Annotated in this window: 45 protein-coding genes (2 of these 45 cut by a window edge); 9 read left to right on the top strand and 36 right to left on the bottom strand. The window is 73.0% G+C overall.

Annotation, left to right across the window (positions count from 1 at the left end; genetic code table 11):
* On the top strand, positions 1–910 hold the final stretch of the coding sequence (locus BCD48_RS23395) for an Lhr family helicase (RefSeq protein WP_083419080.1). Its footprint begins 4202 nt before the window's first position; 910 of the gene's 5112 nt are visible here — the last part of the coding sequence; its start codon lies off the left edge, out of view; the stop codon is at positions 908–910.
* A 129-nt stretch (positions 911–1039) separates the two neighbouring features.
* The gene (locus BCD48_RS23400; protein ID WP_083419081.1) at positions 1040–2659 is read left to right on the top strand and encodes an MFS transporter; all 1620 of its coding nucleotides are present in this window, start codon (positions 1040–1042) and stop codon (positions 2657–2659) included.
* Here the strand turns inward: BCD48_RS23400 and pspM are convergent.
* The 11 genes from pspM to BCD48_RS52470 form a co-directional block, all read right to left on the bottom strand.
* On the bottom strand, positions 2656–3513 hold the full coding sequence (pspM, locus tag BCD48_RS23405; protein ID WP_071050526.1) for a phage shock envelope stress response protein PspM: 858 nt from the start codon (positions 3511–3513) through the stop codon (positions 2656–2658). The two genes, BCD48_RS23400 and pspM, sit on opposite strands and share 4 nt — an antisense overlap.
* Positions 3514–3814: 301 nt before the next feature.
* Entirely contained in the window at positions 3815–4693 is an 879-nt protein-coding gene (locus BCD48_RS23410; protein WP_071050527.1) for a PspA/IM30 family protein, read from the bottom strand.
* 303 nt (positions 4694–4996) lie between these two features.
* Positions 4997–5314, bottom strand: a complete 318-nt coding sequence (locus BCD48_RS23415) for a helix-turn-helix domain-containing protein (RefSeq protein WP_071050528.1) — start codon at positions 5312–5314, stop codon at positions 4997–4999.
* Positions 5315–5598: 284 nt separating this feature from the next.
* A complete protein-coding gene (locus BCD48_RS23420; RefSeq protein ID WP_071050630.1) occupies positions 5599–6894 on the bottom strand; it encodes a competence/damage-inducible protein A in 1296 nt (431 codons plus the stop codon).
* Entirely contained in the window at positions 6884–7777 is an 894-nt protein-coding gene (locus tag BCD48_RS23425) for a CDP-alcohol phosphatidyltransferase family protein (protein WP_491677167.1), read from the bottom strand. Before BCD48_RS23425 ends, BCD48_RS23420 begins: the two co-directional genes overlap by 11 nt.
* Complete coding sequence (locus BCD48_RS23430; protein ID WP_083419082.1) at positions 7774–9477, bottom strand: MiaB/RimO family radical SAM methylthiotransferase; 1704 nt, start codon at positions 9475–9477, stop codon at positions 7774–7776. Before BCD48_RS23430 ends, BCD48_RS23425 begins: the two co-directional genes overlap by 4 nt.
* 183 nt (positions 9478–9660) lie before the next feature.
* Positions 9661–10776 (bottom strand): helix-turn-helix domain-containing protein, encoded by a 1116-nt coding sequence (locus BCD48_RS23435; RefSeq protein WP_349308045.1) that lies wholly within the window; start codon positions 10774–10776, stop codon positions 9661–9663.
* A gap of 197 nt (positions 10777–10973) precedes the next feature.
* Positions 10974–13502, bottom strand: coding sequence for a DNA translocase FtsK (locus tag BCD48_RS23440; protein WP_241841938.1), 2529 nt, complete (start codon positions 13500–13502; stop codon positions 10974–10976).
* Positions 13503–13837: 335 nt separating this feature from the next.
* Positions 13838–15523: a ribonuclease J gene (locus tag BCD48_RS23445; protein WP_071050530.1), complete on the bottom strand. Its 1686-nt coding sequence runs from the start codon at positions 15521–15523 to the stop codon at positions 13838–13840.
* Positions 15520–16461: a 4-hydroxy-tetrahydrodipicolinate synthase gene (gene dapA, locus BCD48_RS23450; protein ID WP_198543360.1), complete on the bottom strand. Its 942-nt coding sequence runs from the start codon at positions 16459–16461 to the stop codon at positions 15520–15522. Before dapA ends, BCD48_RS23445 begins: the two co-directional genes overlap by 4 nt.
* A 232-nt stretch (positions 16462–16693) precedes the next feature.
* Positions 16694–16861, bottom strand: coding sequence for a hypothetical protein (locus BCD48_RS52470; RefSeq protein ID WP_198543361.1), 168 nt, complete (start codon positions 16859–16861; stop codon positions 16694–16696).
* 402 nt (positions 16862–17263) lie between these two features.
* Here BCD48_RS52470 and BCD48_RS23455 point away from each other — a divergent pair, with 402 nt between their 5' ends.
* Positions 17264–18934 (top strand): hypothetical protein, encoded by a 1671-nt coding sequence (locus BCD48_RS23455; RefSeq protein WP_071050633.1) that lies wholly within the window; start codon positions 17264–17266, stop codon positions 18932–18934.
* Between the two features lie 202 nt (positions 18935–19136).
* Here BCD48_RS23455 and BCD48_RS23460 read toward each other — a convergent pair whose 3' ends face one another.
* From BCD48_RS23460 to hisS, 5 genes are all read right to left on the bottom strand, one after another.
* Positions 19137–19877, bottom strand: coding sequence for a hypothetical protein (locus tag BCD48_RS23460; protein WP_071050532.1), 741 nt, complete (start codon positions 19875–19877; stop codon positions 19137–19139).
* 285 nt (positions 19878–20162) lie between these two features.
* On the bottom strand, positions 20163–21323 hold the full coding sequence (locus BCD48_RS23465; protein ID WP_071050634.1) for an acetate/propionate family kinase: 1161 nt from the start codon (positions 21321–21323) through the stop codon (positions 20163–20165).
* Positions 21324–21476: 153 nt separating this feature from the next.
* Positions 21477–24026, bottom strand: coding sequence for a phosphoketolase family protein (locus BCD48_RS23470; RefSeq protein WP_083419083.1), 2550 nt, complete (start codon positions 24024–24026; stop codon positions 21477–21479).
* 530 nt (positions 24027–24556) lie between these two features.
* Positions 24557–25318: an FAD-dependent thymidylate synthase gene (gene thyX, locus BCD48_RS23475; protein ID WP_241841939.1), complete on the bottom strand. Its 762-nt coding sequence runs from the start codon at positions 25316–25318 to the stop codon at positions 24557–24559.
* A 205-nt stretch (positions 25319–25523) separates the two neighbouring features.
* A complete protein-coding gene (hisS, locus tag BCD48_RS23480) occupies positions 25524–26840 on the bottom strand; it encodes a histidine--tRNA ligase (protein ID WP_071050533.1) in 1317 nt (438 codons plus the stop codon).
* Positions 26841–27134: 294 nt separating this feature from the next.
* On the opposite strand from hisS, the gene BCD48_RS23485 reads away from it, so the two are divergent.
* On the top strand, positions 27135–28961 hold the full coding sequence (locus tag BCD48_RS23485; protein WP_071050534.1) for an Hsp70 family protein: 1827 nt from the start codon (positions 27135–27137) through the stop codon (positions 28959–28961).
* Between the two features lie 144 nt (positions 28962–29105).
* Positions 29106–31361, top strand: coding sequence for a hypothetical protein (locus tag BCD48_RS23490; protein ID WP_071050535.1), 2256 nt, complete (start codon positions 29106–29108; stop codon positions 31359–31361).
* Between the two features lie 34 nt (positions 31362–31395).
* Here BCD48_RS23490 and dapB read toward each other — a convergent pair whose 3' ends face one another.
* The 5 genes from dapB to BCD48_RS23515 form a co-directional block, all read right to left on the bottom strand.
* Positions 31396–32136, bottom strand: a complete 741-nt coding sequence (gene dapB / locus BCD48_RS23495; protein WP_071050536.1) for a 4-hydroxy-tetrahydrodipicolinate reductase — start codon at positions 32134–32136, stop codon at positions 31396–31398.
* A gap of 99 nt (positions 32137–32235) precedes the next feature.
* Entirely contained in the window at positions 32236–33588 is a 1353-nt protein-coding gene (locus BCD48_RS23500; RefSeq protein ID WP_241841940.1) for a M16 family metallopeptidase, read from the bottom strand.
* A 198-nt stretch (positions 33589–33786) separates the two neighbouring features.
* A complete protein-coding gene (locus BCD48_RS23505; protein WP_071050538.1) occupies positions 33787–35970 on the bottom strand; it encodes a polyribonucleotide nucleotidyltransferase in 2184 nt (727 codons plus the stop codon).
* A gap of 428 nt (positions 35971–36398) precedes the next feature.
* Complete coding sequence (gene rpsO, locus BCD48_RS23510) at positions 36399–36668, bottom strand: 30S ribosomal protein S15 (protein WP_071050539.1); 270 nt, start codon at positions 36666–36668, stop codon at positions 36399–36401.
* Between the two features lie 255 nt (positions 36669–36923).
* Positions 36924–37865, bottom strand: a complete 942-nt coding sequence (locus BCD48_RS23515; RefSeq protein ID WP_071050540.1) for a bifunctional riboflavin kinase/FAD synthetase — start codon at positions 37863–37865, stop codon at positions 36924–36926.
* Positions 37866–38036: 171 nt separating this feature from the next.
* Between BCD48_RS23515 and BCD48_RS23520 the strand changes: the two genes are divergently transcribed.
* Together BCD48_RS23520 and BCD48_RS23525 are read left to right on the top strand one after the other, a co-directional pair.
* Positions 38037–39602, top strand: a complete 1566-nt coding sequence (locus BCD48_RS23520) for a type I restriction-modification system subunit M (protein ID WP_241841941.1) — start codon at positions 38037–38039, stop codon at positions 39600–39602.
* Positions 39599–40741 carry a restriction endonuclease subunit S gene (locus tag BCD48_RS23525; protein WP_071050541.1) on the top strand — a complete coding sequence of 381 codons (1143 nt, stop codon included), beginning with the start codon at positions 39599–39601 and terminating at the stop codon, positions 40739–40741. Before BCD48_RS23520 ends, BCD48_RS23525 begins: the two co-directional genes overlap by 4 nt.
* Before the next feature lie 151 nt (positions 40742–40892).
* On the opposite strand, the gene truB is transcribed toward BCD48_RS23525, so the two are convergent.
* From truB to rimP, 8 genes are all read right to left on the bottom strand, one after another.
* Complete coding sequence (gene truB, locus BCD48_RS23530) at positions 40893–41882, bottom strand: tRNA pseudouridine(55) synthase TruB (protein ID WP_083419104.1); 990 nt, start codon at positions 41880–41882, stop codon at positions 40893–40895.
* A 146-nt stretch (positions 41883–42028) separates the two neighbouring features.
* A complete protein-coding gene (locus tag BCD48_RS23535; RefSeq protein ID WP_083419084.1) occupies positions 42029–43144 on the bottom strand; it encodes a DHH family phosphoesterase in 1116 nt (371 codons plus the stop codon).
* Positions 43141–43695 (bottom strand): 30S ribosome-binding factor RbfA, encoded by a 555-nt coding sequence (gene rbfA / locus BCD48_RS23540; RefSeq protein ID WP_071050542.1) that lies wholly within the window; start codon positions 43693–43695, stop codon positions 43141–43143. Before rbfA ends, BCD48_RS23535 begins: the two co-directional genes overlap by 4 nt.
* Positions 43696–43716: 21 nt before the next feature.
* Entirely contained in the window at positions 43717–44046 is a 330-nt protein-coding gene (locus tag BCD48_RS23545; RefSeq protein ID WP_071050543.1) for a DUF503 domain-containing protein, read from the bottom strand.
* 213 nt (positions 44047–44259) lie between these two features.
* On the bottom strand, positions 44260–47454 hold the full coding sequence (infB, locus tag BCD48_RS23550; protein WP_071050544.1) for a translation initiation factor IF-2: 3195 nt from the start codon (positions 47452–47454) through the stop codon (positions 44260–44262).
* A 210-nt stretch (positions 47455–47664) separates the two neighbouring features.
* Entirely contained in the window at positions 47665–47991 is a 327-nt protein-coding gene (locus tag BCD48_RS47150) for a YlxR family protein (protein ID WP_083419085.1), read from the bottom strand.
* Positions 47992–47998: 7 nt separating this feature from the next.
* Entirely contained in the window at positions 47999–49159 is a 1161-nt protein-coding gene (gene nusA / locus BCD48_RS23555; RefSeq protein ID WP_071050545.1) for a transcription termination factor NusA, read from the bottom strand.
* A complete protein-coding gene (gene rimP, locus BCD48_RS23560) occupies positions 49156–50235 on the bottom strand; it encodes a ribosome maturation factor RimP (RefSeq protein ID WP_071050546.1) in 1080 nt (359 codons plus the stop codon). The genes nusA and rimP overlap by 4 nt, the downstream gene beginning before the upstream one ends.
* A gap of 348 nt (positions 50236–50583) precedes the next feature.
* Here rimP and BCD48_RS23565 point away from each other — a divergent pair, with 348 nt between their 5' ends.
* A complete protein-coding gene (locus tag BCD48_RS23565; protein WP_241841942.1) occupies positions 50584–51228 on the top strand; it encodes a hypothetical protein in 645 nt (214 codons plus the stop codon).
* Positions 51229–51309: 81 nt separating this feature from the next.
* Positions 51310–51825 carry a DUF4439 domain-containing protein gene (locus BCD48_RS23570; RefSeq protein ID WP_083419086.1) on the top strand — a complete coding sequence of 172 codons (516 nt, stop codon included), beginning with the start codon at positions 51310–51312 and terminating at the stop codon, positions 51823–51825.
* Between the two features lie 33 nt (positions 51826–51858).
* Here the strand turns inward: BCD48_RS23570 and BCD48_RS23575 are convergent, their stop codons facing one another.
* From BCD48_RS23575 to ispG, 7 genes are all read right to left on the bottom strand, one after another.
* Positions 51859–52314 carry an RrF2 family transcriptional regulator gene (locus BCD48_RS23575; RefSeq protein WP_071050548.1) on the bottom strand — a complete coding sequence of 152 codons (456 nt, stop codon included), beginning with the start codon at positions 52312–52314 and terminating at the stop codon, positions 51859–51861.
* 242 nt (positions 52315–52556) lie between these two features.
* Entirely contained in the window at positions 52557–53492 is a 936-nt protein-coding gene (locus tag BCD48_RS23580) for a sulfate/molybdate ABC transporter ATP-binding protein (protein WP_071050549.1), read from the bottom strand.
* The gene (locus BCD48_RS23585; protein WP_083419087.1) at positions 53489–54427 is read right to left on the bottom strand and encodes a sulfate ABC transporter permease subunit; all 939 of its coding nucleotides are present in this window, start codon (positions 54425–54427) and stop codon (positions 53489–53491) included. The genes BCD48_RS23580 and BCD48_RS23585 overlap by 4 nt, the downstream gene beginning before the upstream one ends.
* Positions 54420–55277: a sulfate ABC transporter permease subunit CysT gene (cysT, locus tag BCD48_RS23590; RefSeq protein ID WP_071050550.1), complete on the bottom strand. Its 858-nt coding sequence runs from the start codon at positions 55275–55277 to the stop codon at positions 54420–54422. Before cysT ends, BCD48_RS23585 begins: the two co-directional genes overlap by 8 nt.
* The gene (locus BCD48_RS23595; RefSeq protein WP_071050551.1) at positions 55274–56329 is read right to left on the bottom strand and encodes a sulfate ABC transporter substrate-binding protein; all 1056 of its coding nucleotides are present in this window, start codon (positions 56327–56329) and stop codon (positions 55274–55276) included. The genes cysT and BCD48_RS23595 overlap by 4 nt, the downstream gene beginning before the upstream one ends.
* Positions 56330–56528: 199 nt before the next feature.
* A complete protein-coding gene (locus BCD48_RS23600; RefSeq protein ID WP_071050552.1) occupies positions 56529–57380 on the bottom strand; it encodes a GNAT family N-acetyltransferase in 852 nt (283 codons plus the stop codon).
* A 19-nt stretch (positions 57381–57399) separates the two neighbouring features.
* Positions 57400–57671: the 3' end of a flavodoxin-dependent (E)-4-hydroxy-3-methylbut-2-enyl-diphosphate synthase gene (gene ispG, locus BCD48_RS23605; RefSeq protein WP_071050553.1), read on the bottom strand. It continues 883 nt past the right edge of the window; the window shows 272 of its 1155 coding nt (coding positions 884–1155); its start codon lies beyond the right edge, outside the window; the stop codon is at positions 57400–57402.

The raw sequence follows: 57671 nt of genomic DNA on the forward strand, positions 1-57671 counted from the left end.
TTTCGCCTCGGGCCACCATCCACCAGGGGCCGCCGGCCTCGGCCGGGGAGCGGGCCTTGGCCGCCCCGCGGTGCCCCGCCGTTCCGGGCCGCCCATGGTCGCGGGCCGCTGGTCGCTGCTGCCCGCCCGCGACACCGACCCGACGCGGCGGGCGCACGCACTCACCGAGACGCTGCTGGACCGGCACGGCATCGTCACCCGGGGGGCTGCCACCGCCGAGCACGCCCCCGGCGGGTTCGCCGCCGTCTACCGGGTGCTGTCCGCCTTCGAGGACGCGGGCCGGGCCCGCCGCGGCTACTTCGTCGAGGGGCTCGGCGCGGCCCAGTTCGCGATGCCGGGCGCGGTCGACCGGCTCCGCGTGATCGCCGGCGAGCAGCGCGCCGCGGCCGAGGAACCCGACTGGGCCGCCGAGCCAGCGGGTCCCGCCGGCCCGGCCGGCCAGGTCGGGCTCGGGGGCACCGTCGGAAATATCCACATGTTCGGCCGGATCCCGGGCGCGGGAGGTGCGCGGGCCGGGGCGGAACGACGAGCTGTGGTGCTCGCGGCCACCGACCCGGCGAACCCGTATGGCGCGGCGCTGCCCTGGCCTTCCCGGCCGGAGGGGGTGGGCGGCGATGGTCCTGGTCATCGCCCCGGCCGCAAGGCGGGGGCGTTGGTCGTGCTGGTCGACGGCGACCTGCTGCTCTACGTCGAACGCGGTGGGAAGACGCTGCTGTCCTGGCCGAACCCGGCACGGGCGCTGCAACCGGCGGTGGACGCGCTGGCGCTCGCGGTACGCGATGGCTGGCTCGGCCGGTTGGCCGTCGAGCGAGCCGACGGGCAGGCGGTCACCGGCAGCGCGCTGGGCGAGGCGCTGCTGCGCGCCGGCTTCCACCCGACGCCCCGGGGCGGCCTGCGTCTGCGCGGCTGACGCGCGCCCATTGAGGGATCACTCGCGGGTCCGCTACCGGCGCGGTCCGGTACCGGCGGGGCCGCCGCTGGGCGACGGACGAGGGGCGGCTGAGGCGATTTGCCCCTGGGCGGCCGGAAGGTATGGGGTGTGGGGGTGACGGACACGGCGCTCGACCAACCACAGCGATCAGCGCCGGCCGTCAGGATCTGGGGGCCGGAGCTGCGGGTCCTGACGGTGGGCCTGGTCTCGACGATCACCCTGCTCGCGTTCGAGTCGCTCGCCGTCGTCACGGTGGCGCCGCTGGTGTCGGCGGATCTGCACGGCCTGAACCTGTATGGATGGCTGACCGGGGCGTTCTTCCTGACCACGGTGGTCGGTCTCGTGCTCGCCGGCGCGGCGATGGACCGGGCCGGGCCGATCCGCCCGTTCGTCGTCGGCCTGCTGGTGTTCGGCGCGGGGCTCGTGGTGGCGGCGACCGCCGTGGACATGGAGATCGTGATCGTCGGCCGCGGCCTGCAGGGGCTGGGGGACGGCGCGATCGCCGCGGTCTGTTTCGGCACGGTCGGGCGGACATACCCGGCCCAGGTGCGGCCGAAGGTGTTCGCCGTGCTGGCGACGGCCTGGGTGGTACCGAGCCTCGGCGGCCCGGCGGCCGCGGCGTTCCTCGCCGAGCAGGTCGGCTGGCGGTGGGTGTTCGGCGGCCTGATCCCCCTCGTCGTGGTGGCCGGCGCCGTCACGGTCGGGGCGTTGCGGGTGGCCGGCGCGACGTCACCACCCATGCGGGAGGGCATCATCACCGCCCCCGGTGAGGACGGGGTGGCCGGGACGGCCGTCTTCGCCGGCCCGGCGAACGGCGGGCCGGGTGACGTGCCCGGTGGGCCAGCGACGGACCGCGCCGGGGTATGGCCCGCCGTCGAGGCCGGCAGGGGGCCGCTGGTGCGGGCGGTGCGGGTCGCGGCCGGCGCGGGCCTGCTGCTCGCCGGCGTGACCAGCCGATCGCTTTTCGGCATCCCGCTCGTCGTCGCCGGCCTGCTCGCGGGCATCGGGCCGCTGCGCCGGCTGCTGCCCGCCGGAACGCTGCGGGCTCGCCCGGGGGCGCCGGCGGCCGTGGCGGTGCGTGGGCTGCTCGCGTTCGCGTTCTTCGGCGCGGACACGTTCGTCCCGCTCGCCATCACCTCCGTGCGGCACGCCTCCGCCACGGTCGCGGGCCTCGCCGTCTCCACGGCGGCGGTCGTCTGGACCGTCGGGTCGTGGACTCAGGCGAGGCTCGCGACCCGCCGTTCCGGGCGGTTCCTGGTCACCGTGGGCCTGGGCACGCTGGTGCTCAGCGTGGCGGGCACCGGGACGGCGCTGCTCAGCACCCAGGTGCCGCTGGCCGTGGGGATCGCCTGCTGGGGCCTGGCCGGTTTCGGGATCGGTGTCGCCTACTCACCGATCATGAACGTGGCGCTGAACGAGGCACCGCCGGACCGCCAGGGCATGGCGAGCAGCGCGGTCTCGCTCTCGGACAACCTCGGGGTGACCTTCGGCGCCGGGCTGGGCGGCGTCGCGGTCGCCGCCGGCGCGGCGACGAGCCACCCCGCCGCCGACGCGGCGGGCGGCGCGGTCAACGCCGCCGGCCACGTGGCCTCCGTCGCCGGTCTCGCGGGCGCCTTCGCGCTCGCGACCGCGGTCGGCCTGGTCGGTCTGCTTGCCGCCCGCCGGCTGCCCACCACCGCCCTCGCCGAGGCGCCCGCGGCCAGCCTGCCTGACGGCACCGCCGGCTAGCGACCGGTGGGGCCGAGATCCGAGGTGGCGGCACCGCCAGCGGCGGTCCCGCGGCCCGCGGCGGGCAGGCCGCGGGCGGCCGCGCCGACGTCACGCAGGCCGGCGGCGTAGCCGCGCAGGTTCTCCGCCTGTTCGGCCAACGCGTCGAGGTCGACGGGCGCCACGCCGAGCGCGGCACCACCGACCGGTGTCCCAGGCGGCGCCGGGCCACCGAGGTCCAGGCCGCCGGAGTAGGCGTAGACGCCGGCGCCGACGACCTCGGCCGCGGCGGCGACGAGGTCGTCGAGGGCTCGCACGGCCGTGTTCATCTCCTCGGCAAGGGCCTGGACGGTGCCGGCCAGTTGGGCACGCGCGGACCGGTCGGCCAGCGCCCGTGCCGCCGCCTCGCAGGCCACGACGCGGTTCGCCCGCATCCGCAGCCCGTCGACCACCTCGGCGGCCGACGCCATCGCGGAGCGGATCACGTCCGCCGTCGGGCCAGGCGGCACCGGCCGCGCCAGCGCGAGAAAAGCGCTGATCGCCTCCTCGCCGCGGCGCAGCGGTCCGGCCGCCGCCGAGCCGGTCAGCGCCCGTACGCCCGGCGCGGCGGACACCGGCAGCGGCGGCCCCGGCGTCTGCCGGTCGGCCCTGGCCGCCTGCAGTGCCCACAGCCCGCTGTTGACCAGCGAGCCGGCACCGGCGAGGAGCCACATCCACCATTCGTGGCCGAAAGCCACGCCAGCCGGGGTGATGACCGCGGCGAGCGCGGCCCATCCGCCGGCTGTCCACCGGGCGTGCCGGGCATAGCGGGTGGCGGCCCGCGCCTCACGCTGGGCGCCTCGCCGTTCCATCTCGGCCGCCATGGCATCCGGCATCCTGGGCTGGATCCTCCGCCGCCAGTCCCAGCCCTCCGCCCGGACCCACGGCCGCCTCCCGGAGGGGTCCGGTCCCTGAGCGCCAGGCCGCCGCGGCGGTTCCTGCTGGGGCCGCCAGGGCGGCGGCCCCCAGCCCGGCGGCGAGGGCCAGGACCGGGGCGGCGGGGCCGGCGGGGGCGGCGGGGGCGGCGGCTGCCCAGGGCGCCCGCCGGGCCCGCCGCTCGGTGGCCCCGGCGGGCCGCCGCCCACACCAGGCCAGGTCACCGTCGCCGTCCCGTGGGCATCGTGGGCATCGGCCCGGTCACGGACCCGAGGCCGCTGGGCCAGTGGCGTCCGCGCCGCGGTCCTCGCGCGCGTCGGGCGTCGGCGGCTGGCTCTTGCCGAGGGTGACTCGGTTGTCGCCGGCCGGCACCTGGCCCGCCCCCGTCGGCTGGCCGCCGCCACCGGCGGCGCCCGGCCCAGCGGCCAGGCCCGCGCGCAGCTCGGCGAGCCGGTTGGTCGCCCTCGCGTCGATGGTCGCCCGGCGGACCTCCAGCATGCGCGCCTCGACGCCGGCGGAGGCCAGCTCGTGCCGGCCCATGGCGACGGAGTAGCGCTTCTCGACCTTCTCGCGGACCTCGGCGAGCGTCGGCGTGTCGCCGGCCGGAGCGAGCTCCGACATCGACTCCATCGCCTTGCTCATCTGCTCGCGCATCGCGGCATGCTCGATCTGCGTCAGCAGCCGCGCTCGCTCGGCGAGCTGCCTGCGCAGCCGCTCGGTGTTGTCGTCGACGGCGCGCCGGGCGAGCTCGGAGGACTCGACCGCCTGCTGGTGCAGGGTCCGCATGTCATCCAGCGACGACTCCCCCGCGACCAGCTCGCCGGCGAACGCCTGCGCCGTCTGTTCGTACTGAGCCGCGGCGGCGGCGTCGCCGCTCACGCGGGCGTTGTCGGCGAAGGCGAGCGCGGAGCGCGCCGACTCCGTGAGCATCGTGACGTTCTCGATCTGGCGCGCCATCCGCATCTCCAGCTGGCGCTGGTTGCCCAGCACCAGGGCGGCCTGCTGGCGCAGCGCCTCGTGCTGACGACGGCCCTCAGTGATGGCCTGGTCGATCTGCACCCGCGGATCGGCCTTCTCGTCGAACTTCCGGTTCGCCGACGCGGACAGATAGCGCAACGCCCGCCGGACGACATTCGCCATAGTCCGATCGTCGCACGTCACTGGCCCGTGCAGACAGCCCTGTACGAACGTCACCGATCGACGGCATATGTCCGTTTTCGGACACCCGCCGTTCCGGGTGAGCCGGAACGGCGACTTCCCGCCGATTGCGCTCACAGCTGATCCGCCGGCGTGGCATTGATCAGGTGCTGCGCGCGGAATCGACGGGGGCAACCAGGTCAATCTGGTACGCAGTGCGCCAGCGCCCGATATCGGCGCGCCCAGCATTCGCTTTCGTGGGCTCCGCCCGATTTGTCTCGTCCGGCCGGCGGGGCCGGCCCGCGGTCAGGCCGCGCGGTTGACCATGGGGGCCGGAGGACGGGCGGAGACGACCATCGGGGCGCCGACGCGGGGCGTCTCGGCGGCGAGCTCTGCCAGCTCGACGTCGTCGCTCACCTCGCGCAGCAGATCGGCCAGGCCGACGCCGAGCGCATCACAGATCGACGCGAGCAGCTCGGAGCTGGCCTCCTTCTGCCCACGCTCGACCTCGGACAGGTAGCCGAGCGACACCCGGGCCGCGGACGACACCTCCCGGAGCGTCCGGTGCTGATCCTGGCGGCGACGGCGGAGCGCCTCACCGATCATGCGTCGGAGCAGGACCATCGCGCCTCCTCCTTCGTCCACGGTATGGGTTTCACCGTATACCTACCGGCACGGTCATCGAGTGGCCGTTGACGGGACCGTAGCTCTGTAACCACCGCGCGTCCGGCGAACAATCCCAGGAGTGCCCCGAAACGCGTCTTGGAAGCGTATCTACCTGCTTCAACGGTCGACATCCGCCATCGGAGCCCTCGGGCGCTCCTACTTGTGAGCCCACCGTCGACGTCGCACATAGGCGCGGTCGATGCACGATCACAAGGGGCAAGCATGATCGCACCTCCTCACCCCTAGCCGGCGGGGATCTCCGCACTCCCCAGCGGTCCGGCGCCTGCCACCGGCAGTCCCGAGAGCGTACGCCGTAACACGTCGAGCGCCTGCACAACCGCGAAGGTCTGAATAAGCGGCCGGTCCCCGGGCAGCCGTAGCGACCGGGTCACAGTGCCGTCCGGACCGGCGAGTCCCAGGTGGAGCGTGCCAACCGGCTTGCCCTCCTGCTCCTCGGGCCCGGCCACACCGGTGGTCGCGAGCCCCCAGGTGGCGCCGAACATCTCGCGCACGCCAGCCGCCATCGCGGCGGCGGTGCGCGCCGAGACCGCGCCCTCCGTCGCGAGGACGGCCTCGTCGACGCCGAGCACGGATGCCTTCGCGTCGGTCGCGTAGGCGACGACGCCGCCTCGGAAGTAGGCCGAGGCGCCGGGGGTCCCGGTGAAGGCCGCCGCCAGCCGGCCACCGGTGAGTGACTCGGCCACCGCGACGGTGCCCAGGCTGGCCGCCAGCTGGGCGCCGACGACGCCGGCCAGCGTGTCGTCGTCGGTGCCGTAGACGGCCGGGCCCAGCGCCGCGCGCGCCGCCGCCTCGACCGGGGCGATCAGGCGCCCCGCCTCCGCACGGTCGGCGGCCCCCGCGGTGATCCGCACCCGGGTCTGCCCCTCGCTCGCGAGGAACGCGATCGTCGGGTTACCCACGTCGCGCAGGCGCTCGACCTCGTCGGACAGCGCCTCGGCGACGGCGGACTCCCAGACGCCGGCCGTGCGCAGCACCCGATGCACGACGACGGACGGCTGCCCGGCTCGGCGCGACAGGTCCGGCAGCACGCTGGCGGTGAACATCGCGTGCATCTCGCGCGGCACGCCGGGCATCGCGTACAGCACGGCGCGGCCGATCTCGATCCGGATGCCGGGCGCCGTGCCCGGCCCGTTCGGCAACGGCTCGGCGCCCCCGGGCAGGTCGGCCTGTCGGTAGTTCATGGCGGGCACGTCGCGGCGCAGCTCGGTGAACCGGCGCCGCAGCAGTGCCTCGAGGAACTCGTCCCGGCGCAGCGCCACCCCGGCGGCCGCGGCGATCCCCTCGCGGGTGAGGTCGTCCTGGGTCGGTCCGAGGCCGCCGGTCACGACCACGACGTCGCAGCGCTCAGCGGCCGTCCGCAGCGCCCGCTCGATCCGGTCGATGTCGTCGCCGACCACGACCGACGTGCCGACCCGGACACCTACGTCGGCGAGCTGGCGGCCAAGCCAGGCGGCGTTGCCGTTGATGATGTCGCCGTAGAGCAGTTCGTCACCGACCGCGACGATCTCAGCCAGCATCGGCGTTCCGTCCCGTGCCACTGGCGGCCTCCCCTGGCCCCTCGTCCGGCTCCTCGTCGAGCGTGCTGGGCGAGCCCGAGGCGCGCCGCAGCTTGAGCGCGCGGGCGACGTAGTCGACGCCGGTGGCGACGGCGACGACCACCCCGGCCGCGAGCACCGCGTCGCTGACCGCCGCCGCCGGCCCGGTCAGCGGCAGCACAGCCAGCCCGAGCGAGATGTTGAGCAGCAACGTCTTGAGCTTGCCGCCCCGGCTCGCCGCGATCACGCCGTGCCGGATCACCCAGAGCCGAAGCAGGGTGACGCCCAGTTCCCGGCCGACGACGACCACCGTCACGGCCCAGGGGATCTCGTCGAGGATCGACAGCGACACCAGCGCCGCGCCGGTCAGCGCCTTGTCGGCGACCGGGTCGACGAACGCGCCGAACTCGGTGACCAGACCGTGGCGGCGGGCGACCGCCCCGTCGATCTGGTCGGTGATCGCGGCGACGGCATAGGCGGCGAAGGCGGCGATCCGCCAGCCGTCCTCGTGCGGGCCGACGAACAGGAACACGACGAACACCGGCACCAGGACCAACCGCATGATCGTCAGAATGTTGGCGATGTTGAGCAGCCTCGCGGGGGGCGGCGGTGCCGGAACGTCGGACGGCGCCTGGCCGTGGGCCTCCCGGCGGGCCTCCCGAACCGGCTCGGCCGTTGAGCCGGCGGCCCCCGGCCTTTCCGAGCCCGCGGGAACCGCTGGCTGCGCGCCGCCCGGCGGCGCGGCCATGACGCCCGCGGCGCCCGCGGATGCCGCCGCCTGCGCGGGCAGGGTCTCGTCGGCCTGGGTGGGCACGCCGGACGTGACCCTCCGGCCGGCCTCGCCTGGCCGGCCCGCCACCGTCACCGATGCGCCCCGACGGCCTGGACCTCCCAGCCGGCCTGCTGGACCGGCTTCGCCGATCCAGCAGGAACACCGGCGGCCGCGAACTCGCCGGCGCCCGGCGTGCCTGCCCGGTCCAGCACGGCGACGAAGTCGGCGACCAGGTCGACGCCTTCGACGTCGATCACCCGCGCGATCACCAGGTCGCCGACGGCGACCGGCGCGCCGGGATCGCCGGACCGACCGGTCGTGCCGGTCACCGCGGGAAGCCGCACGACGCAGGCCCCGTCGACCTCGGGCTGCTGGTGGGCGGCGCAGCCGTGGGCCGTGCGGCCTGACGGCCCCCCGTCCCCGCCAGACCGGGCCGCCTGCGCGTCGGCTCCCGCGAGCACGTCGTCGGAGATCTCTTCGACGAGCACCTCCACGGTCTCGCCGACGCGCCGCTCAGCGCGCGCCGCGGTCAGCTGCTCGACCAGGTCGGCGATGCGAGCACGGCGGCGCTCGATGGCCCGGGGCGCGACCTTGCCGGACAGCCCGACAGCCTCGGTGCCCTCTTCGTCGGAGTATCCGAACACGCCGACCGCGTCAAGATCGGCCTGTTCGAGGAAGTCGGCCAGGATGTCGAGATCCTCGGCCGTCTCGCCGGGGAAACCGACGATCACATTGGAGCGGGCTCCGAGCGTGGGCGCGAGCGCCCGGCCCCGGCGAAGCAGGTCGAGGAAGTCGACCGAACCGCCGAAACGGCGCATCCGGCGCAGCACCGCCGGGCTCGCGTGCTGGAAGGACAGGTCCAGGTAGGGCGCGACCCCAGGCGTGGTCAGCAGCACCTCGAGGAGGGACGGGCGCGTCTCGGCCGGCTGCAGGTAGACGGTCCGGACGCGCACGATGCCGGGTGTCGCGGCGAGCTGGGGCAACAGCTTCTCCAGAGCGCGCAGGTCGCCGAGGTCCTTGCCGTAGGAGGTGGAGTTCTCGCTGACGAGCACCAGCTCGCGGGCGCCCTGCCCGGCGAGCCACTCCGCCTCGGCAAGGATGTCCCGCGGCGGGCGGGAGACGTGCGACCCGCGGAAGGACGGGATCGCGCAGAAGCTGCACCGCCGGTCGCAGCCACTGGAGATCTTCAGGGCGGCCACCGGCCCTCGTTCGAGCCGCCGCCGGATCACCGCCGGCATCATCGGGACGGCCGGGACGGCCGGGACGGCCGAGGCCGCCGGGGCCACGGCCGCGACGGTGCCGTGCCCCGGCACCACGACGTCGGCCGCGGCCGCCCTGCCCCGCTCCACTGGCGTGATCGGGAGCAGGGTGCGCCGGTCACGCGGGGTGTGGGCGGCCGGGCGCTCGCCGTCGAGCACGGCACGCAGCCTCGCCGCGATGTCCGGGTAGGCGTCGAAGCCGAGCACGGCGTCGGCCTCGGGCAGGCTCTCGGCGAGCTCGGCGCCGTAACGCTCGGCGAGGCAGCCGACCGCGACGACCGCCTTCGGGCCCTGCCCGGCGGAGTCGGGCGCGGCGCGCAGGCCGTCGGCGGCGAGCAGGGCGTCGATCGAGTCCTTCTTGGCGACGTCGACGAAACCGCAGGTGTTCACCAGCACGGCGTCGGCGTCGGCGGCGTCGTCGACCAGCTGCCAGCCGCCATCGGCGAGCCTGGCCGCCAGCTCCTCCGAATCGACCTCATTGCGCGAACAACCAAGAGTGACGAGCGCGACGCGGCGGACTTGACCAGCGGACACCACGTCAGGCTACCGGGCGACGGCCGCCGGGCGCGCCGCGCGGCCTCCCGGGGCGCGAAACACGCGCTCCCCAGCGGACACGAACGTGGTCCAGGACACGGCGGGAGACCTTGGGGCAAAGCGCGAACGCCAGTGGCGGCGCCCGTCGGGCGTCGGGCGCCCGGCGCCGGTGGGCCGCCGGTATCAGTTGCGCTGCCCCGCCGGCGCGGTGGCGCCGTCGACCGTGCAGTCGCCCGAGTCGCCGAGCGCCACCAGCACCGTCACGACCTGTCCGGGCGCGCCCATCGTGCCCAGCTTGTGGCCGTTGCAGGACAGGTTCATCGCGCCCGCGTTGCCCATCTTGACCTGTAGCGCCTTGGCCGTGAGCGTTTTGGTGTCGCCCTTGGCCAGTATCTGGCGCAGCACGACGTGGTTGCTGTCGTCGCTGACCTCCAGCCAGCTCTGCGCGCTGACCGCCTCGAGCCGCAGGTTCACCTCGGTGGGCGGGGCCGTCGCGGACGGGGCGCCACCGGGCGAGGTGGCCGGCGAGGCCGAGGCGCCCGGCGCCGCGGTCGCCGGTGTCGGTGTCGGTGCGTCGTGCCGCGACGAGCCCGGGATCAGGAAGGCGACCAGGGCCAGCAGGCAGAGTACGGCGGCGGAAATGACCATGGCCGTGCCCCAGTGGCGGCCACCGCGACGGCGCTCGCCGTGGCGCAGCGGGTCGAACGAGCTGGTCGGCGCGAGTGACGGAGCCGGCACCCGCTCGTGGCTGGCATCGTAGGCGGCGATCAGGGATTCCGGGGCGATGTCGAGCGTGCGGGCAATGCCGCGGATGTGGCCGCGGGCGTAGACGGCGCCGCCGACGCCGGAGAAGTCGTCCTGCTCGATCTGGCGGATCAGCGTCGCCCTGATCCGCGTACGGGCGCTGACCTCGTCGACCGACATGCCCGCGGCCACCCTGGCCCTGGCCAGGCGGGCACCAACGCTCCCGCCGTCGTCGACCTCCTGGGCGCCGCCAGCGGGCGTGGCTTCGCTCCGGTCCTCCCGGGCGGCGCCAGCCGGCGTGCCGCCGGTCCGGTCCCCCCGGACTGGCTCCCGGACCTCCCCGACCGCTGACCTCCCAGATCGGGCAGGGACCCCGGGTCCGGCAGGAGCCTCAGGGCTCGCCGGATCGGCGGGAACCTCAGGAGTCCCAGGAGCCCCGTCGGCCGCCGGTGCGGCCTGGGCCAGCCGGGCAGTGGTCTCGACGGGGTCTGCGCTGAGGTCACGATGGTGGTCGCGCGGTTCGTCGAAAGCCACCACGGGCCAACCTCCGCACACATCCGACGCTGGCCGACGCGCGCCGCGGCACCGATGACCCGCATCGGGGGCCGCGTGGGGGCGACGGCCGGCCAATGACGATCAACGGGCAGCGGGGTTGCCAGGCCAACGGCAATGAATAGACGTTGCCTGAGTTTACGATTCCACGCCGCTCGTCGAAACCCGTCGCCGCTCCCGATGGGACCAACTGACCAACGTCAGCCACTCCGCAAGGTAACAAGAAGTCCTTCCAGCTCATCTGGCATCACCAGGACATCACGAGCCTTCGAGCCCTCGCTCGGGCCGACGATCCCCCGGCTCTCCATCAGGTCCATGAGCCGGCCGGCCTTGGCGAAACCCACCCGCAACTTGCGCTGCAGCATCGACGTCGAGCCGAACTGGGTACTGACGACGAGCTCGACGGCCTGCAGGAACAGCTGCATGTCGTCGCCGATGTCCTCGTCGATCTCCTTGCGCGGGCCGGCATCCTCCTCGAACACGTCCTCGCGGAACGCCGGAGGGGCCTGCTCCTTGGTGTGGTCGACGATCGCGGCGATCTCGTCCTCGGAGACGTAGGCGCCCTGGATGCGAGCCGGCTTGCTCGCCCCCATCGGCAGGAACAGCGCGTCTCCCAGGCCGACGAGCTTCTCGGCACCGGCCTGGTCGAGGATAGTGCGGCTGTCGGCCAGCGACGCGGTGGCGAACGCCAGCCGCGACGGGACGTTGGCCTTGATCAGGCCGGTGACGACGTCGACCGACGGGCGCTGGGTCGCGAGCACCAGGTGGATGCCGACGGCCCGGGCCATCGCGGTGATCCGGCAGATCGCGTCCTCGACGTCGCGCGGGGCGACCATCATCAGGTCCGCGAGCTCGTCGACGATCGCCAGGATGTATGGGTAGGGCGTGTAGACACGCTCCGAGCCGGGCGGGGCGACGATCTCGCCGTTGCGCACCTTGCGGTTGAAGTCATCCACATGGCGTACACCGCAGGCCGCGAGATCCTCGTAGCGATTTTCCATCTCCTTCACGACCCACTGCAGCGCTTCGGACGCCTTTTTCGGGTTCGTGATGATGGGGGTGATGAGGTGAGGAATTCCCTGATAGCTGGTCAGCTCGACCCGCTTGGGGTCGACGAGCACCATCCGCACCTGGTCCGGCGTCGCGCGCGCGAGCACGCTCGTGATGAGCGTGTTGATGCACGTCGACTTGCCGGCCCCGGTCGCGCCGGCGATGAGGATGTGCGGCATCTTCGCCAGGTTCGCCAGGACGTAGCCACCCTCGATGTCCTTGCCGAGCCCGACCACCAGCGGGTGTGGGTTGCCGGTGGCGTCGGCGCTGCGCAGGACGTCACCGAGGGACACCAGCTCCCGGTCGGTGTTCGGGATCTCGACGCCGACCGCGCTCTTCCCCGGGATCGGGCTGATGATCCGCACATCCGGGCTCTTCACCGCGTAGGCGATGTTCTTCGCCAGCTGGGTAATCCGTTCGACCTTGACAGCGGAGCCCAGCTCCACCTCATACCGGGTGACCGTCGGGCCCCGAGTGAACCCGGTGACCCGGGCATCCACCTTGAACTGGGAGAACACGTCCGTCAATGACGCGATCACCGTGTCGGTCGCGGCCGACCGCACCTTCGGTGGGGTGCCGGACTTCAACAACGTCGGCGACGGAAGCACATAGTCACCCTCGACCGGCACCGGCACCAGGTGCTCGATCTCGCCGTCCGCCCCCGCGGTCGAAGCGGCTCCGGCCGTGGCGCCGCCCGCTCCAGCCGGCTTGCGCTGCCGCGGCGGCCGCCGCACGGGCGCGGCCGGCTCCTCGACATCGCCATCGGGGCCGAGGTCCAGGCCAAGGTCGAGGTCGAGGATGTCGCCGGAGGCCACACCGGCGCCGTGCCCGTCAGGCGGCGGAACCCTCCGGCCCGCCGGGCCGGTGAGCTCGGTGTCGGCGTCGTACACATCGGCGGCGGCCGCGCCGGCACGGCGCCGGCTCCGGCCCCTGCCGCGGCCCCCCGCGGGCGCGCCGCCGGCGAGCAGCTCGTCCGCGAGCCCGGCCCGGCCAGGCTCGCCGGCCAGCTCGTCGGCGTCGTCGAAGACGTCCGGGTCGTCGCCGGGACCGATAGCGCGGCGCGGGCCCCGGGCCGCCGTCCCCCGCTGGTTGTCGCGGTCTTCCCGGACGCCGGCGGCCAGCCGGTCGACAAGACCGCGGGTCAGCATCGGGACCTGCCTCAACGGCGTCCGCGTGATGACCAGTACGCCGAAGAGCGCGAGCAGGATCAGCAGCGGCGCGGCGACGTACGGCGTGACCGCGGCCGCCAGCGGCGAGGAGGCGATGAAGCCAGCCGCGCCACCGGCGGCCCGCAGTTCCTTCGTCCCGTCGCCGAAGTCGGGGATCCCACGCACCACGTGGTAGAAGCCGAGCCCGCCGAGTGTCGCCGCGACCCAGCCGATAGTCACCCGGCCGCGGCTGTCCGGGTCGGCCGGGGCCCGTACCAGCCGCCATGACGCGCTGAACCCGATCACCGGCAACAACAGCGCTCCAGCACCGAACAGCAGGCGCAGCAGGGAACTCAGCGCGGTGCCGACCGGCCCGGCGGCGTGGAACCACAACGCGGCCATCGTGAGGATCGCCCCGCCAAGCGTCGCGAGCCCGGCACCGTCGCGCCGGTGCTCCGGGTCGATCCGCAGCTCTCGGCTGCCACGGCGAACATGCCGCAGCGAGGTACCGAACACGGTTGCGAGCGCCATCCACAGCCGCGCGACGCCCCGCAGCAGCCACGCGGCGACGGCAAGTGAGAAGGGTGTCCCCCCGGACGCGCGGCGAGCGCGCCCGCCGCCGGACCCACCCGACGGACGGCTCGCGCCCGCGCCACGTCCCCGGGCAGGCCGACTGCTAGCGCCGGCGGCCCGGGACGTGGCCGATCCTGCCCGGGGTCGCGCGCCCGCCCCGGTCGTGCGTGTGGCCACATGAGCACGTTACAAGCCCGCCCCAGCCACTCCTGGCATCCCCGACCTTCCGGGCGCGCCGCGGCGGTCCCGGGAGGGCGCTCAGCGCCCGATCAACAGGGCGTCCCAGCGCCTTGTCAGACTTCGACGACGACGGGGACGATCATGGGGCGGCGGCGGTAGGTGTCGCTGACCCAGCGGCCGACGATGCGACGGACGAGCTGCTGGAGAGCGCTCGCGTCGGTCATGCCGTTGCGCATGCCGTCGGCGAGGCCGTCGGCGACCATCTTGCGCACCTTCTCGATGGCGGCCCTGTCGTCAGAGAAGCCACGAGCGACGAAGTCCGGCCCGGCGACGACCTTGCCGGCCGCGGCGTCCACCACCGCGGTGATCGTGATGAAGCCCTCCTCGCCGAGGATGCGCCGGTCCTTCAGGCTCGACTCGCCGACGTCGCCGACGGCGACGCCGTCGACGTAGACGTAGCCGCACGGCACGGCGCCGGTGATCGACGCCTGGCCCTCGACGAGGTCGACGACCATGCCGTCCTCGGCGAGCACGATCCGCTCGGCGGGCAGTCCGGTCAGCTCGGCGAGCGCGGCGTGCGCCCGGAGGTGCCGCCACTCGCCGTGGATCGGCATCATGTTCGACGGCCGCGTGGCGTTGAGGACGTAGAGCAGCTCGCCGGCGGGCGCGTGCCCGGAGGTGTGCACCTTGGCGATGCCCTTGTGGACGACCTTGGCGCCCCAGCGGGTCAGGCCGTTGATGACGCGGTAGACGGACTCCTCGTTGCCGGGGATCAGGCTGGAGGCGAGCACGACCGTGTCGCCGGCCTCGATCCGGATCGCGTGGTCGCGGTTGGCCATCCGCGACAGCGCCGACAGCGGTTCGCCCTGCGAGCCGGTCGAGATCAGGCAGATGTTGCGGTCGGGCAGCGACTCGACGTCACGGGCGTCGATGACCAGGCCCGGCGGAACCCGCAGCAGGCCCAGGTCGCGGGCGACCCCCATGTTGCGGACCATCGAGCGGCCGATGAAGCAGACCGAACGGCCATGCGCCTCGGCGGCGTCGAGGACCTGCTGCACACGGTGCACGTGGCTGGCGAAACAGGCCACGATGATCCGCTTGCCGGCTTCGCGGAACACCCCGTCGAGCACCGGGGCGATCTCCCGCTCCGAGGTGACGAAGCCGGGGACCTCGGCGTTCGTCGAGTCGGACATCAGCAGGTCGATGCCCTCCAGGCCGAGGCGGGCGAAGCCGCCGAGGTCGGTGAGCCGGCCGTCGAGCGGCAGCTGGTCCATCTTGAAGTCGCCGGTGTGCAGCACCAGCCCGGCGGAGGTGCGGATCGCGACCGCGACCGCGTCCGGGATGGAGTGGTTGACGGCGAGGAACTCGCAGTCGAACGGGCCGAAGCTGTGCCGCTCCTCCTCGGTGATCTGCAGCGTCACCGGCCTGATCCGGTGCTCCTGCAGCTTGGCGACCATCAGCGCCAGCGTCAGGCGGGTGCCGACCAGCGGAATGTCGGCCCGCTCGCGCAGAAGGTAGGGGACCGCGCCGATGTGGTCCTCATGCGCGTGGGTGAGGATGACCGCCTCGATGTCGTCGAGACGGTCCCGGATCGCGGTGAAGTCCGGCAGGATCAGGTCGACGCCCGGCTGGTCGGTCTCCGGGAACAGCACGCCACAGTCGACGATCAACAGCCGGCCGTCGTGCTCGAAGACGGTCATGTTCCGGCCGATCTCACCGAGACCGCCGAGCGGGATGATCCGCAGGCCCTCGACGGGCAGCGGCGGCGGGGCCCCGAGCCCCGGGTGCGGATGGCTCATGAGGCGGCCGCCCCCGCCGGCGCCGCGGCGAACGCCGGGACCGCGGGCGGCTCCAGCACGGCCGCGGCCAGGTCCAGGCGGAGCTGGTCGATCTCCGCGTCGGTGGCGTCGACCAGCGGTGGGCGCACCGGCCCAGCCGGTAGGCCTCGCAAGGTCAGGGCGGCCTTCGTCGTAATCACTCCCTGAGTTCGGAAAATTCCCTTGAAGATGGGCAGCATGCCCTGGTGCAGGCGTCGCGCGGTGACCGGGTCGCCCGCGTCGAAGGCGGCGATCATGGCCCGTAGGGAGGGCGCCCCGACGTGCGCGACCACACTGACGAGGCCGACGGCACCGACCGAGAGCAGCGGCAGGGTGAGCGCGTCGTCGCCGGAGTAGTACGCCAGCGACGAGTTGGCTATGACCCGCGAAGAGCTCTCCAGGTCGGCCTTCGCGTCCTTCACCGCGACGATGTTCGGGTGCTCGGCGAGCGCGAGCAGCGTCTCGCTGGCCACCGGCACCCCGGAGCGGCCGGGGATGTCATAGATCATTACGGGCAGGCCGGTAGCGTCCGCGACCATCCGGAAATGCCGGGCGAGACCGGCCTGCGGCGGCTTGCTGTAGTAAGGCGTCACGACCAGCAGGCCGTGCGCGCCGGCCCGCTCGGCGGCCCTGGCCAGCTCGACGGTGTGCCGGGTGTCATAGGTGCCGACCCCGGCGATCACGCTGGCGCGGTCACCGACAGCCTTGAGGACCACGCGCAGCAGCTGGTCCTTCTCGTCGTCCGAGGTGGTGGGCGACTCGCCAGTAGTGCCACTGATCACCAGGCCGTCGCTGCCGGCGTCCACCAGATGGGAGGCCAGCGCCGCGGCGCCGTCGAGATCGAGGGCGCCGTCCGGGAGGAACGGCGTCACCATCGCGGTGATCAGGCGCCCGAACGGCGCGGGGGGCAACACTGACATACCGGCCACGCTAGCTGGCACCTCCCACACCCCTACTTCCCCACCGATCCGCCAAGCGGTGGTCGGCGCTGGTCAGTACATCCGGCCCGGCCAGGCTCGGCCGGCGGGGACCCCTCGCGCCATCGACGCCAAAGTCAGCCGTCACGCCGGCGCCGCGCCTGTCGCACCGCCAGCGTCATTCTCCCGCCCAGTGCCCCGTCGCGCCCAAGAGCCCGCGGGGCTGCCGCCCGCGTTACCGCTGCGCGGAGGCGCGCGACCGGCGGGCACCCAGGCGGCCGAGGACGAGCATGTTGCGGTCGAGGCGCTGCCACAGCTCGCGGCGGCCCAGGCGGGCCAACGGCCGGCCGGCCACCACCGGGGACCTGCGCACAGAGACACCAAGACCGAAGTTCTTCGGCATGATCAACCGTCCATTGCTTCTCAACCGTGCCGCCTCGACAGCAGCGCTGCCTCGACGGCCACCGCGTCGGTGACACTGGCCCTGGGTCTGCGATCAGGGTATCGGACGGCGCGCCGGTGCGCGGCCCGTCGGCACGCCTGGCGGCGTCAACCCGGTCCGCCGGGCGTCGGGACCGGTCCCGATCGCCCCCGCGGCCACCGGATCCCGGGTCCCGGCGGGACCGGCGATGCCCGTCGGCGACGAACGCGAAAGGTCCGCCGCGAGGACCACGGGGCCGCGATCCGCCCCGCCTCAGGACTGGCGCGGAGCCAGCCGGGCCCGCCTTGAGCGGAATCGGCGGGAAAGCGCCTAATGTGCCTGCGTGACCATCACCCTGACGACCGTGAACCTGACGGAGCGCTGATGGCCGGAGCCAGCCCGCCGGGGAATGGTGCCGGGTCACGAGGCGCCGACCCGCGACGCCGCTGGCGCCGCCGGGACGACGCGGACGCGGCGCCGGTGCTCGACCTGACCGACGTCCACGAGGTCACGACGGCGCTGCTCGTGCCGCCGCCGGAGCTCCGCGGGGTGCGCCGCCGGGTCGTCGACCAGTTCACCCTCCTGTCGGCGAACCGGGCCGAGCTCGCCCGCTCGATCAACTGGGGCCCGCTGGACGGCCTGCTGAACGCGGTCGTGCCGGCCACCCACCGGCTCGACACCCGTGGCCGGCTACCCGCCGAGGTGTCGCTGCTGCTGCCGGTCTCGACGCTGCCGAAACGGGCGCTGGTCGCGTTCAACCTGACCGGCCCGAACGGATCCGACGCCCACCTGGTGCCCTATTCCACCTCGGTTGTGATTCAGGGATATGTGGTCGCCCTGCTGGCGAACGAGATCGGGTACCTGCCGCCGCCGGAAGCCCGGCGCATGGTGGACGCGATCAGCCGGTTCCGGCCCGGCCGGCTCTCGGGCAATCGGCCGGGCCTGACGCCCCGCCACCGCGCGCCGGACGGACGAACACCTCGGCCGCTGTCGCTGCGCGCCCTCGGGGAGTACCTGGCCAGGGAAGCCGACCTGTCGGTGCCCGAGCCGACGCTGCGCCGCTGGACCGGGCGCGTCGAGGCGGTGCAGGACGCGCTTCTCACGGCGTTGGACGAGCCGTTCGACCCGCTGTCCAGCGCCGACACCCTGCTGCTCGCGGCCGGCGAACTGCGGCGCGACCCCGAGCTGCCCGATGAGCCCACAGTCGACGACATCGACCGGTATCTGACGGTCTTCGTCGACTGGGTCGACGACCTGGTCGCCGCGGGGTCGCGGGCGGTGCCCGTGCTCTCGACGATCGCCGAGTACGGCCGGCGCTGGGAGGCGCTGGCACAGGTCACCCTCGACCCGTACCGGCCGTCACTGATCAAGATGGCCGAGGAGCGGCGCGCGCAGCTGGTCCGCCGCCCGCCCGCCCGCCATGCGTCCCGGTGGCGGGCGGCGGCCGGGGGCCTGGCGCTGGCCAATCCGGTGGCCCTGGTCGACCTGGACCCCGGCGTGGGCAGCTACCACGTCAGCATCGGCACCGACGACAGCAGTATCGAGATCAGCCACCCGGTCGTCCTCGACCTCTACAACCGCCCGGTCGAGCGGACGTACGTCGAGGATGTGCAGGACAACCGCGAGGTGTACGCCTACTACACGACGGACGTGCGCAGGCCGAGCCGAGCGCGCCTGGCGGTCGGCCTGTCGGTCTCGCCGGACGTCTCCCGGGTGACTGTCGCCATCGGCGTCCTGATGGCGATGGCGGTGGGCCTCGCGGCGCTTCCGGTCGAGCTGGGCCCGGACGCGGTCGCGGTCATCACCGTCCCGTCGTCGTTCGCCGCGACGATCCTGCTCACCCGCGAGCGCAGCAGCCTCGCCGCCTGGGTCCTCGGCCCGGTCAAGGCCACCCTGCTCGCGCTGCTGGTGGCGCTCGCCATCCTCTCCGGCCTGCGTGCCCTCGGCTGGCACCGGCCGGCCGACTCGGCGGCGGGCACCGCGCGCCCGCCATCGGGCGCCGGGGCGCCCTCCCCCGTGGTCAGCGGCGGATGGACACCACCGCGGTCGACCTGATCACGGCCAGGCAGGGTGATCGCGCCGGCACGGCCCTGATGGCGCGGTCATCCGCGCCGGGTGCTGACAGGCAAGGGGCAACGTCGCCGAGTTTCCGGGTCGGGACCCGGAAACGGGTCGAGGTGCCCCGGAGAGGCGAACGCACGCTCGCCGGGACACCTCGACCAAAGACGGCACCGATCAGGTCGGCGCCTCCTACCGACTACTGCTGGCCGCCCGGCCAGCCGCCCTGCGGCGGCTGCTGCTGCCAGCCGCCCTGCGGAGGCGGCGTCGGCTGCTGCCAGCCGCCCTGTGGCCGCCCCTGCGGCGGCTGCTGCTGCCAGCCGCCCTGGGGCTGCCCCTGCGGCGGGCCCTGCGGCCACGCGCCCGGCGGCGGGACCTGCTGCTGCCCCTGCGGCCACTGGCCGGGCTGCGTGCCCTGCGGCCACCCCTGCGGCTGGCCGTACGGCGGCTGAGGGCCGCCCGCCGGCGTCGTCGCGCCGCTGCGGAACCGGAGGAAGGCGAACGCGGTGAGCGCGATGGCGGCGATCAGGCCGAGGTACGTCCCAGCCCGCGCGCCGGCCTCGATCGACCCGCCGAAGAAGGCAGAATCCCCACTGTCGGGCCGGTCGTAGGTCACCCAGCGGAGCAGGATCAGCACCACCGCGAGCCCACCGGCGCCAACGAACGCCAGCGCCGGCTGGACCGGGCCGAGCGTGGGCACCCGGAAGCCGGCGAACACCTGCGCGGCGACGAGCCCGGCGACAGCCAGGCAGAGCAGGACGGAGAACCAGGCGGCGAACCCCATGTGCCACGCGTTCGCGCTGGCGCTCGCGCCACCGACGCTCGTACCACCGACCTTCACGCCGTACCACGGCAGGAAACTGAAGATGAACATGAGGAGGCCAGCCCCCATGACCCCGATGTCGCCGGTCGCGAGGTCGCGACCTCCGATTCTTGGCATGACGCAACCCCTTCTTCTCCGGATGCCTGTGGCTCCGGAAGATCATGGCGTATCCGCTCCGGCTCGCTGGCCAGCCCCCGCGACCGAGCCCGGCCGCGACAGCGATCCCCACCAGGATCTCTACCGATAAACAAAATAAGCAAAAACGGCGATGCCAGACTTTCGTCCGGGGAAGCTACACCCGAATGGGAGATTTGTCGTCTTCTCGTACCGGGAGGCTGACGGGCTGTCAGGCCGCCGACATGCCCATGGCCGGGGTGCCACCCGTTTGGGCCGCCCCGGCAGTCACTCTTCCGACAGGATCTCGCGGACGCCGCGGGCTATTTCCAGGTCCTCGCGGGCGGCGATCACGAAGGTACGGACGGGAGCCCCGGCGGCCGTGAGGTCGGTGTCCTCGCCGGCGGCCGGATCGTGGCCCGCGTTGCGGGCCGGGTCGACGGCGACGCCGAGGAAGGCCAGGCCGTCGGCCGCGGCGGCGCGGACCTGGGCTGAGCGCTCGCCGACGCCGCCGGTGAACACCAGGGCGTCCAGGCCCCCGAGCGAGGCCGCCATCGCCGCGATCCCGGCGCGCAGCCGGTGCAGGTAGACCGCCAGGGCCAGCACCGCGGCCTCCTCCTGCCGACCGGCGCGCTCGACGACGGCTCGCATGTCGGAGGTGCCAGCCAACGCGGCCAGCCCGGAGGCGTGAAAGAGCGCCTCGGTGAGCTCCTGGGCGCTCATCCCCGCCGATGTCTGCAGCCAGAGCAGCAGCCCCGGGTCGACGTCACCGGACCGGGTGGCCATGACCAGCCCTTCCAACGGAGTGAACCCCATGGTCGTGTCGACACTCACCCCGTCACGGACGGCCGCGAGCGACGCGCCCGAGCCGAGGTGGCAGGTCACGACGCGACGAGCGCCGGCGCCGCCGGCAGCGCCCGCGGCGGTCACGAGCTCGGCCGCGCGCCGGGACGCGTAGGCGTGCGAAAGCCCGTGGAAGCCATAGCGGCGGATGCCGTGCCGCTCCCGCCAGACCGCCGGCACCGCGTAGGTGGCGGCCGCCGGCGGCAGGGTGGCGTGGAAGGCGGTGTCGAAGCACGCGACCTGGACGGCGTCCGGCAGCACCTCGCACACCTCGCCGAGCGCGGCCAGCGCCGCCGGCTGATGCAGCGGCGCGAGCGCCGTCAGCTCGGCCAGGCGCGCGGCGACCGCGTCGTCGACACGCACCGGCGCGGTGAACGCGGTGCCGCCGTGCACGATCCGGTGGCCGACGGCGACCGGGCCCGCGGCCGTCTCGCCCTGTTCGCCGCGCCGCCGGGCGAGCAGCTCGTCGACCGCCGCGCGGAGCTCCGTGAGGTCCGCGCGGCCGGCGGGAGCGGCCAGCTCACGCGCGCCGAACAGGGTGTCGTCGGGCGCGACGAGCGCGAGCTTGAGCGTCGCCGAGCCCGCGTTGACCACCAGCACATCCACGGCGGCACCCGTCCCGGTCAGTAGGGCCAAAGGAGGCGCGACAATGCTCTTCCTTCGCGCCTCCGGCGGCCTGTTTCGGAAAAACTAGAGGGCCAAAGGGTGTGCGAAAATGATCTTCCTTCGCACACCCGGCGGCCGTTGTCCCCAGGATCACTAGTAGGGCCAGACCCAGTCGCGGATCTCGGGCGGGTCCTCGCCGTGCTCGCGGGTGTAAGCACGGACCCGTAGCCGCTCGTCGACCATCTCCTGGCGGACGTGCGCGGCCCGCGCGCCCAGCGACGGCACCCGGTCGATCACGTCGGCGACCAGATGGAAGCGGTCGAGCCCGTTCATCATCACCATGTCGAACGGCGTCGTTGTGGTTCCCTCCTCGATGTAGCCGCGGACGTGGAGATTGTGGTGGTTGGTCCGCCGGTACGTCAGCCGGTGGATCAACCACGGGTACCCGTGGTGAGCGAAGATGACCGGCCGGTCGGGGGTGAAGAGCGCGTCGAACCGGGCGTCGGAGATGCCGTGCGGATGCTCGCTCTCGCTCTGCAGGGCCATCAGGTCGACGACGTTCACCACCCGGACCCGCAGCCATGGGAGGTGGCGGCGCAGCAGGTCCACGGCGGCCAGCGTCTCGAGCGTCGGCACGTCGCCGGCGCACGCCATCACCACATCCGGAAGCCCGTCACCACCGGCGCCGGCGCCACCAGTGGCGTCCTGGTCATTGCTGGCGAAGTCCCAGATGCCCAGGCCCCGGGTGGAGTGGGCGATCGCCTGCTCCATGGTCAGGTAGTTCAGCGCCGGCTGCTTACCGGCGACGATCACGTTGATGTAGTTCCGGCTGCGCAGACAGTGGTCGGCGACCGACAGCAGCGTGTTCGTGTCCGGCGGCAGGTAGACCCGGACGACCTCCGCCTTCTTGTTGACGACGTGGTCGATGAAGCCGGGGTCCTGGTGCGAGAAGCCGTTGTGGTCCTGCCGCCAGACGTGGCTGGTGAGCAGGTAGTTCAGTGACGCGATCGGGCGGCGCCACGGGATCTCGCGGGTGGTCTTCAGCCACTTGGCGTGCTGGTTGACCATCGAGTCGACGATGTGGATGAACGCCTCGTAGCAGGAGAAGAGGCCGTGCCGGCCGGTGAGCAGGTAGCCCTCCAGCCAGCCCTGGCACAGGTGTTCGGAAAGTACCTCCATCACCCGGCCCGCCCGGGCGAGGTGCTCGTCGGTCGGCAGGATCTCGCCTTCCCAGACCCGGTCGGTGACATCGAAGACGGCGCCCAGCCGGTTCGAGGCGGTCTCGTCGGGGCCCATCAGCCGGAACGTGGTCGGGTTGGCCAGGATGACGTCGCGCAGCAGGTGGCCGAGCACGGTCGTCGCCGAGGTCGACGCGGTGCCGGGCGCCGCCACGTCGACGGCGTAGTCCCGGAAGTCGGGCAGGGTGAGGTCCCGCAGCAGCTCGCCGCCGTTGGCGTGCGGGTTGGCGCTCATCCGCCGCCGCCCCGCCGGCGCGAGCGCCGTCAGCTCCGGTCGCGGCCGGCCGGCGGCGTCGAACAGCTCCTCGGGGCGGTAGCCGCGCATCCAGTCGGCGAGTTCGGCGATCCGATCGGGGTTCGCTCGCGCGTCGGTGATCGGGACCTGGTGCGCGCGCCAGGTCCCCTCGACGGGCTTGCCGGCGACGGTACGCGGCCCGGTCCAGCCCTTGGGGGAACGGAGCACGATCATCGGCCAGGCCGGGCGGGGCGCTTCCCCGCCCGCGGCCACAGCGGCCCTGGCCTCGCGCTGGATCCTGGTGATCTCGTCGAGCGCCTCGTCCAGGACGGTGGCGAGCCGGCGGTGCGCCTCGGCGATACCGGCTGGGCAGCCTCCGGGCGCGCCAGGCTCCGCCATCGTCGCGCGCCCTTCGGCCGGGTCGTCGCCGGCCTCGGCGGTGACGTGCAGCGGGGCATAGCCGTAGCCGCGCATCAGCGCGTCCAGCTCGGCCTCGGGGATGCGGGCGAGTACGGTCGCCTGCGCGATCTTGTAGCCGTTGAGGTGCAGGATCGGCAGGACCGCGCCGTCCCGGGCCGGGTCGAGGAACTTGTTCGAGTGCCAGCTGGCGGCGAGCGGGCCGGTCTCGGCCTCGCCGTCCCCGACGACGCAGGCCACCACCAGGTCGGGGTTGTCGAACGCGGCACCATAGGCGTGCGCGAGGGCGTAGCCCAGCTCGCCGCCCTCGTGGATCGAGCCGGGCGTCTCCGGCGCGACGTGGCTGGGAATTCCACCCGGAAACGAGAACTGCCGGAACAACCGGCGTATCCCGGCCTCGTCCTGGCTGACCGTCGGGTAGATCTCGGAGTAGGTGCCCTCGAGATACGCGTTCGCGACGATGCCGGGACCGCCGTGACCCGGACCGATGACGTACATCATGTCGAGGTCACGCGCCTTGATCACCCGGTTGAGGTGCGCGTAGATCAGGTTGAGGCCCGGGGTGGTGCCCCAGTGGCCGAGCAGGCGCGGCTTGATGTGCGCCGACTCGAGCGGTTCCCGCAGCAGGGGGTTGTCCAGCAGGTAGATCTGCCCGACGGACAGGTAGTTCGCCGCCCGCCAGTAGGCGTCAAGCAGCGCCACCTCCTCATCCGTGAGCGGCCCCGCGACGCTGGCGCCGGCGCGGGGCCTTGTTGCCGGATCGGCGGTGGACCTGGCTGGCTGGATGGTGGCGAATTCCGCCGCACCGGTCATCGGCTGGCCCTTTCCTGTGGAGGCCGGCTCTCGGGGCTGTCGGGCTGGCTGGGACGCGAAGCCTCGTCGCTGGCACACGCACACCCCGCCAGCTCGGCTGGTTGGAGCCGGTCGGGCGCGTCCATTCGACCACCCTCCCGCCCCGCCGACGGCCTACCCGGCGGCCCTGGCCGTCATGACCTCTTTCCCTGGAAACGTGAGCCGCCAGACCTGACGCGCCGGTACGGTTCACCCAGTACTGCGCGGACCGTACCGGCGCGGACCGTACCGGCGCGGACCGTACCGGCGCGGACGGCTCAGCCCTTCGTGCCTGCCGGCTTCTCGCTCTCCGGAATCTCCTGTCTTTCCGGGATGCGGGCCACTGGGCCACTGGGCCGCTCGGTGCGGAGTCGACCACCTCGGTGGGAAGCTGGCGGCCGGTCGGGCCGGCCGCCCACGACGGCCACGACGGCCGCTCTGGCCCCGGTGTATGCGCTCACACATCTCTTTGCCCGATGCGGCCCATCGGGTTCACGGGAGCGAGCGGCCTGCTACCCCTCGCCGACGAGCGGGCTGGAGGCGACCTCGGTGCCGTCATCGAGGGTGGAGAGGCTGAAGTCCGCGAACACGTTCGGGGCGACCTCCCGCAGCGCCTTCAGGACCGCGACGGCGAGCCCGCGGATCTCGACGTCCGCGGACTCGCTGGCGCGCATCGCGACGAAGTGCCGCCAGGCGCGGTAGTTGCCGGTGACGACGATCCTGGTCTCGGTGGCGTTCGGCAGCACCGAGCGGGCGGCCTGACGCGCCTGCTTGCGCCGCGACGTGGGGGCCGCGACCTCGGCGAAGTGCTTCTCCAGGCCTTCCAACAGCCTCGAGTAGGCGGCCAGGGACGCGGTCGTCGCCTCCTCGAAGATCGCGTGCAGCTCCGGGTCGGCGGCGATGACGTCCGGCTCGACCATCTCGGCGTCCCGCTCGGGCACGTAGCGCTGGGAGAGCTGGCTGTAGGAGAAGTGCCGGTGGCGGACCAGCTCATGGGTGAGGCTGCGGGACACGCCGGTGAAGTAGAGCGTGACGGTGCCGTGCTCGAGCACCGACAGGTGGCCCACCTCGAGGATGTGCCGCAGGTAGCCGGCGTTCGTCGCGGTCGACGGGTTCGGCTTCTTCCAGCTCTGGTAGCAGGCCCGGCCCGCGAACTCGGCGAGCGCCTGCCCGCCGTCGGCGTCGGTCTCCCACGGCACGTCGGCCGGCGGGAGGAACTCCGTCCGCGCGATCACCTGAACTCGCACTGCCACCTCCACGAACGGTTCGACCATGCCGATCCACGGTAACCGGCGGGCAGACGGCCAGGTGCGGGCCCGGGCTCGCACCTGGCCGGACCGTGCCCGACCACACGCCCGACGGCCCAGCCCCGACGGCGCCGCCCGACTCTGTGGCCGGACGTTGTTCAGGCAGTCGAGAATGGGGTTGGAGCGCCGCTTCCGGCCCCGATCTCACCTGCCCGACGAGCTGGGCCGAGCGTCAGGGCGTCCAGGTCTCCGGGTCCGCGGGGGCCTGGTCGCCGGTGGCCATGTCCTTGACCTCGTGGTCACGGCCGTCCTCGAACGGGGGGAACCACACCGCGCCGATGCCCTTGCGGGAGGCGTAGCGGATCTGCTTGGCGAGCTTGTCGGCCTGGTGGTAGGTCTCGACCTTCAGGCCGCGGGCACGCAGCCGGGCCGCCGTCGCGACCGCGGCGCGCCGCCGCTCGTCGCTCGGGATGACGACCAGGACATCCGCCGGGCTCGCCGGGCCGGGCGTGATCAGACCCTCGGCGACCAGCTTGGCGAAGATCCGCGTGAGGCCGATGGAGATGCCGACGCCGGGCAGGCTGCGCCGGATGAACGAGCCCGCGAGGTCGTCGTAGCGGCCGCCGGAGCAGATGCTGCCGAAGCCGGGCCAGTCGACGAACTTCGCCTCGTAGACCGTGCCGGTGTAGTAGTCCAGCCCGCGGGCGATCGACAGGTCCGCGACGACGCTGCCCGCCGGCAGGTCGGCGAGCTCGTCGAGGACGAAGGACAGCTCGTCCAGGCCCTCGGTGAGCAGGTCTGACTTGACGCCCAGCCTGCCGACCGCCTCGACGACACCGGCCGACCCGTCGGCCCTGACCGCCGCCAGGTCGAGCACCGCGCGCGCCTGCGTGGCGGACAGGCCCACCGTCTCGACGAGCAGCTTCTCGACGCCGTCCGCGCCGATCTTGTCGAGCTTGTCCGCGGCCCGGATCACCGCCACCGGGTCGTCGATCCCGAGACCCTCGTAGAAGCCCTGCAGCAGCTTGCGGTTGTTGACGTTCAGCGTCCAGGCCGGCACGCCGAGGTCGGTGAGCACCTCGTGGACGATGCGCGGCAGCTCGGCGTCGAAGTACAGCGGCACCTGGTCGACGTTGATGACGTCGATGTCGCACTGGGTGAACTCGCGGAACCGGCCCTCCTGCGGCCGCTCGCCCCGCCAGACCCGCTGGATCTGGTAGCGGCGGAACGGGAAGGCCAGCTCGTTGAAGTGCGCGGCGACGTAGCGGGCGAACGGCACGGTCAGGTCGAAGTGCAGCCCGAGCCGGCCGCTCTCATCGCCGGGCTCGGCCTGTAGCCGGCGCAGCGCGTAGACCTCCTGGGAGGTCTCCCCCTTCGCCGCGAGCACGTCGAGCGACTCGACCGACGGCGTCTCCACCGAGCAGAAGCCGTAGCGCTCGAAGGTGGCGCGGATCCGGTCGAGCCAGTTCTGCTCGACAGCACGCACACCGGGCAGCCATTCGGGGAAGCCACTGATCGGGACGGGCCTCACGATCGGGGCATCGCTCATCGCGGCAGAACCTGGCCTCTCACATCGACTCGGATAGGTGGGAGACGACACACGGCACGAATCGCCGCGGTCGATCACCGATGTCGGGAGAGGTACACGCTGCGCACTCTACCGGTCATCGATGATCAGACGCGGGCCGAGCCACGGCGACGGGACGCCAACGGACGGCCGACGGCTGACGGCGCACGGTCCGATGCGACGTCGTACACCCGACGGGTAACCACATGTGGTCCCGAAGCGGATAGGTTTCTGGCCGTGCGCGCACGACGAGGTGGCTCATCCGGGCTGTCCGGGATGTCCGGCGACGGGACAGTCTTCGGCATCGACCTCGGCACCACGTTCAGCTGCCTCGCGCGGGTCTCGCCCGCCGGCGAGGCCGAGATCGTGCCGCTGCTCGACGGCTCGATGACGCTGCCCAGCGTCGTGCTGTTCGTCGGCCCCGACGACTACATCACCGGCGAGACCGCCCGCCAGCTCTCCCGCTCCCGGCCGGACGACGTGTGCTCGCTGGTCAAGCGGAAGATGGGCGAGGGCGACTGGCGGTTCGTGCCGGCCGCCGCGCCGCCGGGGATGGCCTGGTCCGCCCCGGCGATCAGCGGCCTCATCCTGTCCGCGCTGGTCTCGGACGCCGAGCTCACCGGCGGCGAGCCGGTCCGCGACGTCGTCATCACCGTCCCGGCCTATTTCGGTGACGAGGAACGGCGCGCGACCGTGCTCGCCGGCGAGTACGCCGGGCTGAACGTCGTCGACGTCATCAACGAACCGACCGCCGCGGCGCTCTCGTATGGCTTCGCCCGTTTCGAGGTCGGCAACCGGCGCACGCTCGCGGGTCCCAGCGCCGCCGACGAGGAGGTCGCGCTCGTCTACGACCTGGGCGGCGGAACGTTCGACGTGACGATCGTCGAGCTCGCCGACCGCCGGGTCTCCGTCGTCGCGATCGACGGCGACCACCAGCTCGGCGGCGCCGACTGGGACGAGAAACTGGTGCTGCATCTGGCGAGCGCGTTCACCGCCGCGCACCCGTCGCTGCCCGACCCGCTCGACGACGGCGAGGCCACGCAGGCCCTCGCGCTCATCGCGGAACGCGCCCGCCGCGAGCTCACCGACCAGACGGCCACGACCGCGCGGGTCGAGCACGCCGGCGCGGCGCTCGACGTGGAGCTGACCCGCGCCGAGCTCGAACGGCTGACCAGCGGCCTGCTCGACCGCACCGTCACGCTCACGAACGCCGCTGTCGAGGCCGCCAGGGCCCGCGGGGTCCGCGGCGTGGACCGGGTGCTGCTCGTCGGCGGGGCGTCGAGGATGCCGGCGATCGCGCGGCGGCTGTCCGAGGAGTTCGACGTCCCGGTCGAGCTGAGCGACCCCGACCTGGCGGTCGCCAGGGGTGCCGCGCTCTACGGCGAGAAGAAGGCGCTCGAGCGCCTCGTCATCAACGACCTGGTGACCCGCGGCCAGCTGCCCGACGGCGCGGGCGTCGACGCCGCGGACCCGTCCGACCTGGAGGCGGCCTGCCGCCGGCTGGCCGAGGCACTGGGCCTGCCTGCGCCTCGGGTCCGCCGCACCGTCGAGGTGCAGGTCGTCAACGTCATCTCGCGCGGGTTCGGCGTGCTCGCGCTCGACCGGTTCGGCGACCACGGCGCCGTCTTCCTGGTGCACCGCAACGACCGGCTGCCGGTGATCGTGCGCCGCCCGTTCGGCACCGTGCGCGACGACCAGGACACCGTCACCGTCTACGTCGTCGAGCAGGCGGGCGGCACCGAGTCCCGCCGGATCGAGGACAACAAGATCATCGCCGCGGCCGAGATCACCGACATCCCGCCCGGCTACTCGGCCGGCACGGAGATCGAGATCACCTTCCGGATGGGCTTCGACGGGATGCTGGAGGTCACCGCCCGGCACGAGGGGCTCGCCGACCAGCCACTGACCGTGCGGGTGGAGACGTCCGCGGCGCTGAGCCAGGCCGACGTGGCCAGGGAGCGCGAGCAGGTCGCGCGGGCGCGCCGCGCCAGGGACGCCGGCCGGGCCGCCCAGCCAGGCGAGAAGCCCGGAGACGGCCCACCCAAGCCAGGCCCGGGCTTCCGCGGCGGTGGGCTCGGCGACCCGCCGACCGGGTGGACCTGACCGGATGCGTCGCACCATCGTCATTTCTGCCCCGGGCCGTCCGCGGGGACCCCGCCGGTTGGCTACCGAGTGGCATGAGGCCGAACCCGCCGACGCGGGCCGGGCCCCCGCCTAGCCAACCGGTGGGGAAGGAGGGGAGGCCTGATGCGGCCGTTCGACGCCAACGACTACCGGAGCCGGGTGCTCGCGCCCATTCACGCCCGCGGCGGCGCGGAGCACAGCGACCCGTTCGAGATCTACGACATACCGCTGGAGGAGGTCGCCGCGCTCGACGACGCGGCCGTCGCGGCGCGGATGGACGAGGTCTGGGCGTTCTGGCAGCGCAGCCGTGACCATCCCCGCTACCGGGGCGTGGTGCTGGCCCTGCTGGCCCGGCACAGCGAGCTCACGGACGCGCTGAGGACCCGGACCGCCCGGACGGAGCTCGCCACCCGGGTGGCGAGCGCCAGGGCGGAACGTGAGGACAGGCGGTTCGCCGCCGTGGACGCGGCCGTCGCGCGGCTCGTCGAGCGGTTCGGCGGGCTGCCCGAGGACAAGATCCCCGGCCTGCGGAAGATCGCCAGGGACGCCGGCTTCGGTGACGACGAGTTCGAGCGGCGCATCGCGCGGCACCCGCGGGTCGGCGCCGGCGCGGCCGAGCGCACCACCCGGCGGCCGGTGCCGCCGGAGGTGCTTCGCCAGGTCCGCTCGGACCTCGACGAGCTGGGCCGGATCGTCGGCGAGGACCCGCCGCGCAGCCTGTTCGAGCTGCTCGGCGTGCCGCCGGGCAGCGGCCGGGAGACGATCCGCGCGATGCGCGACGAGGCACTCGCGCGCAACCGCGCCCGCCGGCCCGACCGGCGCCGCGCGCTGCTGGACGACCTGCTCGCCGCGGTGACCACCCTGCTCGTCGACGGCGACCCGGAGGCCTACCTCGACGGGCTGGCCACGGCCGCCGCCGACCTGCTGCGCCCGCGGCTGGCGGCCGCGGTGCTGGTGGAGGACCGGCTGCTGCCGGCCGACGCCGCGGCCCTGGTCGCGGCCGCGCAGGCCGAAGGGCTTGACCCGGCGCGGGCGGCCGCGGTCGTGCGGGCCCTGGCCCGGGAGGCCGACGTCGACGACGCGGTCGTCACCGCCGCGGCACCCGGCCCGGACACCCGGCGCGCCGCTCCCCCGACGGTGCCTCGCATCGACACACGCAGGACGCCGTCCACGCCCACGCGGCGATCCGGCGCGGACGACCGGACGGGTTCGGGTTCCGGTGCCGGCCCGCTGCCCGACTGGCGCGACGCGCTCGCCCAGGCGCGGGCGGCGCTGGAGGCCGGAACGCCGATCGCCGCCAGCGACCAGCTCGCGCGCGCCCTGGAGATCGCCGGCAGCGCGCTGCCCCCGATCCGCTCGCTCGGGGACGAGATCGAGACGGCCGTCCGGCGAGCCGGCGAGCGCTGGGCGGAGCTGACCCGGGCCGTCGCCGACCGGCGCCTCGAGCAGGCCAGGCGGCTGGCCGCCGAGCTCGCGAGGACGGGGCGGGACGTGCCCGGGCCCGAGGGGGCGGAGCTCGCCGCCGTGACCGAGGCCGTCGAGGACGGTCACCGGCGCGCCGACGAGCTGCTCGCGGCCGCGGCCACCACCCCGCCGGCCGAACGCGCCGCCCTCGCGCTCGCGGTGCTCGGCCTCGTCGCGGACTCCACCGCGGCGCGCGCCCTGCTCGCCGAGAACCTCGCCCCGCCGTCGGCGCTGGTCGTCATGCGCGGTGCCGGCGCCGTCGAGATCCGGTGGGCGCCCTCCCCCACCCCCGGAGCGCGCTACCGGGTCACGCGCGTCGGCGCCGACGGCGCGACCCGCACCGTAGGGATGACCGAGGCGACGTTCATCGAGGACGGCGGGGTCCCGGCCGGCGCCGAGCTACCGGGCTACGAGGTCCGCGCCGGCATCGGCGGCGCGTGGTCGCAACCGGCCGTCTGGCCGCTCCCCGCCGGCTCCGCCCAGGGGCAGGCGCCGGGCGCGCTGGCCGAACAGACCGGGGCCGCGTCCGGCACGGCCTCCGGCGCGTCGCCGGACGCCGCGGACGCCGACCGGACCCAGCTGATCGCGCGCACGCCCGCCGACGCCCTGGAGCCGGCGAGTGACCTCGCCATCGTCGCGGGCAAGCTGCGGTGGACCTGGCCAGACGGCTGCACCGAGGTCATCGTCACCTGGCGCCAGGACGCCCCGCCCATCGCCGCGAACGACCCGGTAGCCCAGTCTCGCAAGGTCACCAACACTCGCTACGAGCTCGACGGCGGCCTCGTGCTGCCAGCCGCGCGGCCCCTGCACGTCGCCATCTTCGCCTGCCTGCGCGACCCCGCCGGCCGCCTGGTCGTCGCTTCCACCGCCGTGCCCGCCGCCCGCCGCCACCTCCCGGCACGCGACCGGCTCTGACCCGCCCGCCCGGCGGCGGCAGCGGGACACGGCGCTAAAGATCCAGGAGGGGGTCCAGGCCGACGGTCAGGCCGGGGCGGGCCGGGACCTGGCGGACGGCCAGCAGGACGCCGGGCATGAAGGAGCTGCGGTCGAGGGAGTCGTGGCGGATGGTGAGGGTCTCACCCGAGCCGCCCAGGAGAACCTCCTGATGAGCCACCAGGCCGCTCAGACGGACCGCGTGCACGGGGACGCCGTCGACCGATGCGCCGCGGGCGCCGTCGAGCGCCGTCGTGGTGGCGTCGGGGCCGGCCGGGTCGAGGCCCGCCTCGCGGCGGGCGGCGGCGACCAGCTCGGCGGTGCGCCGGGCGGTGCCGCTCGGCGCGTCGGCCTTGTTCGGGTGGTGCAGCTCGACGATCTCGACGGACTCGAAGAACCGGGCGGCCTGGGCGGCGAAACGCATCATGAGAACCGCGGCGATGCCGAAGTTCGGCGCCACCAGCACGCCGACCCCCGGATTCGCCGCGAGCCAGCCCCGCACGGTCGCGAGGCGCCCGTCGTCGAACCCGGTGGTGCCGACCACCGCGTGCAGGCCGTTGTCGATGCACCAGCGCAGGTTGTCCATCACCGCGCCTGGGTGGGTGAAGTCGACGACCACTCCCGCCTTGCTGAGCGCCGAGCGGTCCTCGCCGGCGTCGACGGCGGCGACGAGCGCCAGGTCGTCCGCGGCCTCGACCGCCGCGCACACGGTCGCGCCCATCCGCCCGCGCGCCCCGAGCACACCCACATTGATCATTACCGGACCACCTGTCGCCCAGCGCGGGCGCATCCACGGGCCCGCCTCACCCCGTCAGCGTAGTGCGACCTGACGCTGAAACATTCGATCTTGTGTGCTTCAAGAGACCAGCGCGGTGAAGTCGTTGTCGTTCTTGAAGGGGCCGATGACGCCGAGGCCCCAGGGCTGGGCGACGAGCTCGCCGGCGATCGCCTGGACATCCTCGAGGGTCACCTCGTCCACCCGCTCGAGCACCTGGTCGACGGAGAGCAGCTCGCCGTGGACCAGCTCACCCTTGCCAAGCCGGCTCATCCGCGAGCCGGTGTCCTCCAGCCCGAGGACGAGCGAGCCACGGGTCTGGCCACGGGCGCGGTCGAGCTCCGCCGGGGTGATGCCGTCCTGCGCGATCCGGCGGACCTCGTCGCGGCAGATCTCCAGTACCTCGCGGGCGCGCTTGGGCGTGCAGCCGGCGTACAGGCCGAACAGCCCGGCGTCGGCGAAGTGCGAGGCGAACGAGTAGACGGAGTAGGCGAGCCCCCGCTTCTCCCGGACCTCCTGGAACAGCCGCGAGCTCATGCCGCCGCCGAGCGCGGTCGAGAGCAGGCCGAGAGCGAACCGGCGCGGGTCTCGCCGCGACATCCCGGCGGTGCCGAGCACGACGTTGGCCTGCTCCGTCGGCCGGCGCGAGACCAGCAGGCCGGGCTTGCCGGGGTAGCCGTAGGCCCCGGCGCGCGGCGCGGCGGCGTCCGCCGGGCCGGAGAGCTTGTCGGCGAACGCCTCGGCGACCATCGCGAGCGTCCGGTCGTGGTCGATGTTGCCGGCGACGGCGACCACGAGCGCCGGCGGGGCGTAGCGGGCGCGGTAGTAGTCGGCGATCGTGTCCCGGCCGAGCGACTCGATCGAGGCGATCGTGCCCAGCACCGGCCGGCCGAGCGACGACGAGCCGAGCACGGCCTCGGCGAAGACGTCGTGGACCACGTCGCCTGGGTCGTCCTCGTGCATGGCGATCTCTTCAAGGATCACGCCGCGCTCGGCCTCGACGTCGTCTGCCGTGATCAGCGAGTTCGCGACCATGTCGCACACGACGTCGATCGCCATCGGCAGGTCCTCGTCTAGGACCCGCGCGTAGTAGCAGGTGTACTCCTTGGCGGTGAAGGCGTTGAGGTCGCCGCCGACCGCCTCGACCGAGGCGCTGATGGTCAGGGCGTCCCGGCTCGGCGTGCCCTTGAACAGCAGGTGCTCCAGGAAGTGCGAGCAGCCGGCCGTCGCCGGGTCCTCGTCGCGCGAGCCGACCCCGACCCAGATGCCGACCGCCGCGGAGCGAACGCCGGGAATGTGCTCGGTGAGCACCCGCAGGCCGCCGGGCAGCACCGTGCGCCGTACCGCCCCGGCCAGGAGCTGTTCGGTCGGCTGCCCGGCGAGCAGCGCCGCGGCCCGCGTCGGCGGGGCCTTGGTCGTGTCGGTCTGCGTCACAGCCTCTACCTTGGTCACTCCGCTGGGTCCGGTGGGCCGTCCGCCCCTGCCGGCATGGGGATCATCCGTCGAGCGAGCCCGACGCGAAAGCAAAACTCCTCATCTCGGGGGGCATTCCGGGATGAGAGACGACGCGCCGCTCGTCACCGGCCCGCGGGTGCGGGCCGGTGACGAGCGGGCGCGGCGTGCACTGGTTCGTCACGCACCAGCGGTGGCGTTCTCCTCGGCCGCGGGCGACAGGCTGATCTTGCCTCGACTGTCGATCTCGGTGATCTCGACCTGAAGCTTCTGGCCGACGTTGAGCACGTCCTCGACCTTCTCGACCCGCTTGCCGCCGGAGAGCTGCTTGAGCTTGCTGACGTGCAGCAGGCCATCCTTGCCCGGGGTGAGCGACACGAAGGCGCCGAAGTTCGTGATCTTCACGATCGTGCCGAGGTAGCGCTCGCCGATCTCCGGCATCTGCGGGTTGGCGATCGCATTGATGGCACTGCGCGCCGTCTCCGCCGACGTGCCGTCGGCCGCGCCGATGTAGATCGTGCCGTCGTCCTCGACGGTGATCTCGGCGCCGCTGTCGGCCTGGATCTGGTTGATCATCTTGCCCTTCGGCCCGATGACCTCACCGATCTTGTCGACCGGGATCTTCACGGAGATGACCCGCGGGGCGTGCTCGGACATCTCGTCCGGCCCCTCGATGGCCTCGGCCATGACGTCGAGGATCGCGAACCGGGCGGCGCGGGCCTGCTGCAGCGCGCCCGCCAGCACGTTCGCCGGGATGCCGTCCAGCTTGGTGTCCAGCTGCAGCGCGGTGACGAAGTCCCGGGTGCCAGCGACCTTGAAGTCCATGTCGCCGTAGGCGTCCTCGGCCCCTAGGATGTCCGTCAGCGTGACGTAGCTGTCGCCCTCGCGGATGAGGCCCATCGCGATGCCGGCGACCGGCGCCCGCAGCGGCACACCGGCGTTGAGCAGCGACAGCGTGCTCGCGCACACCGAGCCCATCGACGTCGAGCCGTTGGAGCTGAGCGCCTCGGAGACCTGGCGGATCGCGTAGGGGAACTCCTCGCGGCTCGGCAGCACCGGCAGCAGCGCCCGCTCGGCGAGGGCGCCATGGCCGATCTCGCGGCGCTTCGGCGAGCCGACGCGGCCCGTCTCACCGGTCGAGTACGGCGGGAAGTTGTAGTTGTGCATGTACCGCTTGGTGCGCTCCGGGTTGAGCGTGTCGACGTTCTGCTCCATCCGCAGCATCGCCAGGGTGGTGACGCCCATGATCTGGGTCTCGCCCCGCTCGAACAGCGCCGAGCCGTGCACCCGCGGCACGTAGTCGACCTCGGCCGACAGCGCGCGGATCTCGGTGGTGCTGCGGCCGTCGATGCGCAGACCGTCCTCGACGACGCGCCTGCGGACCAGCTTCTTCGTCAGCGAGCGGTACGCCGCGCCGATCTCCTTCTCCCGGCCGTCGAACTGCGAGCCGACCTTCTCGACCGCGAGCGCCTTGACCCGGTCGAGCTCGCTCTCGCGCTCCTGCTTGCCGGCGATCCGCAGCGCCGCGGCGAGCTCGTCGCCCACGGCCGCGGAAAGCACCTCGAGCACGTCGTCGCCGTAGTCCAGGAACACCGGGTACTCGCGGACCGGCTTGGCCGCCGAGGCGGCCAGCTCGCGCTGGGCGCGGCACAGCTCGCGGATCGCGGGCTTGGCGGCCTCGAGGCCCGCCGCGACGATCTCCTCGGTCGGCGCCGGCGCGCCGCCCTCGATCAGCGCCACGGTGCCCGGCGTCGCCTCCGCCTCGACCATCATGATCGCGACGTCGGAGTCGTCCTCCAGGACCCGCCCGGCGACGACCATGTCGAAGGTCGCGCGGGCGAGCTCGGAGTGCGTCGGGAACGCCACCCACTGGCCGTCGACGTAGCCGACCCGGGTCGCGCCGACCGGGCCGGTGAACGGCAGGCCGGCGAGCAGCGTCGACGCGCTGGCCGCGTTGATAGCGACCACGTCGTAGAGCGTGTCCGGGTCGAGCGCGAGCACGGTCTCGACGACCTGGATCTCGTTGCGCAGACCCTTGGCGAACGACGGGCGCAGCGGCCGGTCGATCAGCCGGCAGGTCAGGATCGCGTCCTCGCTGGGCCGGCCCTCGCGGCGGAAGAACGAGCCGGGAATCCGCCCGGCCGCGTACATCCGCTCCTCGACGTCGACCGTCAGCGGAAAGAAGTCCAGGTTCTCCTTGGGCTGCTTGCTGACCGTGGTCGCGGACAGCACCATCGTGTCGCCCAGGTAGGCGACCACGGAGCCCGCGGCCTGCTTGGCCAGCCGGCCGGTCTCGAACCGGATCGTCCGGGTGCCCAGGGGGGTGGTGACGACCGCCTCGGTCGCCGTTGTCGAGTCATCCATGTGTTGCTCCTCCATCCTCTTCACCCGACCGGGACGAGGCGAGGGGATGCCGGTGCTCAGTCGTGGCCCCCGGGGCGGCACCGCCTCATCGGACGACAAGGCCTGGCCTGCCCGGGGGTCACGACCGAGGACCGGCGACTCGCGCCGCCAGGACCCGGTCAGGTCCTCCGCCACGCCGAGGGACCCTCCCTCGACGCCGCTATGCATTTCTCACATTCCGGCCGCTGGCTGCTGGCCGGGGCTTCGGCGATCCGCGCCAGCGGATCGCATCGGGGGTCCGGGGGTCGCCCCCCGGAGCAGCATCACGGGCTTCGGGAGCCGCCCGAAGGGCGGCGACCACGAATCGCCCACCTCGCCAGAACGGCAGCAACCGGACTTATCCGCCCACGACGCCAGAGGGAGCGGCCCACGGCCACTCCCTCTGCTAGCTACCGGCGCAGACCCAGTCTCTCGATCAGGGCCCGGTACCGGCTGATGTCCGTCTTCTGCAGGTAGTTCAGCAGTCGCCGGCGCCGCCCGACCAGCAGGAGCAGGCCACGGCGGCTGTGGTGGTCGTGCTTGTGCACCTTCAGGTGCTCGGTCAGGTCGCTGATCCGTCGGGTCAGCATCGCGACCTGCACCTCGGGTGAGCCGGTGTCGCGCTCGACCGTGGCGTACTCGGTCATGATCTTCTGCTTCACGTCGCTGGAAAGCGGCACGATCCACCTTCATCTGTCATGCGGGGTGGCGCGCTCGGGGTCTCAGTCACCCGAGCAAAGTGGAGTTCCAAGTGCTGTGGGCCCTCATGTGGTCCCTCGTGCTAAAGATCCCAGTGTGAGATCCCAGTGCGAGGCCCCCGCGAGGAGTCCCCAGTGCTGGGAACACACCACTCCCGTCTTGACTACGAAGCCTATCAACTCCGGGGAACCGACCCGCTACCGAGCTTCCTCGCCGAGCCCAGCCTCCCCGCTGGGTCAGGTGGAGGTGGTCGCGGTGCGGGTGGCCTCCACGTCCAGGGCCATCTGGCGGACGAGCTCCTCGACCGAGTCGAACCGCAGCGTCGGACGCAGCAGGGCGACGAACTCGAAGGCCATGTACTCGCCGTACAGGTCGCCGTCGAAGTCGAGCAGGAAGGCCTCCACCCGCCGCTCGCGGCCAGCGAACGTCGGGTTCGTCCCGATCGAGATGGCGGCCGGCTGACGCCGGCCCTGCCAGCAGGCGAACCCGGCGTACACGCCGTCGGCCGGGATGGCCGCCCATGGCGTCACCCGCAGGTTCGCCGTCGGGTAGCCGATCGTGCGCCCGCGCGCGTCGCCGTGCACGACGACACCCTCTACGCGGTGCAGCCGGCCCAGGCCGTGGGCGGCGCCGGCCACGTCGCCCTCGGCGACCTGCGCGCGGATGTGGGTCGAGGACACCACCACCTCGCCCTCGGGCTCGTCGTCACTCAGCAGCGACATGCCCTCGACCTCGAATCCGAGCTCGGCGCCGGAGTGGACGAGGGTGTCCACTCTGCCGGCGGCGCGGTGGCCGTACGTGAAGTTCCGGCCGACGACCACCACCCTGGCGCGCAGCGTCTCGGCGAGGATCTTGGCGGCGAACTCGTCCGCGGTGACCTCGCTGAACTCCAGAGTGAACGGCTGGACGCACAGCGCGTCGATGCCGATGGCCCCGAGCAGCTCGGCCTTGAACTCCAGCGTGGTCAGCAGCGCGGGATGGCTGCCTGGGCGCACGACCTCGGCGGGGTGCGGGTCGAAGGTGAGCACCAGCGACGGCACGCCCAGCGCCCTGGCCCGCTCGACGGCGAGCCCGATGATCTTACGGTGTCCCACGTGCACGCCGTCGAAGAAGCCGATCGTGACAACGCCACCACGCCAGTCGACGGGTGTGTTGTCCAGCCCTCGCCACCACCGCACGTCCGAAGCCTAGGGCATGCCAGCCACAAGCCTCCGCGGGTGGGACGAACACCATGATCATAATCTGTCGCGGAAACTCGGGCCCGAGCCGGCCATGGCCAGGGGTGGGCGTCCGCCGCCCGGTCCCGGTCCGTCTGGGCAACACGTCTGGGCAACACGGTCGAGGTCGCGGTGACACGCGCCGGTGGCGCCGCTACCTGCCAGTACGCTCCCTTCGTGCTGGCAGGTGATCTACGGAGCGGGATCGACCGGGTCTGGGACACGTTCTGGTCCGGGGGGATCTCCAACCCGCTCGAGGCCATCGAACAGATCACCTACCTGATACTCCTCCGGCGGCTGGACGACATCCAGGCCGCCAAGGAGAGCAAGGCCCGGCTCACCGGGCAGCCGATCAAGAACCCGGTCTACACGGACGCGACGCGGCACCTGCGCTGGTCGCGCTTCAGGGACCTGAGCGACCCGGAGGCGGCGTTCGCCCTGGTCCGGGACGAGGTGTTCCCCTGGCTGCGCGGCCTCGGGACCGAGAACTCGACCTACTCGCACCACATGGGCGGCGCTCGGTTCACCATCCCGACGGCCAGCCTGCTGTCCAAGGCCGTCCACCTGCTCGACCGACTGCCTCTGGGCGACCAGGACACCAAGGGCGACCTGTACGAGTACATGCTCAGCAAGATTGCCACCGCTGGGCAGAACGGGCAGTTCCGAACGCCGCGGCACATCATCCAGCTGATGGTGGAGATGGCGGCTCCCACGCCCGGCGACACGATCTGCGACCCGGCCTGCGGCACCGCCGGCTTCCTGGTCGCCAGCGCCGCGTACCTGGAACGCGCGCATGGCGACGCGCTGCTCTCCGCCGCCGCGCGCCGGCATTTCGACCACGCGATGTTCCACGGCTTCGACTTCGACAACACGATGCTGCGCATCGGCAGCATGAACATGCTGCTGCACGGTGTCGAACGGCCCGACATCCGCTACCGCGACTCCCTCGCCCAGAGCGCCGCGGGTGACGCCGGCGGGTACTCGCTGATCCTCGCCAACCCGCCGTTCGCCGGCAGCCTCGACTACGAGACCACCGCCGGGGACCTGCTCGCGGTCGTCAGGACCCGCAAGACCGAGCTGTTGTTCCTCGCGCTGTTCCTGCGGCTGCTCAGGCCCGGCGGCCGGGCGGCCGTCATCGTTCCGGATGGCGTGCTCTTCGGCTCGACCAGGGCGCACCGGGACCTGCGGAAGATCCTCGTCGAGGACCACGAGCTCAACGCCGTGGTGAAGCTGCCCGGCGGTGTTTTCAAGCCGTACGCGGGGGTCTCGACCGCGATCCTGTTCTTCACCCGCACCGACCGCGGCGGCACCGATGACGTCTGGTTCTACGAGGTGACCGCCGACGGCTGGAGCCTCGACGACAGGCGCGGTCCCCTGCTGCCCGCGGAGAAGCTCGGCGCGCTGCCGACCAGCGCGCTCGACGAGGCTGAGCACTCGAAGAACAACCTTCCCGACGTGCTGCGCCGCTGGGGCGGCCGTCTGGGCGCCGAGCGCGCCCGCGCCCGCACCGAGCAGAGCTTCTGCGTTCCCAGGGCGGAGATCGCCGCGAACAACTACGACCTGAGCCTCCACCGCTACCAGGAAGTCGTCCAGGCCGAGGCCGCGCACCGCTCACCCCTGGAGATCCTCGAGAACCTGGAACGGCTTGAATCCGAGATCCAGGCTGGCATATCCGGGCTTAAAGGCATGCTGGGATGACCTGCCCGACGCGCCGGCTCGACAATGTCTGCGAAATCATCATGGGCCAGGCGCCACGGGGAGAGTCCTACAACACGGAATCCGAAGGATGGCCGCTGATCGCCGGCGCCAGTGACTTCGGGCCCGCGCGTCCCGCGCCGAAGAAATTCACGCGAGAGGCCTCAAGGATCTCAAGACCCGGCGACGTGATCCTCGCGATCCGGGCGTCGATCGGGCCCAAGGTCCTGGCCGACGGCGCCTACTGCCTCGGACGAGGAGTCGCCGCCCTGCGTCCGCTCCCCGGCCTGCACCCCCGATTTCTGTGGCACTGGCTCGGCCAAAGCTCGGCGGCGCTGGCCGGCAAAGGAAGGGGGGCCACATTCAAGCAGGTGAACCGGGACGACCTGGGAGAGCTGGAGATCCCGCTGCCCCCCGTCGAGGAACAGGCTCGCCTCGCGGGGATCCTCGATCAGGGGGACACGCTGATGACGCGGCGACGGGAGGCACTCACCCTCGTCGACGACCTCGCGCGGTCCATCTTCGTCGACATGTTCGGCGACCCGGCCTCGAACTCCCGCCAGTGGAGATCGGCGACCGTCGAGCGGGTGGCCGAGCAGGTGACCGACGGGGAGCATCGCACCCCCAGAAGACAGGCCGAAGGAATCAAGCTGCTGTCCGCCCGCAACGTCCGGGACGGGTGCATCGACTTCGAGAACGTCGACCACATCGGCCCCGAGGAGCACGGGCGAATCAGCCGGCGCTGCGATCCCCGCCGGGGCGATGTTCTGATCTCCTGTTCGGGAACCATTGGCCGGGTGGCTCCGGTGGAGACCGACGAGCCTTTTTCGCTCGTTCGTAGCGTGGCGCTGGTGAGGCCCAGGACGTCCGTCGTCACAACGGACTACCTGGCCAGCTACCTCCGGACTCCGGCGCTCAGGGCTCACATGCTGCGAGAGGCGCGATCATCGAGCCAGGCGAACCTCTTCCAGGGCCCGATAAGGAATCTTCCCGTTCTTTGCCCGCCTCTCGATCTGCAGGTCGCGTACGGGCTGAGGCTGCGGAGCCTCGCACGGCTGCAAGCCGTTCACGTCACCCACCTCGCCGAGCTCGAAGCCCTTTTCGCCTCGCTCCGGCACCGCGCGTTCCGGGGCGAGTTGTAGAGCCGATCCGAGACGAGCCTGGTTCACCTTCACCCAGATGATCGGCCGGGGCACCCGTTCAGCCAGCTGGCTGGCCTGGCACCCGGCTCCGGCTGTGCGCCGGCCCCGACGGATTCCGGGCAGGCGACCCACCCGGCGGCGGCCGAGGAGGTCAGCCGGCCGGGGCGAAGACGACCAGGTAGCGGCACTCGCCGGCATGGTCCTCGGCGAGCGCGAGGGCAGCGCCGTCGGCGGCGAAGACGCCGTAGGGGCCGGAGATGCCGGCGGCGGGGAGGCGACGACCGTGGGCCACCGCGGCTGCCTGGGCGTCGTCCACCCGCCGGCTTGGGAAGGCGGTCGCCACGGCGTCGGCGAGCGGCCTCACGGCCGCGGCGGCGCGCTCGGCGAAGGCGTCCATGTCGAGCGCCTCCGTGACGGCGAACGGACCGACCGAGGTACGCCGCAGCGCGGTCAGGTGGCCGCCGCAGCCGAGCGCCGCCCCCAGGTCACGGGCGAGCGCCCGGATGTAGGTGCCGCTGGAGCACGCGACCCGGACGGCGAGGTCGGTGCCAGCCGGGTCGGGCGCGCCCGTGGCGCGGTCGAGCCGCCCGCGCAGCTCGAAGGCACTGACGGTGACTCGGCGCGCGGCGAGCACGACATCCTCACCGGCGCGGACGCGGGCATAGGCCCGTTTCCCGTCGACCTTCACGGCACTGACGCTGGACGGGACCTGGTCGATGTCGCCTGTCAGCGCCGCCACGGCGGCGGCGAGCTTCTCGGGCGGGGCGTCCACCGGGCGCTCGTCGACCACCTCGCCCTCGGCGTCGTCGGTGATCGTGGTGGCGCCGAGGCGGATGACCGCCTCGTACTCCTTGCTGGTGAGCGCGAGGTGCCCGAGCAGCTTCGTCGCGCGCCCGACGCCGAGCAGCAGGACCCCGGTCGCCATCGGGTCGAGGGTGCCGGCGTGGCCGATCTTGCGGGTGCGCAGGACCCGGCGCGCCCTGGCGACGACGTCATGCGAGGTCCAGCCCTGCGGCTTGTCCAGGACGACCAGCCCATCGAGCACGGCCGGGGCAGCCGCGGCCGAAGCAACGCCGGTCGCCGCCGCGCGGGGCGATTCGGCAGTCGCGGACACGTCCGCGGACGTCGTTGGCAGGGTCACCAGGGCTCCGTTCACATCCACGGCCGGGCGATAGTCAATCTTTGCACCTGGTCAGGCGCGGGGTCCCCGCCGATCCGCCGGCCGTGTCGGAACAAGCCGCACATACGGCCAGGCGCAGACCACTGTCTGGCGGATCGGTGGGGAAGCTAGAGGTCGGGCAGCCGCGTGACGCGGACTGTGCTCCAGCCCATGGGGCCCAGGCCACTGTGGCCCGAGACCAGACGCCGTACCTGGTTGAGGATCTCTGTGACGATCTCGCCGACGCGCCGCTCCTGGTCGGGCTGCCCGCCGCTCGGCCGGTTTCCGCCCGGCTCGCCCTCCCCGCGTCCGCCGACGAGGAAACCGGCCTTCTCCCGGTGGCCGCCGCCGCCGAGCTCCGCGGCGAGGGCGCCGGCGTCGATCGGCCCCCGCGAGCGCAGCGAGACGGTCCACCCGCCGTCGGGGAGCTCCTTGGCCACCGCGGCGAGATCCGCCTCCAGCACGCCCCACAGCACGTCGACCACGCCTTCGACGTGCTCCAGCCGCAGCCCGCGCTGAGCCAGGTCCGCGTGGGTGATGTAGGTCCATACCAGCCTGTGCCCCTCGGCGTCAGAGGACTCCGAGAGGCCGGCGCGGCCGAGCACCTCGGAGAGCAGGCCGAGGTAGCCGAACCGGTGGATACCCCATACCGACCAGCCGATCACGGTCGGGTCGGCGCCGGCCTCCACCAGCCGAGCGGCGGCCCGGTGCGCGGTGGGGCTCGCCGTCGCCTGCCGGAACGAGCCGGTGTCGGTCGCGAGCCCGGCGTAGAGCGCGGTCGCGACGGCGGCGTCCAGCGGCAGCCCGAGCTGGTCGAGCAGCTCAAGCACGACCGTCGACGTCGACGGCGCATCCGGGTCGACGAGCCTGACCTGCCCGAACTCGGCGCTGGAGCGATGGTGGTCGACGACGAGGGTGCGTGGGGCGGCCGCCATCCGGGCCGCGAGCGCGCCCAGCATGTGCGGCGCCGCGGCGTCGAGCGTGACCACCAGGTCGAGCGCGCCAGGCAGGTCCGCGGGTGCGACCAGCAGCTCCTGCCCCGGCAGGAAGGCCAGCCCGTCGGGCACCCGGAACGGGTCGGCGTCGAACGAGACCAAGGCGTCCACCCCGGCGCCCCGTAACGCCAGCCCCAGCGCGAGCGCCGAGCCCAGGGTGTCGGAGTCCGGGTTGACGTGGGCGAACAGCCCGACGGCCCAGCCGCCGGCGACGGCCTGCCGCAGCAGGGCGGCCGCGTCGGGGCTCATCGCCCGACGCCTCCCACGGGCCGCTCACGGCCTGCTTCGTCGTCGAGGCCGTCGGCGTCCTGGGCGGGACCGTCGAGGTCGTCGAAGTCATCCGCGAAGCCGTCGAGATCCTCGAGATCGTCGTCCTCGGCGACACGCGGGTGCCGGTACGGGTCGGCGTCGCCGGCCGGGCTCGCGCCCTCGCGGGCGGTCGCGACCTGGGCGTCCCTGGCCTTGGCGACCTCGATCAGATCGTTGAGGTGACGGGCGTCGTCGGGCAGCCGGTCGTGTATGAAGGTCAGCGTCGGCGTCGACTTCACGCCGGTCGCCCTGCCCACCTGGGAGCGCAGCAGGCCTTTCGCCGACTCCAGGGCGCGCGCCGACGCGGCACGGGCCTCGTCGTCGCCGTAGACCGTGTAGAAGACGGTCGCCTCCATCAGGTCCGGGGTCACCCGGGCGTCCGTGATGGTCACCATCCCCAGCCGAGGATCCTTGACGCCACGCTCCAGCGCCGCGGCGACGACCTCCCGGACACGCACCGCCAGCCGACGCGCGCGGGCGGGGTCAGCCATCGTTCACTCCTCCATGCCCCTTCAGGCCCGGTACGGGGCCTCCCGGGGCGCCTCGTCGACGTCGTCCTCGGCGAGAAGACGACGGCGCGACTCCAGAATCTCCAGCTCGGGGCGGTCGGCAACCAGACGCTCGCAACCGTCGAGCACGTCGACGCAGAAGCCTCTGTCCGCGGCCACGACCGCGATGCCGATCTTCACTCGCCGGTGCAGGTCGTGGTGGTCCACCTCGGCCACGCTCACCGGGAACCGCTTGCGCAGCTCGGCCACGACCGGCCGCACGAGCGACCGTTTCTCCTTCAGCGAGTGGACGTCACCAAACATCCCGTCCACGCTGAGCAGACCTATCCACATATATGTCTTGTCCTGCTAGCTGGTCACTAGATCTCGTGCGACTTGTTGGTCACTAGATCTCGTCCGAGGCAGCGGCCCCCAGACCCCCAGGTCGCGCGCTCAGCGCGCGACATCGGGGGTCCGGGGGTCGCCCCCCGGAGCAACATCTGACCGGCGCCCCCGGCGAAGCTGCCGCAAGGCAGCGAGCAGGGGGCGCCGGCCCGAGCCGGTCACCTACGCGCGCGGGATCTCGCGCTGCTCGAAGGTTTCGATGACGTCCTCGATCTTGATGTCGTTGAACGAGCCGAGCCCGATACCGCACTCGTACCCGTCGCGAACCTCGGTGACGTCGTCCTTGAACCGCTTGAGCGACTCGACGGTGAGGTTGTCGGCGACCACGACACCGTCCCGGATCAAGCGCGCCTTGCTGTTGCGCCGGATGAGGCCGGTCCGGACGATGCAGCCGGCGACGTTGCCGATCCGCGGCACCCGGAAGACCTCGCGGACCTCCGCGGTGCCGAGCTGGGCCTCCTCGTAAACCGGCTTGAGCATGCCCTTGAGGGCGTTCTCGATGTCCTCGATCGCCTGGTAGATGACCGAGTAGTACCGGACCTCGACACCCTCGCGGTCGGCCAGCTCGGTCGCCTTGCCCTGCGGGCGGACGTTGAAGCCGATGATCAGCGCGTCCGACGCCGAGGCCAGCATGACGTTGGTCTCGGTGATCGCGCCGACGCCCCGGTCGATGATGCGCAGCCCGACCTCGTCGCCGAGGTCGATCTTGAGCAGCGCGTCCTCGAGGGCCTCGACCGAACCGGACACGTCGCCCTTGAGGATGAGGTTGAGCTGGGTCTTCTCGCCCTCCTTCATCCGCTCGAGGATCGTCTCCAGCGTCGGGCGGCCACGGCTCATCGCCAGCTCGGCGTTGCGCTCGCGCGCCTGGCGCCGCTCGGCGATCTGCCGGGCAACCCGGTCCTCGGGGACAACCAGGAAGTTGTCGCCCGCGTCCGGGACGCTGGTGAAGCCCAGCACCTGGACGGGACGGGCCGGGCCCGCCTCGGTCACGTTCGCGCCGTTCTCGTCGAGCATCGCCCGGACGCGGCCGAAGGCCTCGCCGGCGACGATCGAGTCACCGATGTGCAGCGTGCCGCGCTGTACCAGCACGGTCGCCACCGGGCCGCGGCCGCGGTCGAGCCGGCCTTCGATCGCGACACCCTGGGCCTCGACGTCGAAGGCCGCCTGCAGGTCCAGCGACGCGTCGGCGGTCAGGACGATCGCCTCGAGGACGCCCTCGATGTTGGTCCGGTTGCGCGCCGACACGTCGACGAACATGGTGTCGCCGCCGTACTCCTCGGCCACCAGCCCGTACTCGGTGAGCTGCCCGCGGACCTTCGCCGGGTCGGCGCCTTCCTTGTCAATCTTGTTGACCGCGACCACGATCGGCACGCCGGCCGCCTGGGCGTGGTTGAGCGCCTCGATGGTCTGAGGCTTCACGCCGTCGTCGGCCGCGACCACCAGCACCACGATGTCGGTCACCTGCGCGCCACGGGCACGCATGGCGGTGAACGTCTCGTGGCCCGGGGTGTCGATGAAGGTGATCGGCCGCTCATCGCCGTCGACCACCGCCCGCACCTGGTAGGCGCCGATGTGCTGGGTGATGCCGCCCGCCTCGCCGGCCACCACGTCGGTGGACCGGATCGCGTCGAGCAGCTTCGTCTTGCCGTGGTCGACGTGACCCATGACGGTCACCACCGGCGGCCGGGTGGTCAGGACGACGTCGTCGCCGTACTCGCCACCGAACGACAGGTCGAAGCTCTCCAGCAGCTCCTTGTCCTCGTCCTCGGGGCTGACGATCTGCACGTCATAGCCGAGCTGGACGCCGAGCAGCTGCAGGGTCTCGTCGGTGCACGACTGGGTCGCGGTCACCATCTCGCCGAGCTGGGTGAACACCACCTGGACCATTGCGCCCGGGTTGGCGTCGATCTTGTCGGCGAAGTCGGCAAGCGACGCGCCGCGCGGAAGCCGGATGGCCTGCCCGTTGCCACGGGGGACCATCGCCCCCATGCGCGGCGCCTCGAGCCCGCTCTCCCACTCTTGACGCTTCGCGCGCTTCGACTTGCGCTGACGACCCGGACGGCCACGACCGCCGGGACCGAACGCGCCCGCCGTCGTGCCGCCGCGACCACGACCGCCGGCCGCGGGACGGCCGCCACCGGCGCCGCCACCACCACCGGGACCGCCGGGACGACCTGCGCCGCCACCGCCGGGAGCGCCGCCGGGACGACCGGGAGCACCGGCGCGGCCGGCGAAACCGCCGCCGCCGCCGGGACGACCCGCGCCGCCACCGCCGCCGGGACGCGGGCCCGGCGCGCCGGGCCGACCGGGAGCGCCGCCGGCCGGGCGCGGGGCGAACATGCCGGGGCCGGGACGCGGGCCACCGCTGCCACCCGGCCGCGGCGGCATGCCGCCACCCGCCGGGCGCGGGCCGCCGCTGCCACCCGGCCGCGGCGGCATGCCGCCGGGACTCGGGCGCGGGCCACCAGGGCCGCCCGAGCGCGGAGCGCCGGGAGCGCCGCCAGGGCGCGGCGCGCCAGTTCGCCGGTCGCCGGGCGCCGACGGCGGCCCGGGACGCGGGCCGGCGGCGGCGGCGGAACCAGGCGTTGTGTACGGGTTGTTGCCAGGCCCAGCCGGCCGGGGGCCGGGACGCGGGCCGGGCCGGGGACCGCCACCGGGCCGGCTGGGCGCGGCGGAGGGACCGCCGGCCGCCTGCACGGTTCCGGGAGCCCCCGGGCCGGCGGGACCGCCGGGCGCGGAGGGACCACCTGAGCGCGGCGGACGCGCCCCGGAGGGAGCGGGTGAGGCAGGGCGCGGGCCGGGACGCGGCCCGGCCTGCGACGGGGACTGAGGCGCGGCCGAAGCCGCCGCGGCGGCTGGGCGCGCCACCTCGGGACGCGGCGCGGCCTCCGGACGGGCGGGCACGACCGGTGCGCCGGCACCACCGGCGGGCGGGCCGCCGACGACAGCCGGGCCGCCGACGGACGGGCGGCCGGGCGGCGGCAGCGGGGCACCGGCGCCAGACACGCCGGCTACGGGGCTCGCCGGACGGGCCGCCGGGCCGGGACGGCCGTTCGCGGGGCCTGGACGCGGCCCCGGGCCTGGACGGGCCGGAGCCGGACCGGGCACAGGACGGGGGCCGGCGCCTGGACGGGCGCCGTTGCCGGCCGGACCGGGAACGGCGCGACCAGCCGAACGGGCGGGCGGAGCCTCACCCTCGCCGCCGAGCCGCTCCTTGAGCTTGCGCACAACGGGCGCTTCGACGGTGGACGAGGCGGACTTCACGAACTCGCCCATTTCCTTCAACGTGCCAAGCACGGTCTTGCTGTCGACGCCGAGCTCCTTCGCGAGCTCGTGTACGCGGGCCTTACCTACCACGGTGCTCCTTCGTTCGGCCCGCGGTTCAGCGCCCGCGTGACCTCGTTACCTGCTGGTCGCGATCATGGCTGCGTGCTCATTGCGCGGTCATCGCTCTCGACCTGCTTCCTGTCGGCGTCATCCGGCGTCTATCCGGCGACGCCCCCATCGGGTGGGGCACTCCCCCACCCTCCTGCTCAGGGCAGCGCGCCTAGGCGCACCACCCCCTGGCTAACAACGTCCGGGCCCGCCATCGTCCCGCGCGGAACCATGGACCTGCCGGACGTGAGCCCGGACCCGCTCGAGACCGAGCGGACCGGGTACCCGCAACGCTCGCGGGAACGCACGACGGCGCTCCGCGAGATCAAGGCATGCCATGTCGGGGTGCACGTGCGCTCCCCGGCCAGGCATACGACGGCGCGTGTCCGGCAGAAGTTCGCCATCCACCACGACGATACGCAGCAGGTCGGACCGCGCCGCCCGGGTCCGGCAACCAACACAGGTACGCACGACAGCAGTCGTGGCACCAGCGATGTGCGGCTCCGCACGGCGCGCCACGGAGAGTCTATCCCGTTGCGCCCCTGGGCTGCCCGCCCGTGGCAGGCGAGCGCCGTCCGGGTGCCCCCCCAGCGGAGGTCGCGGCGTCGGATCGCCGCAGGTCCGCCGGCCCGGCTCCGGCCCGGCGCGGCGGGTCCGCGGGGCGTCGCCCGGCGCCACCATTGTCACCTTCCGTGTCGGAGTGGATGTCGATCCGCCAACTGGTCAGCCGCGCGGCAAGCCGGGCGTTCTGGCCCTCACGGCCGATGGCGAGTGAGAGCTGGTAGTCCGGCACGGTCACCCGCGCCGAGCGGCCGGCGAGGTCGGTCACCTCGACGCGCGACACCCGGGCGGGCGAGAGCGCGCTGCCGACGAACGTGGCCGGGTCGGCGGACCAGTCGACGATGTCGATCTTCTCGCCGTGCAGCTCGGCCATCACGGCGCGCACCCGGCTGCCCATCGGTCCGATGCAGGCTCCCTTGGGGTTCACCCCCGCGACCTTCGAGCGAACCGCGATCTTGCTGCGGTGCCCGGCCTCGCGGGCGATCGCCGCGATCTCCACGGTGCCGTCGGCGACCTCCGGGACCTCCAGCCGGAACAGGCCCTTCACCAGCTCGGGGTGGGTCCGCGAGAGCGTGACGGCCGCGCCGTGCGGCCCCCGTGCGACGTGCACCACGTAGCACTTGATGCGGTCGCCGTGCTCCAGGCGCTCGCCGGGGACCTGCTCCGCCGGCGGCAGCACACCCTCGACGGTGCCGAGGTCGACGAGCACCACCCTCGAGCCGGCGCGCTGCTCGTGGTGCTGCACCACACCGGAGACGATCTCGTGCTCGCGGTCGGCGTACTGGCCGTAGGTGACCTCCTGCTTGGCCTCCCGCAGGCGCTGCATGATGACCTGCTTGGCGGTCATCTGGGCGATCCTGCCGAAGTCCGCGGGAGTGTCGTCCCACTCCCGGGCCGTGCCATCCTCCCGGGTCTCCTTCGCCAGCACGGTCACCTCACCGGTCTGGCGGTCGACCACCACCCGGGCGTCGGCGGCCGGGGCCTCATCGGCCGAACCGGCGGCGTGCGCGCCGTGGGTGTGCTGGTAGGCCTTGAGCAACGCGGTCTCGATCGCCTCGACCAGGGTCTCGAAGGAGAGGTCGTACTCCCGTTCGATCCCGCGCAGCTCGGCGACGCTGATTTTCACCGGTCTGTCTCCTCACCTGGGCTTGGGCCGCTGTCCTCATGACCTCCGCCGGCTCGCCCCCGCCGAGCCCCTCCCAGGTCGTTGCCGGTGGCTGGGCCGCCCGCGGGCGCGTCCTGTCCGAGCCCTCTCGGGCCGTCGTCCCAGCCGCCGTCGTCATTCCCGTCGTCCTCGTCGAGATCCTCGTCCTCGTCATCCCAGACGTCGTCGGCGCCGGCCAGGTCCTCGTCCTCGCCTGGCCCCTCGTCCTCGCCCACCTCGTCGTCACCGCCGAGCTCGTCGTCACGGTCGTCGACGTCCCCACTCGCCCCGGCCTCCGGGCGCCCCTCTCCCGTCCCGGACCGACCTGCGTCGGCGGAGGCGGCACGGGGGACGTCGGCGTGGCCGAACTCGATCTGCACGACCGCGCGGGCCACGTCGGCGAAGCGCAACCGCTCGAGCTGAGTCCGCACGGGACGCCCGCGCCGCGCGGCGCCGGCGGCCACGGCGAGGTCCACACCGTCGTCGTCGGCGCCGAGCACCCGGCCCACCACCACGGTGCCGTCCGCGCGGCTGGCCTCGACCAGGCGGCCACGCGCCCGCAGCCAGTGCCGCGGCTGGGTGAGCGGCCGGTCGACGCCAGGCGAGGTCACCTCCAGCACGTACGCGCCGACGAGGCCCGCCTCGTCGGCCACGCGGTCGAGCAGGTCGGAGATCAGCCGGCTGGCATCCGCGACCGCGTCCAGGTCGACGCCGCCGTCACGATCGACCGCGACCCGCAGCACACTGCGCGAGCCCGCGCGCGACAGGTTCAGGTCCTCCAGGTCGAAACCGGCCTCGGCAAGCGCGGGGGTGAGCCGTTCGCTGACCGCGGCCCGCAGCGCCGCCGTGCTCGGGGTTCCTGCCGGATCGGCGGCAGGGTTCCTGCCGGATCCGCGAAGCGGATCTGGGAGGTCGGCGATCTGGGAGGTCCGGTCCGCGGCCGCCGCGGGCTGGCCGGAACCCTGCTGCCCAGCCCCGGCGTCGGTGTACGCGGCCTTCCCAGGCCGCGCCGAGCCGCTCGGCGGCCGGCGGCCAGTACGGCCCGCGTCCCGTGCCACGTCACCCAGTCCTTTCCGCGAATTCCACCTGCCGACCAGATATCGACCAGCACCCACCACTGGCATGCCCCGCGCGCGGGCAACGCCACACGGTTCCCGCCCGAACAGCCCACCCCACCATGCCCGCTGCGTCATGCGAGCAGGGATGATGGTCAAGACGGCTATCGGCGAGGCTTCAGGCATCTTCCGAGATCCATAGCCTACGTCCGTCGCGGTGGGGCTCCAATCGCGGCCTGACCGTGGTCGGCGCTTTGCGGCGCAGGGACGTATCCACCCTCCGGCCGGCAAGCGCCCCGGCGGTGCACGGGGGCCATGCTCATGGCACCGACGTGTGATTGGCTGCGAGGCGTGGCTGGGGGCGGCATGGGTGGGGTCGGCGTGCGCGGCGCGCCGTCCAGGCGGGCCGTGCTCGCGCTGCCGGCGGCGGGGGTGGCCGCGGCGGGGCTGGTGACGGCCGCCGGCTGCAGCGAGTCACGGCCGGCAGGCACCCCCGCGCCACCGCCGGTCGACCTCGCGGCCGCGCAGGCCGCCGCCCGCGCCGAGCGGGACCTCCTGGTCGACTATGACGCCGCGATCGCTCGCCACCCCGCGCTCGCCGCGCTGCTGGGTGGCCTGCGGGCGCACCACGCGCAGCACCTGGCCGCCCTCGCGACGCAGGTGCCGGCCCTGGCGACCGCGACCCCGGACGGCACGGTGACCTCGGGCGGCAGTCCGTCCGCCTCGGCCCCGGCCACCCCGTCGGGCGCCGCGACGGCCCCCGCCGCGGGCACCTCGCTGCCCGGGAGCGCCGGCCCACAGCCCGGCGCGGACGACTCGCCGGCGGCGAGGGCCAGCGCGCTGGCCGAGCTCGCCACCTCCGAACGCGCGGCGGCCGACGAACATCGCGCGGGCTGCCTCGCCGCGACGGGTGGGCTCGCCCCGCTGCTGGCGAGCCTGCGCGCGGCGGAGTCCTGCCATGCCGACCTGCTCTCCCTGGCCGGCTCCGCTGGGTGAGCAAGACTCATCGATCTACCCCAGACCCGCACCGATCCGGCCGACTCTGGCCCCAGCCGACGAGGAAGACAGACAGGCACGATGGTGGCGACCAGCCGGCCGGCGACCGCGCCCAGCGCCAAGGGCTCGCCCATCGCGGCGCTGGATGCGCGCGCCGTCACCGCGCTGTCGGCGCTGGTGGCGGTCGAGCACGCGGCGGTGTACGGAGCGGCCTCCGCCGGCGGGGCGCTCGCGCCGCTGGGCGCGAGCGCGCGTGACGCCCGCGGCCTCGCCACCGCCGCCTTCACGGCGCACCGGCAGCTGCGCGACGCGCTGACCGCGCTGCTCCTGGACGCGGGCGCGAAGCCGCCGGCGGCGCAGCCCGCGTACACGCTGCCGGTGAGCCCGGCCAGTGTGGGGGCCGCGCTCACGCTGCTCGCCGAGCTGGACGACCGGACCGCGGCGAGCTCCTACGACGCCGTCGGCCTGGTCACCGGCAAGGCCCGCGAGCTCATCGTCGACGCACTCGCGCAGGCGGCCCTACGTGCCCAGCGCGCCCGGCTCACCGCCGACGTGAGCCCCGGGACGGCGGTCAAGGCGCTCCCCGGCCGCCTCTGACCCACGGCTCCTGACCCGCGGCTCCCTGTTCCGTCAGCGCCTGGCCCAGGCGCCGGGCGCCCTGCCGCGCTCGCGGACGATCTCCGGAAGGTCACCGCTCGCGATGTCGGCGAGGGTCACGGCCTCAAGCACCTGACGCAGGCTCACCCGGACGGCGATCCAGACGTCCTGCAGGTTCTTGGCCGCGCCGTCGTACGTGACCTCCTCCGGCCGGCGCCCACGCACGCCGGCCAGCGGCCCGTCGGTGACCCTGATCACGGTCGCCACGTCGATCTCGTGAGCCGGCCTGGCGAGCTGGTAACCGCCGTCGGCTCCGCGCCTGCTGGTCACCAGGCCGCTGCGTCGCAGGTCGGTCAGGATGTTCTCGAGGAACCGCAGCGGCAGGTCCTGCGCCGAGGCAAGCGTCTCGCCCTTGACGAGGCCGCCGTCGCTGGCGGCCAGCGTCAGCAGTGCGCGCAGGGCGTAGTCGGCGCGCGCGGAGATCTGCATACCACCATCTTGCCGGGTAGCCGGCGATCACGCCCATGGCGGGTGTCCCCAGCAGGTTCGGTGCTGGACCTGCCTCGCGGACGCGGGCCCGGTGCCTGATCCGCCGGCACCCGTCGGCCCCGCGTCAAAGGCCGCCCGCATCCAGCGCCAGGAGGAGCCCTGACGGATGGACGGCGGCGTCCGCACAGCCGCCGGCCACGGCACCCAGCTACCGGCCACACCGCCGCCGGCGGTCGGTTCCCTCAGCGGGTGGCGCGGATCCACACGTGTTGGCCGATCGCGAGGCGGAGGTCCTCGGCCTGCCCGCGGGTGAGCTGCGCCCAGGGCTGCTCGGCCCCGGCGTCCAACGTGAGCCGGACCTCGAAACCGATGCGCTGCAGGCCGGTGACCTCGGCGGGTGTGGTGTCGGGGGCCTCGGAGGTCAGGATCTCCAGGTCGTGCGGGCGGACCAGCCGGCCGGCGAGGCGGGTGACGGGGCCGAGGAAGCCCATCACGAAGTCGTTCGCGGGCTTGTCGTAGACGTCGGCGGGGGTGCCGACCTGCTCGATGCGGCCCTGGTTGATGACGACGAGCTCGTCGGCGACCTCGAGTGCCTCCTCCTGGTCGTGGGTGACGAAGATCGTGGTGACGTGCACCTCGTCGTGCAGGCGGCGCAGCCAGTCGCGCAACTCCTTGCGGACCTGGGCGTCCAGGGCGCCGAACGGCTCGTCGAGCAGGAGCACGGTCGGCTCGACCGCGAGGGCGCGGGCCAGTGCCATGCGCTGGCGCTGCCCGCCGGAGAGCTGCTCGGGCAGCCGGTCCGCGAACTGCTCGAGGTGGACCAGGGCCAGCAGTTCCTGCACCCGCGCGCGTATTTCGGCCTTGGGACGCTTGCGGATCTCCAGGCCGAAGGCGACGTTGCGGTAGACCGTCAGGTGCTTGAAGGCCGCGTAGTGCTGGAACACGAAGCCCACGTTGCGGCGCTGCGGCGGGACCCGGGTGGCGTCCTTCCCGTTGATCCGCACCGTGCCCGAGTCCGGCTGCTCCAGGCCGCCGATGATGCGCAGCAGCGTGGACTTGCCGCCACCGCTCGGCCCCAGCAGCGCGGTCAGGCGACCGTCGGCCACGGTCAGGTCGACGTCGTCGAGCGCGACGAAGCTGCCGAACCGCTTGCCGACCGAGCTGACCTCGATGCTCACCTGAGCCCACCTTTTTCCTGTGCGACGTCGTTCGACGCGACGTTGTTCAGCGCGAGGGCGGCCGGCGCGGGGTCGGCCGATAGGGCGAGGTCGTCCGGCACCACGGCCGGCGGCTCGCTGTGCTTCGACTCGCTCTCGCGCCGGCGGAGGAACACGAGCACGATGACGAGCACGGTGACGACGATGAGCAGGAACGCCAGCTGGAAGGCCCCTGGTTCGAGCTGCTGGACCCGCTCGCCGACCAGCAGCGGCACGGTCTGGGTCTGGTTCTCGCCGCTGACGTTGCCGGACACCACGAGCACGGCGCCGTACTCACCGATCGAGCGGGCCAGGCTCAGCACGATCCCGTACAGCAGCGCGGGCCGGATGACCGGCAGCGTGATCCGCAGGAAGCGCTGCCAGGCGTTGGCGCCCAGCACCCGGGCGGCCTGCTCCTGTTCGATCCCCTCCTCCGCGAGGACGGGGACCACCTCACGCAGGACCAGCGGGAACGAGACGAAGGTCGTCGCGAGGATCATGCCGGGCAGCGAAAAGATGATCTCGATCCCGGCGCTGTGCAGGGTGCCGCCGAACCAGCCGTCGACCGGGCCGTAGACCAGCACCAGCGCGAGGCCCACCACGATCGGCGAGACCGAGAGCGGCAGGTCGGCAAGCGCGCTGAGCAGCCGGCGCCCTGGGAAGCGGTAGCGGGTGATCAGCAGCCCGAGGCCCACTCCGAACACGGCGTTGAGCGCGACCGAGGCCAGCGCGATCTCCGCGGTCAGCCGGAACGCGGTCACCGCCTGCTGGGAGCTGATGGCCGACCAGAAGGCCGACGGCCCGGGGCTCACCGTCTTCCAGGTAACGACCACCAGCGGGACCAGCACCAGGACCGCGACGTAGAGCAACGCGATGGTGCGCTGGACCAGCCTGGTGGCGGAACGGCGGTTACCCACGGCGGGCCGCCGCGCGCTGCAGCAGGTCCAGGCCGACGATCACGAGCAGGCTGACCGCCAGCAGGACGGTCGCGGTCGCCGCGGCCGCGGGGAAGTCGAAGTTCTCGATCTTCTGGTAGGCGTACATCGAGGACACCTTGGTACGGCTGAGCCCGCCTGAGATCAGCAGCACCGAGCCGTACTCGCCCATCGCCCGGGCGAACGCCAGCGTCGCCCCCGACGCGATCGCCGGCAGCAGCAGCGGCAGCACCACTCGCCGGAAGATCGTGAACGGCGACGCGCCGAGGCAGGCGGCGGCCTGTTCGACCTCGGTGTCCAGCGCCATGAGGACCGGCTGGACCGACCGCACCGCGAACGGGAGCGTCACGAAGAGCAGCCCGAGCACGATCGCCCGCTGAGTGCCGAGCAGATGGATCCCGACCGGGCTGTCGGTGCCGTACACGGCGAGCAGCACCAGCCCCGCGACGATGGTCGGCAGCGCGAACGGGATGTCGATGATCAGGTCGACGAGCCGCCTGCCGGGGAACGGGTCGCGCACCAGCACCCACGCCAGCAACGTCCCCATCACCGCGTTGATCGCGGCCACCAGCAGCGAGCTGACCACGGTAAGGCGCAGCGCTCTCACGGCACTGGGGTCGGTGATGTTGTCCCAGAAGCCATTCCACCCGCCAGTGAACCCCCGGGCGACGACCGCCGCCAAGGGGATCAGCACCAGCAGGCTCAGCCACAGGACCGCCATGCCGAGCCCAAGCCCCGACCCGACCCCGAGCCGCGCGGCGCCGGAGGCGTCCCGCGCGGCCCGGGTGCGAGCCGGTGAAGCCGCCGTCGCCGGCTCCACCACCGTGCTCATCCGGTAGCGTTCTCGATCTTCGTGACGACGCCGTTGTCGGCGTCGAAGAACTCCTTGTTGACCTTGCTCCAGCCACCCAGGTCCGTGATGGCGGTCAGCTTCTCCACCGTCGGGAACGGCTTGGAGGGGTCGTTCGCGCCCTCGACGGTGCCGACGGTCGCGTTCTTGTCGGTCGGACGGAAGCCATGGCTGGCGAAGATCGCCTGACCCTCGTCACTCTTGGCGTACTCCAGGAACGCCTTGGCCGCCGGCGAGGCGGACACGGTCACCGCGGCCGGGTTCTCGATCAGGAACGTCTCCTTGGGGATGACGTAGTCGATGTCGACGCCCTTCTGCCGGGCCCCGATCGCCTCGTTCTCGTAGGAGATCAGCACGTCACCGGTGCCCTGGGTGAACGTGGTGGTCGCGTCCGCGCCGCTCGCGGGCTTGCTCACGACGTTCTTGAAGAAGGAGGTGAGGTACTCCTGGGCCTGCGCGTCCGTGCCGCCCTCGGCGAGGGTGTGGGTGTAGGCCGCCAGGATGTTCCACTTCGCCGAGCCGGACGAGGCCGGATCCGGCGTGACGATCTTCACGTCCGGCTTGATCAGGTCATCCCAGCCGGTGATGTGCAGCGGGTTCCCCTTGCGCACCGCGATCACCACGACCGAGTTCGAGATCTGGCCCTTCGTACTGTCCGCGTTCCAGTTCTCGGCTACGAACTTCGGCACCAGGCGAGTCATGTCCGGATCAAGCGAAAAGGTCACAAAGTCGGCCTTCTGCCCACTGGCCACCGACTTGCTGACGGTACCGCTCGCCCCGAAGGTCTCCGAGAACTTCACGCCCTTGCCGGCGTCGGTCTTGACGAACGCGTCCTGCAGCGCCTCGTAGGCAGGCTTGGGCACCGAGTACCCGACGATCGCGATCGACTGGCCCGCGTTCGGACCGGCGCCGGCGCTCGCCCCGGAGTCGTCGCTTCCCCCGGAGTCACCGCCGCAGGCGGTCACCGCCAGCGCGAGCGCCGCGCCAGCAGCGATCAGGGGCGCACCATGGCGCCACAGCCTCCTCGGCTTCATGCCTGTTCCTCCCCGGACTTGCACACCACAACGGACCCGTAAGTCGATCGGACTTGTCGGGAACGCCAGCATGCCAGATGGGACGGACCATGACCAACAGCTTGTTGCATCCGCAACACAGACCAGTAACAAATTTTCCGTTTTCCCGATGGGCTTTATCGAGAATACAGGTCAGCAGACGCCCGCCGGAGGCGAAGATCTAAAACAGGATCGAGGCGAAGGTGCCGACGCGGCGGAAGCCCACCCGCTCGTAGGCGCGGCGGGCGGGCAGGTTGAAGTCGTTGACGTACAGGCTGACGACCGGCGCGTACATCGCCTGCGCGAGCGCCACGACGCTCGCCGTGCCGGCGGCGCCGAGCCCGCGCCCGCGCAGCTCCGGCGCGACCCAGACGCCCTGCACCTGGCTCACCCCGCCGGCGATCGCGCCGATCTCGGCCTTGAACAGCACCCGCCCGTCCTCGATGTGCGCGAACGAGCGGCGCTGCCCGACGAACTCCGCGACGCGGGCGCGGTAGAGCGCGCCGCCGTCGGCGAGGATCGGCGACACGCCGATTTCCTCGGTGAACATCGCGATGCTCGCGGGCATCAGGATGTCCAGCTCGTCCGGGCGCACCAGCCGGACGAGCGGGTCGGGAGCGATCAGCGGCGGGGAGTCGATGACCAGTAACGGCTGTTCGCTTCGCACCTCGCGCGCCGGGCCCCAGGAGGGTTCCAGGCTCCGCCACAGCTGGCCCACCGAGCTCGCCTCGCCGACGATCGACGAGCAGCGCCGGCCGGCACGGCGCGCCCGCTCGGCGAACAGCCGAACGGACGCGGCACCCGCGCCGACCGGCCACAGGTTCGCACCCGAATAACACAGCGCCGCGATCCTGCCGTCGACGATGTGCCCCCACACCTCCGCGCCCAGCCGCCATGGGTCAAGCCCACAGGCCTCCACCCGGGACGCGACGAACACGTCGGTGACCGGGTCCCGGGCCAGCAGCTGGCGGACCGCGGGCAGGTCGCGGTCGTCGAGCAGCCGGACCGGGCTAGACCGTAGTGGCAGACCCATCCGGCATCATGATCCGCGGCTAGCCGACGGAGACGGAGGGCTCGCCGGAGGCGACGCCCGCGGTCTCCATCTCCTCGGCGAGGCGCATGGCCTCTTCGATCAGGGTCTCGACGATCTGCGCCTCGGGCACGGTCTTGACGACCTCGCCGCGGACGAAGATCTGGCCCTTGCCGTTGCCGGAGGCGACGCCGAGGTCGGCCTCGCGGGCCTCGCCGGGGCCGTTGACGACGCAGCCCATGACGGCCACGCGCAGCGGCACCTCCATGCCCTCCAGACCGGCGGCGACCTGGT

Origin of the sequence: Pseudofrankia coriaricola (genome assembly GCF_001854805.1) — a bacterium.
Lineage (GTDB): Bacteria > Actinomycetota > Actinomycetes > Frankiales > Frankiaceae > Pseudofrankia.

Bases quoted from the DNA above. Each gene is read 5' to 3' on its own strand.
- pspM (WP_071050526.1), bottom strand. From the start codon at position 3,513: ATGCCGGATGCCATGGCGGCCGAGATGGAACGGCGAGGCGCCCAGCGT.
- BCD48_RS23410 (WP_071050527.1), bottom strand. From the start codon at position 4,693: ATGGCGAATGTCGTCCGGCGGGCGTTGCGCTATCTGTCCGCGTCGGCG.
- BCD48_RS23415 (WP_071050528.1), bottom strand. From the start codon at position 5,314: ATGGTCCTGCTCCGACGCATGATCGGTGAGGCGCTCCGCCGTCGCCGC.
- BCD48_RS23420 (WP_071050630.1), bottom strand. From the start codon at position 6,894: ATGCTGGCTGAGATCGTCGCGGTCGGTGACGAACTGCTCTACGGCGAC.
- BCD48_RS23440 (WP_241841938.1), bottom strand. From the start codon at position 13,502: ATGGCGCTCGCAACCGTGTTCGGTACCTCGCTGCGGCATGTTCGCCGT.
- BCD48_RS23445 (WP_071050530.1), bottom strand. From the start codon at position 15,523: ATGAGCCATCCGCACCCGGGGCTCGGGGCCCCGCCGCCGCTGCCCGTC.
- dapA (WP_198543360.1), bottom strand. From the start codon at position 16,461: ATGTCAGTGTTGCCCCCCGCGCCGTTCGGGCGCCTGATCACCGCGATG.
- BCD48_RS52470 (WP_198543361.1), bottom strand. From the start codon at position 16,861: ATGCCGAAGAACTTCGGTCTTGGTGTCTCTGTGCGCAGGTCCCCGGTG.
- BCD48_RS23455 (WP_071050633.1), top strand. From the start codon at position 17,264: ATGGCCGGAGCCAGCCCGCCGGGGAATGGTGCCGGGTCACGAGGCGCC.
- BCD48_RS23460 (WP_071050532.1), bottom strand. From the start codon at position 19,877: ATGCCAAGAATCGGAGGTCGCGACCTCGCGACCGGCGACATCGGGGTC.
- BCD48_RS23470 (WP_083419083.1), bottom strand. From the start codon at position 24,026: ATGACCGGTGCGGCGGAATTCGCCACCATCCAGCCAGCCAGGTCCACC.
- thyX (WP_241841939.1), bottom strand. From the start codon at position 25,318: ATGGTCGAACCGTTCGTGGAGGTGGCAGTGCGAGTTCAGGTGATCGCG.
- hisS (WP_071050533.1), bottom strand. From the start codon at position 26,840: ATGAGCGATGCCCCGATCGTGAGGCCCGTCCCGATCAGTGGCTTCCCC.
- BCD48_RS23485 (WP_071050534.1), top strand. From the start codon at position 27,135: ATGTCCGGCGACGGGACAGTCTTCGGCATCGACCTCGGCACCACGTTC.
- BCD48_RS23490 (WP_071050535.1), top strand. From the start codon at position 29,106: ATGCGGCCGTTCGACGCCAACGACTACCGGAGCCGGGTGCTCGCGCCC.
- dapB (WP_071050536.1), bottom strand. From the start codon at position 32,136: ATGATCAATGTGGGTGTGCTCGGGGCGCGCGGGCGGATGGGCGCGACC.
- BCD48_RS23505 (WP_071050538.1), bottom strand. From the start codon at position 35,970: ATGGATGACTCGACAACGGCGACCGAGGCGGTCGTCACCACCCCCCTG.
- BCD48_RS23525 (WP_071050541.1), top strand. From the start codon at position 39,599: ATGACCTGCCCGACGCGCCGGCTCGACAATGTCTGCGAAATCATCATG.
- BCD48_RS23535 (WP_083419084.1), bottom strand. From the start codon at position 43,144: ATGAGCCCCGACGCGGCCGCCCTGCTGCGGCAGGCCGTCGCCGGCGGC.
- rbfA (WP_071050542.1), bottom strand. From the start codon at position 43,695: ATGGCTGACCCCGCCCGCGCGCGTCGGCTGGCGGTGCGTGTCCGGGAG.
- BCD48_RS23545 (WP_071050543.1), bottom strand. From the start codon at position 44,046: ATGTGGATAGGTCTGCTCAGCGTGGACGGGATGTTTGGTGACGTCCAC.
- BCD48_RS23570 (WP_083419086.1), top strand. From the start codon at position 51,310: ATGGTGGCGACCAGCCGGCCGGCGACCGCGCCCAGCGCCAAGGGCTCG.
- BCD48_RS23575 (WP_071050548.1), bottom strand. From the start codon at position 52,314: ATGCAGATCTCCGCGCGCGCCGACTACGCCCTGCGCGCACTGCTGACG.
- cysT (WP_071050550.1), bottom strand. From the start codon at position 55,277: ATGAGCACGGTGGTGGAGCCGGCGACGGCGGCTTCACCGGCTCGCACC.
- BCD48_RS23595 (WP_071050551.1), bottom strand. From the start codon at position 56,329: ATGAAGCCGAGGAGGCTGTGGCGCCATGGTGCGCCCCTGATCGCTGCT.
- BCD48_RS23600 (WP_071050552.1), bottom strand. From the start codon at position 57,380: ATGGGTCTGCCACTACGGTCTAGCCCGGTCCGGCTGCTCGACGACCGC.